Here is a 56,122-nt window from a genome sequence, read left to right on the forward strand (position 1 = left end):
TGAAAAAGCGCAGGTAGGCTGGGCAAAAACCAACCCACAGCGCCGCGCTCGCGTAATGATGAAGTTCGTATCCCTGCTTCATCGCGACATGGACAAGCTGGCATCCAAGCTGTCCGCAGAACACGGCAAAACCTTCCCTGATGCGAAGGGCGACGTGATCCGTGGTCTCGAAGTTGCAGAATTCTGCATCGGCGCGCCGCACATGATGAAGGGTGAGTTCACCGAAGGCGCTGGTCCTGGCATCGACATGTACTCCATGCGTCAGCCTCTGGGCGTTGTTGCAGGCATCACTCCATTCAACTTCCCTGCAATGATCCCGATGTGGAAGTTCTGTGTTGCGATCGCAGCTGGTAACTCCTTCATCCTCAAGCCATCTGAGCGTAACCCTTCCGTGCCTATGATGCTCGCTGAGCTGATGCAGGAAGCTGGTCTGCCAGACGGCGTTCTGAACGTCATCAACGGCGACAAAGAAGCTGTAGACGCAATCCTCGATGATCCAATCATCCAGGCTGTTGGCTTCGTTGGTTCCACCGCGATTGCTGAATACGTGTACACCCGCGGTACAGCTTCAGGTAAGCGCGTTCAGTGCTTCGGCGGTGCGAAAAACCACATGCTCATCATGCCAGACGCTGATCTGGATCAGGCTGCTGACGCTCTGGTTGGCGCAGGCTTCGGTGCTGCTGGCGAACGCTGCATGGCGATCTCCGTTGCTGTTCCAGTTGGTCAGGAAACCGCAGACCGTCTCATCGAGAAGCTCATCCCACGCGTTGAAGCTCTCAAGGTTGGTCCTTACACCGCTGGCGACGACGTAGACTTCGGTCCAGTCATCACCCCACAGGCACGTGATCGTATCCTCGGTCTGGTGAACTCCGGTGTAGAGCAGGGCGCTAAGCTTGTTGTAGACGGCCGTGGCTTCAAACTGCAGGGCTATGAAAACGGTAACTTCGTTGGTCCTTGTCTGTTCGACAACGCAACCAAAGACATGGACATCTACAAAGAAGAGATCTTTGGTCCGGTTCTGACTGTTGTTCGCGCAGAAAACTACGAAGAAGCTCTGAGCCTGCCAATGGATCACGAGTACGGCAACGGTACTGCAATCTTCACCCGTGACGGTGACACTGCACGTGACTTCGCAAGCCGCATCAACATCGGCATGGTCGGCATCAACGTGCCAATCCCTGTGCCGCTCGCTTACCACACCTTCGGCGGTTGGAAGCGTTCTGGCTTCGGCGATCTGAATCAGCACGGTCCAGACGGCTTCAAGTTCTACACCCGCACCAAGACAGTGACATCCCGCTGGCCTTCAGGTGTTAAAGAAGGTGCAGAATTCTCTATCCCAACAATGGGCTAAGCCTTCGGGAAACAGATTTGGAAAAGGCGCTCTTCGGAGCGCCTTTTTTCATTCGTTACTGCCAAGAGGGTAAGCGCAGGGGGCAGCCCCCACAGCTCGACAGGGCTCGTAATAAGCAATCTTGCTCTTGCTGCCATCATCCCACGTCAATTGAACTGCCAGCGCCTGCACGGTCCCGCCAGGAAACTCCATGATGTAAGGCTGATGAATGCTCTGAGCTTCCACGCGGAAGGGATACTCCGGATCGCAATCAGGAATAGGGAAGCTCTCATTGAGATCCTTGGAATCGATGGAATACTTAATTTCCTTCAGCCTGCAGCGCAGCGACATGATAGGTGCGAAGTTCACAATCTGCTTGCCGTCCAGCGTCTGAAAGGTGATCCAGCCTTGGGGCTGTAGATCATCCGCCATCGTTTTAAAAATCTCCAGCGGCGGAATCACGTCACTGCGCTCAGCGGTAAAACCTTGCTTCTCGGAGGCAATGGATGCGGAGGTAAGGCCCAGGCCCCAAATTGCCGTCAGGCAAAGACGGCTAAAAGAGCGAAACATGGCAGGTTCTCTCCTTTTTGTTGTTATTCAGCAATATCAATTCGTTAGTTCGATGTAGGCTGAGATGTACAAGAGAACCCGGGGACCCTAGCGGAAAGCAGTTAATATTCCCGAAAATTCGGGAATCCATGAGCCATTTTGATTTTTATCGTGGCAGCTCTTCGGTAAAACCCCGTAAACCTCGGCAAAAGCAAGGCGCTCTGAGGCTCCTTAGATCTCTCCATGCGCGCACCTGTGCGCTTATGTCCCATACTAAATGGGGGGTCTTCGCCTCTGAGTTTATTGCGATTTATTAAAAAACTGGAGTAATTCTAACGAGCATGTTGCAGTGGAACACCGGACGGGTCGATTCCTTTGCACAAGCAAGTCTAGGCAATTGAAGAATTTTTTCGGAAATTGCTGATTAGAGTTACAGGCAGATGCCCCGGCTAAGAGGGAACCGGACAAGCGGAATGACTGAAAACCTAGCAGATGTAACAGAGCTATCCGATGCTGAAGTTGCGGAGGCAAATGCCACCGCCAAGAAACGTGGACGCAAAAAGTCCGCAGGTCAGGTCTGGCTTCAGGAAGCGGTTCGCCCGGAAATGAAACTGGTGAAGCGCGGCGCATTGTTGCAAGGCCTCTCGGAACTCCTTTGGATTCCGCAGGCAGCACTTCTGGCTCTGGCAATTGCTGGCCTGATTGATCCTCACGGACCGGGCCTTGATCCATTTTATGCAACAGCCTCCATTCTTATTCTGTCCGCCATCCGCCATGTGCTGAAGGTGAAGGGCGGTGAGATTGCCGTTCGCGCAGCCTCCAAGGCGCGTCACAGACTGGAAACCAGCCTGCTGAGCAATCTGACAAACCTGTCCCCGGCAACAGAACTTCCTGCAAGTGGTAAGATCGCATCCATTGCCGTTGAGCACATTCAGGCGATCGGACCTTATCTGGGTCGCTTCCTCCCAATTCAAGCGCGTCTGTCGCTTGTCCCTCTCGTACTGATCGCATCCGTTGCTTACGTCAGCTGGTTTGCAGCACTTTGCCTGTTGGTCTTTGGTCCTTTGGTTCCTGTCTTCATGGCAATCGTTGGTATCCGCGCGAAGAAAGCCAGCGATCAGCAACTCGGTGTTCTCGCTGACATGGGTGGTCTCCTTCTTGACCGGCTCAGAGGCATGGAAACCCTGCGTTTGTTTGGTGCAGTTAAGCGTTCCGAAGACGATATCCGCAAACTGGGTGGTGACTTCCGCACGTCCACCATGCGCGTTCTGCGCATCGCTTTCCTTTCCAGCACCGCACTGGAATTGTTCAGTGCTGCTGCCATCGCAATCACTGCAATTTACGTTGGCTACTCTCTGCTGGGAGACTGGAGCTTCGGCACTTATGGTTCTCCGCTGACATTGGCGGGTGGCCTGTTCGTGTTGATGATCGTGCCTGAGTATTTCGCACCACTCCGCGCATTTGCAGCAGCCTACCATGACCGCGCAGCAGGCCTTGCGGCAGCGGATCACATCGTAGAACTGCAAAAGCAGCTGGAAAAGGATGGTCTGGAAGATATCATCGGAACAGGTATCGATGTCGTGCCGCTGCCGGAAACTGGCGCGCTCACTGTCAGAAGCCTCAGTGTCTCCCGCGGCCACCGCACGATCCTGGAGGACGTAAACCTGTCTTTGGGAGAGCCGGAACTGGTTGTCGTCAAAGGCCCAAGTGGTACCGGTAAATCCACTCTGATGGACTGCATCCTTGGCTTCCTGCCAGCAGATCAGGGCCAGATCGCGTATGGCGGCCTGCCTCTGACCTCTTATGGCCTGACCAATTGGCAACAAGCAATCTCAGTCCTTTCTCAAAACCCAGAGCTGTTCCATGGCTCCCTGCGGGCTAACCTGCGTCGCGCGGACAAGTCTGCCGATGATGCAACGCTGACCGAAGCTCTGAAGCTGGCAGCCGTTGATGAGCTGCTCACCAAGATCCCGGATGGTCTGTCCGGTCAGATCGGTGAAGACGGCAAAGGCCTGTCTCTGGGCGAGCGCCGCCGTTTCGCACTGGCCCGCGCAGCTCTGCGTAAAGACGCAAGACTGATCATCGCAGATGAGCCAACCGCTGATCTGGATGGCGCAACCGCGCAGAAGGTTGTCGCAGCGTTGAAGAAGCTGGCACACAACAAGCCTGTTCTGGTCGCTACCCATGACCCACGCGTCGTCGGGTCTGCTGACCGCGTGCTGACCCTGAAAGAGGGCGTGCTGGTTGAAGTGAATGAGCGTGAAGGAGAAGAGCAATGAGATCATCCCTTCGCATCATCTGGCTCCTGCAAAAGGAAGAGCCTTTAGCATTCTGGGGTGGCCTGTTTCTGGCCTTCCTTCCAGCCGCTGCTGGGATCGCACTTTTGGCCGTTTCCGGCTACTTCATCACCGCAACCGCCATTGCAGGCCTGTCTGCTGGCGCGATTGCCTTTAACAGCGCCGCAGCAAGCCATATTCGCTGGTATGCTGCAATCCGTATCTTCGGTCGCTATCTGGAGCGGGTGATTACCCACGATGCCACCTTCCGCTTTCTGGCAAACCTACGCTCCGGCGTGTTCCGTGGTCTTGTCGCCCGTGAAAGCAACGGCACTTTAAGCCAACGTTCCGCAACCGCGCTCTCCCGCGTAGTGAGTGATGTAGACCAGCTCGATGGTTTGTTCCTGCGTCTGGTGGTTCCGCTCGCTTCTGCAACCATTATCACTGGCCTGACCCTCGTCATCCTCTGGCAATACTCCCCAATGGCGTCCATCGCTCTGGGTGCGGTACAGGCAGCCGGGCTGACAGTTCTTGCAAAGTCCGGTGGACATCGCCAGAAAGCGCATGCACGCAGGCTCAATGCAGCCCGTGATGCCCTTCGGGTTCGCGTCTCTGATTTGGTGCGTGGTCGCCGTGATCTCTCCGTTTTCGGTGGTCTGGAACAACAGCGTCAGGCAGCTTTGAAAGCCGTCAACCAGCTGGACGATGCGCAAGAGCAGACCGAACTGACCGACATGCGCAATCAGGCCGTTGTCAGCACCATGAGCCAGGTGATGGTGGCCGTGACCTTCCTGTTCGCAGCCTACTCCTACCAGCAAGGCCAGATGGAGCTGAAACACATTGCTCTGTTTGCCTTCGTGGCACTGGCTCTGCCGGAGCTCCTCATCTCCATCGCTAACAGCGCTGGCAGCTGGAGCAAGATGTCCGGTGCTGCTGATCGTGTCCGTTCTCTGCTCACAGTGGGGCAGGACAGCGAAGCGTTGCAAACAGCGCGCAGCAACTCTGAGACACCTGTGTTTGAAGCAGGCAACGATGCACTGAGCCTCAAGGATATCCAGTTCGCCTACACCTCAAAGGCAGCTGCTATTCTGGACAATGTTGACCTGGCGCTGCCAACCGGCAGCCGTACCGTGGTCATTGGCCCAAGTGGTGCTGGCAAATCCACTCTGGCAGCCATCGTGGCGCGCCTGCAAACTCCGCAGAACGGCTCCATCCAGATCGGTGGGGTTGAACTCAGTTGTCTGGCTGAAGATAAACTCCGGGCGACCCTGACTGTCGTCGGACAGCGCACGCAGATCTTCCACAGCACCATTGCAGAAAACCTGCGTGTGGCACGCGAAGACGCAACAGATGCCGAGCTCTGGGAAGCTCTGGCCCACGCTGGTCTGAAAGAGCTGGTAGAAGGCCGTCAGGAGAAGCTGGAAACCCGTTTGGGTGAAGGTGGTCTTGGCCTGTCTGGTGGGGAAGGCCGCCGTCTGGCGCTCGCCCGTGCATACCTGCGCAATCCGGAAATCTGGATCGCAGACGAGCTGACCGAAGGCCTCGACCATGCGACAGCTGATAAAGTGTTGGCCTCCTTCCGCGCCATGACACGTGGCAAGACCGTGCTTATGGTCTCTCACCGTGCCAGCGAGCTGGAAGGCGCAGACCGCGTGCTGATGCTGGATGAAGGTAAGCTGACGGAAGTTGCTTTACCGCTTTCTGACGAAATCAAAGGTCGCCTCCGCGACGACTAAAACAAACGCACTGGCGACGCCTGACGTTGCCAGTGCTTTACGCTGCATTCACGCAGCAGTGCGCCGATAAAAATCCATCTTCACACCACCCGCCGTATGCCCCGACTTGATGTGCTTGAGCGCGCGAACCGGTGCGCCATCCTGAAACAACTTCTTGCCCTTGCCCAGGATCACCGGGAAGGTCAGAAGCCGGAATTCATCTATCAAATCATGCTCTAGCAGCTGCTGAATGAGCCTCCAGCTTCCGTGCACTTGCAGCAGTGGCCCGTCCATCGCCTTCAAAGCGCCAATCACCTCAGGCAGATCTCCATGGACACGCTGTGTGTTGACCCATCCCAGATCATCCTGCTGAGACGTCACCACATACTTCTGAGCTGAGTTGATAGCTTGCGTCGCAGGATCATCAGGATCTGCAGTCTGCCAGAAAGCGGCGAACAGATCGTAGGTCTTACGCCCGTAAAGAAAGTCGTAGGGCAGGGACATGGCTTCGGCTTTTACGAGCTCCATCACCTCCATCCAGTAGGGCTGAGCCCATCCGCCCAGATCAAACCCCTCAGAGCGATCCTCATCAGGATGGCTCGGCGCCTGCATGACACCATCAACGCTTTGGAAGGTCAGAATTGCAAGATCACGCATGACGTCTGGTCTCCGGGGCCATATGAAGTGAGCTGAGTATGCAAGTCGCCCATGGTGAAACTAAGAAGAGTGATAGAAGTTGAATCGTGCCTTTTAAAATCTATGCATAATACAGGGCGCGTCACGCCTTGTATCGATACCTGTAAAAAAGCGCAGCCCCAGATCTGAGGCTGCGCTTGAACTCTCTCATAAATCCCTAGGATCAGTAAGCCTTAAGCAGCCATCTGATTGCCAGGAGTTTCATGATCGGTATCACCGTTGTTGTACAGGCTACCGAAGCGGTTGGAGAGGAAGTCGTGCAGGTTGATGCTTTCCTGCTTCACGAAGCCTATCGCGTTCAGCTTGCCTTCCATCATCAGATCTAGCGTGGCACAGATGCTGGCTGCAGTGGTGATCTGAATACCGCTCCAGTGCTTGCCCATGATCTCACGGTCGTTGACCACATGAGAGTAGGACTTCTGCTGGAAACGACCATCCTTCATACCAGTTGCGGTGATGAAGATGAGAACACGGTCCTGCATGGTCACAGGGATAGAATCTTCCATCACTTCCTTCAGCAGCTCACGCTTGTTGATGAAGCCCAGATCCTTCAGCAGCAACTCCATGATGTCACGATGACCAGGATAACGGATGGAAAGATAACGCAGGCTCTGCACTTTACCCTTCAGCGTCTCGGACAATGAGCCCAGACCACCGGAGGTGTTGAACGCCTCATAATCAACGCCATCAAGGGAGAAGTGCTGTAGGCCCGCCAGTGCTGGCACCTTGGTCAGCTCACCATTCTCAATGGCAAGGCAAGGGTTGCAGTACTCGTTGATCAGGCCATCAGTGGACCAAGTCAGGTTGTACTTCAGCTTGTTGGTTGGGTAACGGGGCAGGGCGCCCACACGCAGATGCAGGTCTTCAAGACTGTCAAACTGCTTTGCCAGATCATAACCGGCAATGGAAACGAAACCGGGAGCGAGGCCGCATTGCGGAGCAAACGCCTTATTGGCGCCTTCTGCAATCTTCTCCACTTCTGCAGTGCTGGCCACATCTTCGGTCAGGTCAAGATAATGACAGTCTGCATCTTTCGCGGCCTGCGCGATCACCGGCGTCAGGAAAAACGGTGCAGCGGAAATAACTGCATCGCATCCTTTAAGAGCTTCCGTGAGTTTTCCCAGATCACTCACGTCCAGTGCTTCTGTTGTCACATGCGGCACGTCCAGCGCTCCCAGCGCTTCCACACTCTGGTCCAGCATTTTGACCTGATAGTCACCTGAACCTTGCAACAGTGCAGCGATCATCCCACCGATCTTACCTGCACCCACAACAGCAACATGATGTCGGCTCATAAGCCCCTCCAAGCTTGTTTCGATTGACTAGGAGTCTACGTGAAAACACTGCCGGAGTTTACGGGGCAACTTGCCGAAATGACGTTTTATCTCGTTGAAGTGACGGTGATTATGTCATATTGACATTAAAAAAGTAAAAATGACGATCTAGGCGTGTAAGGCGCACACGATTCGCCCCGGTGAAAATACGCAGCTGAGGCCATTTAAATCACCTGGGCAAAATATACGAATGCGCAAGAGCTCTTACTTCTCAATGCTATAGGTATTTTGAGGCATGAAAGGGCGCTGCCGTTCAAACTTCTTCGTCAGCACGATAGAAGAACGTGTGCGTTCCACACCCGGAATAGCAGCAATCTCATCCAGCACCGCATCCAGCTCTTCCAGTCGATCCGGCTCCACAATGAGGCAGAGATCAAACTCACCGGAGATAGTCAGGCAGCTGCGAATTTCAGGATAGGACTCCAGCTGGGCAATCAACTCGCGGGAACGCTGCTGAGCCACAGAAAGCATCACAAGGGCCTGAACGCGCTTCTGATCCTGCTCGTCACCAAGGATGGCTGTGTAGCCGATAATGATCCCTTTGCGCTCAAGGCGGGCAATACGCTCCTGAACGGTGGAGCGGGCAACGTCCAGACGCCGCGCAATTGAAGAAACCGGTTCCCGGGCATTACCCTGCAAAATGGCAATCAGCTTACGGTCCAGCTCATCCTTAATCTCGGCCATACAATGTCCTTCAAATTTTTGCGGCAATATAACAGCAATATCGTCAATTTGGCAGTAAGATCAGGCAAAACTAACAGCTTACGATGCGATCTGCCGACAAAGCCTTTGAGATCAAAAGATAAACCCATATCTGATCTTCAGGTTTTCCCAAGGCTGCAGAAATCCCAAAAAGCCCGTTGCACTCCAAATTATGTGACGTTATAAAGTAACAAATTTGAATGTAATACTATAACGGATGGTTGTGGCACGTATGAAGCATCTCCTGAGTTCAATGAGTATTCTCGGCCTTCTTGCAGGAAGCGTCTCTTTCCCGGCTCTGGCACAGGCTGAGGTCAAAGTGGTGGCCTCTATCAAACCAATCCATTCGCTTGTCGCGAGTGTTATGGAAGGTGTTGGCCCGCCTGATCTGGTGGTGGAAGGAGCAGGATCTCCACATACCTACAGCCTGCGTCCGTCCACCGCGCGCAAAATCGCAAATGCAGATGTTGTGTTCTGGGTTGGGCCTCAGATGGAAAGCTTCCTCGAGACGCCGCTGGAAAACCTTGCAGACGGTGCAACCGTCGTGACGCTGAAAGACGCCCACGGTCTTACTCTTCTGAACTTCCGCGAAGGCGGCAACTTCGAAGGACATGACCACGGTGATCATGCAGGCGAAACTGCCGCTGAGCATGCAGAACACGCTGGCGAAGCACACGAAGACCATGCAGACCATGCCGATGAGAAGCATGAGGACCATGCCGATCACGATCATGAAAAGCATGAAGAGCATGCGGACCATGAGAAGCATGAAGAGCATGCGGGCCATGACCATGAGAAGCACGAAGAACATGCAGACCATGAAAAGCATGAGGAACATGCTGAGCATGCAGATCACGCTGATCATGGTGCAGAAGCGTTTGACATGCACATCTGGCTGTCTCCGCAAAATGCCATCGCAATGCTGCATGAGATTGAAGAAACGCTCTCAAAAGCTGACCCAGCAAACGCTGCCAAATACGCAGCCAATGCAAAGGCAGAAGCTGAGGAGATCTCCAAGGTTTCTGACGCTCTGAAAGCAGAACTCAAAGGCCACCAGAGCAAACCGTTCGTGGTGTTCCACGATGCGTACCGCTACTTCGAAGAGGCTTACAACCTCAACGCTGTTGGCTCCGTGACTGTCAGCCCGGAAGTGCTGCCAGGTGCTAAACGCCTGACGGAAGTACGTGAGAAGCTGAAAAATCTGGGTGTGAGCTGCGTCTTCTCAGAAGCTCAGTTCAATCCAAGAATGGTTGCAGTGCTGAAAGAAGGGACGGGTGTAAACTCTGCTGAGATCGATCCACTAGGGTCCACTCTGGACTCTGGTCCGCAGCTTTACACAGAGCTGCTGAAGCAGATGGGCTCCGCGTTCAATACCTGCCTCTCTGGCAACTCATAGGATTTGAAATAACAAGAATAACAGGCAGACAGGCGGCTCCATATCAATATGGGCTGCCTGTTTCGCTCCCCCCCAAACTGGGGCCATAGGCTGCAAACGCACTCCCGAAAATCTTCTACCAGTTTTCATGAAGAGCCTTCGAGAAGGCCAGGTGCATAGACGGGTGTGAGCTCCCTGAGGGGGGGATTACATCGCACCTTCTTCTTCCAGCCTGTGGCTCCACCTTTCCAGAATACCTTCCAGAGCTTCCCGGTCTTGCGGGTCCAGCACCTTCAGCATCTCCGCTTCCAGCGCAAAATGCTTGGCAGCAGCTTCTTCCACCAGCGCGCGACCTTTGTCTGTCAGGTGGATCATCAGCGCACGGCGATCTTCTGGATTAGGATTGCGGCACACCAGCCCCAGCTTTTCCAGCTTGTCCAATCGGCTGGTCATGGTGCCTGATGTCAGCATGCTGGACTTGGTGAGTTCGGTCGGGCGCAGCGCATAAGGCTCGCCGCTGCGACGCAAGGTTGCCAGAACATCAAAGTCACCCGTCGCCAGACCAAACTTGGCAAAGTTGGCCGAAAGATCCTTATTGATCTTCATGTTGATCCGCATCATCCGTGCCAGCACATACATCGGGCTGGCATCAACCTCAGAATACTCGCTCTTCCACTGACGCACGACGCGTGCAACGTGATCACTCATGGTCACTCTCAATAATCTAGCTTGCAGCAATACAGAGGTATATTGCAGAGGAATTACTTGATATCAAGATACTTGACGGTTCTGCGTATATATCCTAAGCATCATGCAAATTAGTTTGAAATCAAAATAATTGAGGTCGAGATATTATGCTCGTTCAGCTGCGCACAGCGCTCACCCCCGCCATCTGGGGCACCACCTACGCTGTCACCACACTGCTTCTGCCATCAGAAGATCCAGTTTGGATGGTCGTCTACCGCCTTCTACCCGCCGGCCTGTTGCTTCTTGCCTTTGCGCCCGGAGTTCTGAAAGGTCAGTGGGTGAAGCGGGCCATGATCATTGGCTTGACCAACCTTTCCATGATCTTCTTCGTGTTCATCGCCGCCTTCCGCCTCCCAAGCGGCATGGCCGGAACCCTCATGGCAACGCTGCCGCTACAGATCATCTTTTACATCTGGATACTCGACGGCAAAAGGCCGGTCGCACGCCAGATGTTTGCCTCGCTCATTGGCCTGTTTGGCGTCGGCATGTTGTTGCTGGGAGCAGTGGAACTGGATTGGATCGGCATCGGCGCTGCACTCGCAGCCTGCTTGAGCACCTTCACCGGTGTATATTTGAGCGGGAAGTGGGGCAGACCGGATGTCAGCATGGTGACGTACACAGGCTGGCACGTGACCCTCGGCGGCCTCTACGCCGTACCAATCGCGCTTGTGCTGGAAGGCGCTGCCCCAGTACCAGATCTGAACATGGCATTGGCGTTCTTCTGGATCGGCATTCTGGGAATGGGCTGGGCCTCTGTGAACTGGCTTAACGGTATCGTGCAACTCAACCCCACAACCATCGGCTTCCTGTCACTGGTCAATCCAGTCTCAGCAGTGCTCTGCGGTCAGTTACTGGTGGGAGAGGAGTTTGGCTGGCGCCAATGGACTGGCATTGTCATCGTGCTGGGAAGTATCGTCTACGCTCTGAAGGCCCCAACCGTGGCAAAGGTTGCAACACAGGCCAAAGATGCGGCAGCAACAAGCTAGAGCGTTTTCCCGAAAGTTGGGTTCGGTTTTCGGGAAAGAAGACGCATCAGCGTAAAAAAGGAAAGATTAGCGCAGGTAAGCGATGTAAGCGTCCTGCGCTTTTTGCATGGCCTCAACCTTGTCGTTGACGTCACCTTTGCATACAACACCATTGTGGTGCAGTTCCCACCGCCATGGCTTACGGTGCGTATCACCATCTTCGCGATGCACGCGCATGCTCATTTCAGTACTAAGAACGCCCGTACCCACGCTGTGATCAGGGACATTTCTCCAAAGTTGACGCCACTGAAACTTCTTGGACATAGTAATTTAGCACCCGATGTTCTTCCTATGTTCTCATTGTGAAATGATTCCATTAAAATTCTCCTAACGGATGTTAAGGATTGCCCCCGCAACCACGCAGAAACAGCCCAAACACGCGGTTTGGGCTGCCCAATTTTCATGAAATTTTCTGTTCTCAAACGGCCTGTTTTATAGAACAAAGCCTCTGGATACAGGTGCCTCTATCTGGAAGGCTTCGGTGCCTGCACCTTACCATCCGGCATCACTTTGCCCTTCGAGCCACCTTCCAGATCGAAGCGATAAGCGTCTCTGTTCACCGCATCGTCTTCCGCAGTTTCCAGCTTGGTCTCAAGCTGATCGACAACCGTTTCGCTGGAGATCTCAAAACCTTTACCTTTAATAGGCTCAGAGAATGGTTCTGTATAAAGATCAGAACCCCACTGCGGCTTCAGGCCGTGGTTGGCAGCACCCAGATTAACCTCAACGGCAGAGTGGTGCTCATCACCAACCAGATATCCAGTGGCCAGCCAGCGCCCAAGTTCCTTCACCTGGTTATCAGCATTCGGACCTTCCAGACCCAGTTCCTTCATCACACCCTTACCAAGCAGGCGAATACCGGTGAGGAAGCGGTCTGTTGTACCGGACGGACCTGCCACTGTTGGCTTGTTGTGCATCTCAGCATCCTTGGCAAAGCCAGTGCCGTCTTTCACATCCCAGACGGAGAAGCCGGGCTGATGCTCAACAATCACCTTGTCGTCAGGCATATCGCCGCCTTTGACAGGCTTGCCTTCCTTGAACTGATAATCCTCACGGTCGTGACGGTTGCGTGGATTGGTTCTTGCGAAATTCTCCTCGCGCTCTGTCAGGCGTTTGTTTGCCTTCAAATCAGCAGCTGATGCCCAGGCACCATCACCGCCTTTTTTGCTGCGCTCACGATACTTGCGCTGGTTGGCCGTCAGACTCTGCCCGGCAAGTGCATCGTTTTGCGGAACCGGTCCATCAACTTGTTCGGAACCGGGCACTTCGCCATAAAGCTCTGGATGCTCAGAGGCGTTCTGCTTGTTCTCGTTCCGATAAGTGTAAAGCTTCAGCTCATCTGGATCAGCGTCGGATCTCGCGTTACGTGGGCGACCGAACTTGAAGCTCTTCAGGTACTCAATATCGATGATGTCCTTCATCTTCTCCTGAAGTTCAGGAGAGTTATAGATTTTCTCCATGGCCTGCCGGAAAGCAGGGGAGTTGGACAGATCGAAATAGGCGGTGCCTTTTTCGCGGATCGTAATATCGTTGTCTTCCTTGCCTTTCTTGGCACTGTCGACAATCTTGGTGAAACCACCGGCGCCCAGCTGTCCCACAACACCATATTTCGGGTTATCACCCGTATAGGCGTTCATGGCATCCAACGTGCCTTTCAGCTCATCATCCCCTTCAAGGCGCGTGAACACGGTCACTATGCTCTTGATCAGGCTGTCAGCTGTCTTATGAGCGGCTTTACTTTCAGAGGCGATCTGTGCAATCGATGCTTCAACGGCCTTGTTATCGGCAACGGTGAGCTTGTCGTCTTTGGGGACGCTGGCTAGAATCTGCGCAGCCTGCTGCACATCATCAGGAAATTTGATGCTCAGCTCCTGGAAAACGCGTTTCGCCCAGCTCAGCTCGTCTTGATTTCCTGATCCCTCAGGTTGTTGTTGTGCTCCACCCAGCATAGACACACTCCTCAGAAAGATGACCATACGACTTCATCTCTGAACAATGTCGGGGGCGCATTGCATGGGCTTTAAAATAATCGATAAAATGTCTCGTGGCGTGTTCACAAAGTTCACGATGGTTATGCCAGCATTGTCATGTTGACACCGGTTTGATTAAAACTCGGCCCACCACCGTTTATAACAGGTTCCCCAGCACCTTCCGCGAAGTACAAGATGCAAGAGAACCATTTAGGCTTTAACCGTGAGAAACAGCCATTTGCCGCTGCAGGCTTAACGGATGACGGTCTCTCACGATCTTGTTATTGCGCAAAATACTGCGGAGCTGACTTTAGGTAAGCCCCATAGGCCTGCGCATTGGGGTAAGAGAACTGCTCAGCCAGCGGATTGCTGCGCTTGCGCTTGGCCGCTCCAATGTCCTGCAGCAACTCATCAAAGTGCTTGAAGTGGAACGGAGCAGAACACAGCCCGCCATAGACCTGCGCCGCAGGTCGGTCATCCCGTCGCCAATCCAGCATCTCGTCAATGTTCTGACGCATCTGCGTATCGGATGGTTGGTTGGCCAGCTGTCCATCTGCATACCGCACCAGCCAGTTGGCGATCATCTCGGCTGAAAGCACCGTACAGAAGCTGGAGTTGAAGCCCACAAACCCCATTTCTGGCAGGTCAGGGTTCACGGAAAGACGGTAAGTGCGATATTGGCCGTCATCTTCAATCAACTTGTTACGATACTCCTCTGCCAAGTATGGAATGCCCAGCTTCCAGCCAACGGCCAGCACGGACACGTCGCAGCCAACCTTGTCACCAGTCGTCAACACGGCCTGATCACCCTCATAATGATCAATGGTGCCCTGAACCGGCTTGATCTTGCCGCTCTTGAAGCCCTCAAACAGACCGGGTGTAACGATGGGAATAGAGCAGGAGATGTCCTTCTCAATCGGCACCTTCGGCACCATATCCCACTTCTTCAATCCCAGCTGCAGTTTCAACAGCATCTCAAGCCCGCGGAAATTCGCCCAGATGAACGGCTTGGCCAGCGCAGCCATAGCCTTTTGCAATGAGTTTCGGCCCCAGCTGTTGAACTGCAGCTCCTGTGCCCGCATGTAAAGCAACCGCTTGAAGTTGATGCCGCCCACAAAGTAAGGCACCCGCCACACGGGCTCACGATACACCAGTGTTACCTGTGCCGCTCCATTCTGCGCCGCGTTCACCGCCACATCAGTCGCTGATTTAGAACCGCCCAGCACCACCACTCGTTTGCCTTGAGCGCGGGAAGGATCAGTGTAATCGGAGGAGTGCATCACCGCACCGCCCTGCGCCTCAAACGCCTCCTGTCCGGGATGACTGATGATGTTCTTCTCAGAAAACTGGCCCGTTGAAATAACAACAAAGTCAAAGTTTTCCTTACGAACCTTACCAGCCGCATCCAGCGTCAGCGTCCATCCCGGCTGTCCGTCCTCGCGCCGGTCCATGGAAAGCACCGAGGTGTTCAGCTGGAACAGCCGATGCAGCTTGTGCTTACGGGCGTAGGAATGCAGGTAGGCATGCACCTGCGGCCCTTTAGGCCATTCCGGATATTCATCGGGCATGGGCAGATCCGTATAGCAATACAGATCTTTGGGAGACTGGGTCTGCACCCCCGGATAGGATCTGGAAAGCTCCCAGACCCCACCGAAATCGTGCGTTCGCTCATACCCGAACACCCGGTGCCCACGCTCGTCAAAGGCTTTCGCAGCCGCAAGACCGCTCACGCCGCCGCCAATGACAGCAACTTTCTTCTTCTTCACCATGTCAGCCACCCTTACTCTGCAGGTGGCGGAAGGAAGTCGACTTCATGAAGGGCAGAGATGCGCACAAGCTCTTCTGGATCTGTCACGCCGTCCAAAGCCTCAAACAGATCATAGAGCTTGCGGGAAGGGGCCACGCCGAACACGCAGGTCGCTTCATCGCCGGAACGGTTGAAAATCCCGTGCGCAATCCCGCGTGGCATTCTGATCGTATCTCCCGGGCTGGCTTTGTGGCAGGCCTCTCCAAACTCCACCTCAAGCTCACCCGTCAGCACCGTGATCCATTCATCCTGTGTCGGATGAATATGCGGCGGCACAAAGGTCCCGTCCGGTATGGCCGCATGCCAGATAAATACGTTTTCAGTCAGCACTTTAGGTGTGTATGTATGGCCAACAACATTCCAGCTGGTGTTGTCATTAATGCCTTCCCCCATAAGCGTCACACCCTGCAAAGCACCTTCCGGCGTCAAGACTTGATCAGACATAAATTCCCTCCTCCTCAATAGAATAAAGTGGCTGCTTAGCTCTGATTATTTATTTTGAAAATTTATCAATCTATCTTCGCATCTCCTCCGTCATGAATACATAGAAATACTAGGCATTCAGGCGATGAGAATTGAATTCATCTCGCATCTGCGAGATAACTATTTATCTGTTCTGGATAGATTCTTTTTTAAACTTAAAACAATGATATCTGCGAAGGTGAATAGTTCAAGCTTAAAATTTTGCAAGAAGGGCAAAAAGACCAGAAGGGGAGGAAAGATCGATAAATGCAAAAGGCACTTAATAAGGTCTAACCTGCGGAAATGATTGTGATTAGACTCCGTGCGAATGAGGCGTGCAAAACGGCCCCTAAATTTTTGCAGAGCTTCTCAGAAGCGGGAAGACTCTGCAAAACGGAGAGACCAGCAGTTAGATGCGGGACATTTCGTTCACGGTAAACTCATCAACAGCGCCTTCTGTTGCCACCATATAAGCAGCCAGATGCGGTGCATTCATGTGGTCCTGCCACAGCTCACGGTTCTCCCAGTTTTCATAGAACATGAAGTGGCCAGGGTTTTCGTTGTCCACGTGCAGGTCATACTGCAGGCAGCCAGCTTCTGCGCGGGTGATATCAATCAGCTTTTCAAGCTCAGCCTTCACAAGATCTTCTTTGCCTTTGGCTGCATGAATGTTTGCGACAATGGTCAGGGTCATGGGAGTGATCCTCTCTTTTGTTTTCGTCACAGAGAACCTATATAGTCGCTATACCAATAACAAGTACGCACAATTTTGGCCTATAGGTACAGATTGTATACTATGGTGAGACAATGACTGATAAGAACCAGCGTTTTGAAAACTACGACTGCAGTCAGGGCTGCCCGGTAGAAGCAGCCTTGGAGCTGATTGGCGGCAAGTGGAAAGGTGTCATCCTCTTCCATCTGATGGAGGGCACCCAGCGCTTTGGTGAGCTGAAAAAGCAAGTGGGAACAGTCACACAGCGCATGCTGACCAAGCAATTGCGTGAGCTGGAAACAGATGGTCTCGTTTCAAGAAAAGTCTTCGCGGTTGTCCCACCTCACGTGGAGTACTCCCTCACACCAAAAGGCGAAACCCTCCGCCCAATCATCATGCCCTGCGCGATTGGGGCGCAGAACACGCCGTGAAAGAAGAAGCGGAAGCGCGATGAATAAGAGCATCTCAACGTCATGAGATAGAGATGCTCACTGATGATCTGGTAAGAGCAGGGGGCAGCAAGCCTTCATGCTCTAATGATCGTCTCCAAACGGCCAGGAAAATGGCCAGAAAAACGGCCCAAGTCCAACAGTGCAGAAAAACAGGAAGTACGCACCAACCATCCGCACCAGATCCAACTTATAAAGCGCCAGCGCCGCCTCATAAAACACATAGGCACTGAACACCATAAACCCAAGCCCAATCAGTACTCGAAGGCAGATGATCACCACCTCCTGCACCGACCGCCCCTGATCCGACTGCACCACACCACCCATATCTCAATCCCTCATCTTCATCCAAACCACTCCCCAAACCCTACCAGATCCCCCAGTCACTCACATCCCACATTGTTGTGTGATGCCGTAATGTTGCATCTTTGAGTGTATCTAGCGTCGCCCGATGAGAACATTCAGGCTAGTAATCGATAAGCGCAAAACCTAGGGTTGCTATGTGTTTGTGTTTTAGCCCGAGAAATCTCAATGTCACCTCTGAAGATACTCAAAAGCCCGCTCTGGATTGCTGATATTGCATTAGGGGGGAAGTCGTTTCGGGGCAATCCGATTATTGGGAGTAGGTATCTGAACGAGCGTGGGTTTCATGTGTGGCGCATGACACTGGCGGAGCGGATGGCGCAGATGCGACGCAGACAGATGGAGCACTTTCTGCCAGCCGAAGACCGGCAGTTCTTTCATGAAAATGGATATGTGGTGCGCCATAACGTGTTGCCGGAAGATATCTTCAAAGCAGTGCAGAATGAGCTGGAGCAGACAGAGTTTGCGGCGCGGGAGATGAAGCAAGGGCGGACCGTTACCCGTTTCATCGGTTTGACGCCTGCTATCTTGAAAAAGCTACCCGGTCTGCAGGCCGCTGTGGGTGCCGATATCTTCCAAAAAGGCCTGCGCTATGTGGCGTCTAACAATGCAGATCCACTTGTCTATCTGCATACTGTTCTTTGGGATCTGGACGAAAATCGCAAAGACCCGCAGACCAACTTTCATTCAGACACATTCCATCCCACAGCCAAAGCCTGGCTTTTCCTTAAGGATGTTGAGGTAGCAGATGGCCCGTTCCATTACGTGCCCGGCTCACACAGACTGAATGAAGCGCGCAGAAAGTGGGAGTATGAACAAAGCCTCACCGCAGCGACACATAAGGATGGCAATCATGCTGTCGGATCGTTCCGTGTAACAGAAGATCAACTGCAGGATATGGGCTTCAGCAAGCCTGTGTCATTCGCTGTTCCTGCTAATACTCTCGTCATAGCGGATACGCACGGCTTCCACGCCAGAGGCATAGCAACACGTCCGGGCCTCCGCGTTGGTCTTTATGGTTCCGTCCGTCGCTCTCCATTCTCCCTATGGGCCGGAGGAGATGTTCGATCACTCCCCGGCATCAAGGGCCGCCAGACCGAAATTTTCGGTACCTACCTCGATTGGCGCAGCAAAAGAGGGCATGGCGTATCTCATTTGGATGTCGGCAAAGTCAAAGCAATGGCACCGCGCATCCGCTAGTTGACTGCCTATACGGATGCTTTTGCGGTTAAAACATTTCAGGCAGTTTTTGTGTGAGAGGCTTGCGTACTCCCACCTCTCCACCTTAACCATGCACCTCACCATTCCATCCTGCTCATAGGTTTCTCAGCACTGTGACTTGCCAATTTTGTGCAGAAAGGGCAAAAGACTGCGACTTGAGACTGTTTGAGACCGTCGTGAATGACTGAAGCAACAAAAAAACTCTATGAAATCAATAGCCCCGTCTTCGCGGTCGCGCCGATGCTTGACTGGACGGATAGGCATTGCCGTGCATTTCACCGGGTCCTTTCCAAGAATTCGCTGCTCTATACTGAGATGGTCACCACTGGCGCCTTGATTCATGGCGACAGGGACCGTCATCTGAACTTCTCCAGACAGGAACAGCCGGTTGCCTGCCAGCTGGGTGGGTCTGATCCCAAAGTATTGGCTGAGTGCGCCAAAATGGTGGAGGACTGGGGCTACGATGAAGTCAACCTCAACGTTGGGTGCCCGTCTGACCGCGTACAGTCTGGCAAGTTCGGTGCCTGCCTCATGCTGGAGCCGGATCTGGTAGCAGAATGCATCGCGGCCATGAAGGATGTTGTTTCCATCCCGGTCACCACCAAATGCCGCATCGGCGTGGATGATCAGGAGCCGGAAGAAGCACTCAACGCACTGGCAGATAAAGTCATCGCCGCTGGTACAGACGCGCTGTGGGTGCATGCCCGCAAGGCGTGGCTGAAGGGCCTTAGCCCAAAGGAAAACCGTGATGTGCCGCCGCTGGATTATGACCTTGTTTACCGCCTGAAGCAGCGCCTGCCGGATGTGTTCATCGGCATCAACGGCGGTGTGGCAACACTGGAAGAAACCTCAGCACATCTGGAAAAGCTGGACGGCGTTATGATGGGCCGCGCAGCCTATCAGAACCCAATGTTGCTGGCAGAGGTTGACCGTGTGGTTTACGGTGAGGACGGCACCGCGATCACGCCGGTTGAAGCAATGGATGCCTACCGCGGCTACATCGAAAACGAACTGACTGCCGGAACCAAGCTGGCATCCATCACCCGCCACATTTTGGGAACATACCAAGGTGTTCCGGGCGCTCGCCATTTCCGCCGTATCATGACGGTGGAAGCCAACAAGGTTGGCGCTGGCATTGAGGTGCTGGAGGACGCGCTGGCTGCGGTTTCACATCATCAAAGCGTTGCGCTTGAAGCACGTGAGCAGAAAGAGGCAGCGCTGATTTAGCGTACTCCCGAAAAGTGGCCACCGGTTTTGGGACAAGAGTACGCGAGAGGAATGCGTACTCCCAAAAAGTGGCCGCCGGTTTTTGGGCAAGAGCACGCGCATGAAATGCAATTGGAATTGAGGAGGGGACAGCATGGACATGATTTCTGCGTCTATGCTGGGGTTCGGAGCAGCATTGATTGCTTCTGGTGCACTAGCAGGTTTTCTGGCAGGGCTGTTTGGTATTGGAGGCGGCGCGATCCTCGTGCCGATCCTTGTAACCATTCTGACAGAGGTGGGCGTTGATCCCGACGCCGTGGTTCATATCTCCGTGGCCTCGTCTCTGGGCGTCATCGTACCAACATCGCTACGCTCCTTCTTCGCACACAAGAAGAAAGGCGCTGTTGATCTGTCCTTGCTGAAAAGCTGGATTATCCCTGTGCCGATTGGTGTGCTGCTGGCCTCATACGTGGCGGCGCTCGTTTCCGGTGATACGCTTAAAGGCATCTTTGCCGTGATCGCGTTTGTGGTCGCCATGCGCATGCTGTTCAATCGTGAAAGCTGGAAACTGGGATCAGATATTCCGGGCAACCCGGTGCGGGCGCTGATTGGCGTGATGATCGGCTTCTTCTCTACGCTCATGGGCATCGGTGGCGGCGTCATGAATAACACCTTCATGACCTTGTTTGGCCGCCCGATCCATCAGGCCGTTGCCACATCTTCCGGTGTTGGTGTGCTGATTTCCATTCCAGCAGTCTTCGGCATGGTCGCAGCCGGGTGGGGCGCTCCCAACCTGCCACCGTTTTCCGTGGGTTACATCAACCTGCTCGCCATCGCGTTGATCATCCCGATCACCATCTACGTGGCTCCACTGGGCGCACACTTCGCCCACAATCTGCCAAAGCGCAAGCTGGAGCTGGCGTTTGGTGTGTTCCTGCTGATCGCCTGCGCAAGGTTCGCCTACAGCCTGCTGTAAGCTGCAAGCTATCAGAAACACAAAAGCCGCTGACATCCCTGTCCGCGGCTTTTCTTTTGTCTGATTGTTGGGACTGCCCTATCGCGCCTTCAGGATCAACTGGTTGCCTTCCACGCGCCAGCTGGCGAAGGTGTTGAGGGCGCTCATGCCGAGCAGCTGGTTGAGAGCATCTCTTCCTGCGCCACAAATGCAGGCACTTCGTTCAGGCGCCAGTCACCAATCTGCATGTCCTGCAAACGCACGCGGGCCACAAAGCCCATGCCGTTGGCGGTAGAAACAGGGATGCTGTAGGAAAGATTGTTCGTGTCGATGCCAACCCGGCGCGCATCTCTGTGTGACAAAGTAATGTGCGAGGCTCCTGTGTCCACCAGCATATCGATGGAAACACCATCCACTTGCACATCAATGAAGAACTGATGGTTGATGCCGCGGGAAATCACCATCTCGCCATCAGCAGATTGAGAGATGGAGCCGGGGAACAGCTCGGACATCACGCGGTCGCGCACGGTCATCAGCTCATAGCGGAACGAATATCCAATCACCAGCAGCAGTGCCAGACCGCCCCAGAACACCACGGCGCCGAACACTTCGCGGATTTGAGGGCGGCGAATGAACACGCCCATCATGATCACAATGCCCATGGCCGCAAGGGCGACCAGCCGAGGGCCGTCCTCCTGAAACTTGTCGCCAAGAAACTCAGGTGTTCCAAGATATCCGGTGGCAACGCCAATCACCATGGCGCCGATGAGAATGACAAGGCCTATCGTCCAGCGCATTGCACATCCTCCTGTTTCATAGCCAGAAACTCAGCTTTTCGCGCAGGAAGCTTGGCAAGAATGGTGTGCTGAGCCTGCGTAGAAAGGGATCCCCATCCGGCAATCTCGCTGAGCAATCTCCAGCAACTCACACACATCTTCCGTTCTTCATCCAGCTGGCACAGTTTTAAACATGGGCTGGCTGGTCTTTCTAAAGTACCTGACAAAATACTGTCCTACAAAATCATCGGGTTCAAACCGCTGTGTTCAGCGCGTATCTCCGAAAAGTGAAAACTGGTTTTCGGATAAAGATACGCGAATATAACGACTAAAGCAGTTCAAGTGTTCACCCTAAATGCGAACTGCTTTAGCGCGTTGCGCCAACGGATCCCGGCGTGCTGATCACGATCTTCGCAGTGTTCCCCAAAAACTCGGTGAAACTGCGTCCAGCGTTTCCAAGACGTCCACCAATGCTCTGCTGACTGCGGTTCATCGTGCCTTGTTCAAGGGCATTGACCAGCTGCGGTCCAAACTGAGCAAGTTGCGCGAACTTGTCGTGGTTGACGCTATCCTGACCTTGCACATCCGTAAGGTCAATGACCACAACGCCCAGACTTGTCAGCTCTGCATCATTCTCAATGCCGCCCACACGCGCCTTGCCACCGGCAATGCGGCGGGAGAAGCGCAGCGCGCGGTCATCACGCGAAACCAGCACAAACACAGGGTTTGCTCTGTATCCAAGAGAGGTAATCATTGTTTTGAAAACATCAATATCGATGTCCGGCGAAGCATCACAATGGTGACTTTCTTGTTCTTCAAAAGCCCGTGCCCCTTCAGTTCCATCTGCCGCAATGTTTCCAGCAGCAACAGGTTGCCAAGCGAGTGCGCCAGAATGGTCACCCGCTGCGCGTCAGAGTTCACCAGCTCCCGCAACACCTGCTCCAGCCCATCGCGGGCAACAGTCACGCTGTTGGTGTCGTAAATGTAGTCGGTCAGGTTGCCAGCGGACGCCCAGGTGAACAGGATCGGCACACGGTTGACCTTGGCATCGGCTGCCATCTGCGCAAGGCGGAACACGCCCTCAGAAAAGCGGGTGTTGTAGCGTGAATGAACAGCACAGCCTCGCGCTCGCGGCCAGCACGTTTTGCAATCGCTTGGTTGACCTGCTGGCGGAAAGCCGCATTGCCGTCAATATAAGCAGCCTGCCGCACCACGAAGTCGGTGTTCGGGTTGCCCGGAGGCGAAGAGGCCCATTCAATCCTGCCAGGCTTGTGGGTTGGCGGAATGGAAATGGTGGCCGAAGCAAAATCCAGCTCTTCAGAGCGCTTGGAGGTGTAAAGCGCAGGGGGGTGTTCAGCGCGCGCCCGTGTGGTCGCCACAAGGATATGAACATCCTTGGTCCCTTCGGCTTCTTCAAGCGAAATTTCCAGTGAATCCGGACCGGGCCTGGAGGCACAACCGGCAAGGACGGCAGCGGCCAGCCCAAGGGCAGCAGCTCGTTTGAATGCTGAAAGTGCACAAGCAAAGGATAGCTTCATAATGTCTCCGGCCCGAGAACTGTAAAAAGGGTTTCACGCGCTTGTAGGCAAACAATGCGCGTAGATTAAAGCTAAAATGCTAGCAAATGATTGCACAAAAATGGTTTCTTGCAGCGCCTTACCCACAAAAGCAGAGGAATGCCTCTGGTTTTTAAGGGGGCGAACACAGCTTCTAAAGAGAAAGGACGCCCAGCAGGAAGCCCAGTGAACCGATTTGTTGCGCTGCCCCCAAAACATCACCCGTAATGCCTTTGATTTTGGTGAGGGACAGCTTCGCCAACGCCCATACCAGCACAAAGCTCACACCAGCTCCGATCACCACCTGCCAGAAGCTTAAGTAAAACAGGCTGACGGCAATCAGCGGCAACGCGAAGCAACCGGCCCAATAGACGGCGATGTTCTCAGGCACGCCAAAGCGTGTCGAAAGACCGCCCTGATACGCCGCTGGCATGGTATGCCAGATCCAGACCATGCCAACCCGGCCAATCGTCTCCGCTGCCAGATAGCCAAGAGCCGCTCCAAAACCACCAAAGGTCTCCAACAAGGTGGCCAGCAGCAGCCAGCGCAGGCTTAAGGAGAGCACGAGTGCCACCGTGCCAAACGCACCGATACGGCTGTCCTTCATGATCTCAAGCCGCCGCTCAGCCGTATGACCACCAAAGAACCCATCAACCACATCAGAAAGGCCGTCCTCATGCAGGCAGCCCTGAACAGCTGCGGCCACAGCAACCGCAATCAACGCCACAACAGCAGCGGGCAGGGCGCTCTGTGAAAGCAGCCACAGCACCAGCATGCTGGGCAGAGAGATCACCACACCCGCCAGCGGAATGCTGCGGGAGCGCAAACGAAAATCCGGAGCTGTGTTCAGATCATCCCAACGTCCCAGCTTTGGCAGAGGGATACGGGAGAAAAAGCGCACCAGCTCGGCCACCTCCGCCAGAATATGGGAAGAGGAAGGAAGAGAATCTTCGTTGCGTTGATCGTCGGACATGATGGTTTCTCACAGAAATAAATCAGACCAGAAAGGCCGCCAAAATCAGTTAGAGCAACAATTTGTAGTTTGCAAAGCCGTGGAAACCACAAATAGTTGATAAGTCTCATTTGTATTCTGCTTCCGGTGGCTTATAGATCTGCGCAAACAACAAAGCGCAAAAATTCATTTTGCGGGTTAACTAATGCGTATCTCCGAAAAGTGGAAACTGGTTTTCGGACCCAAGATACGCGCAAACAAAAGTTAAAGTAGTTCAACCGCTCCAGGCTGAATGAGAACTGCTTTAAGTTCGGAGAAGCGTATGTCTCTTGCAACGTCTGCACTGCCATTCGATGATATCAGAAACCTGGTCGGCGCAATGCCGGGTCCAAGCCTTGAAGCGGTCGAGGCGGTTAAAAAACGCGATGCGCAGCTGACGAAGCCTCTGGGGTCTCTGGGCCGTCTGGAAGAGTTGGTGGAATGGCTGGCAGCCTGGCAGGGCCTGCCAATGCCAAAAGTTACCCGGCCGCTCGTAGCTGTGTTTGCAGCCAACCACGGCGTTGCTGACAAAGGCGTCTCCGCATTCCCGAAAGAAGTGACCGCGCAGATGGTCTCCAACTTTGCAGCGGGCGGCGCCGCCGTAAACCAGCTTTGCATTGCCTATGACCTCGGCCTCAAAGTGTTTGAACTGGCGCTGGAAATGCCAACCCCGGACATCTCCGAGGAAGACGCTTTTGAAGAATCCGAATGCGCAGCAACCATGGCCTTCGGTATGGAAGCGATCTCTGGTGGCACAGATCTGCTCTGCCTTGGCGAAATGGGCATCGCAAACACCACCGTTGCAGCAGCCATCTTCTACGCCCTGTTTGGCGGCACAGCAGAAGAGTGGGTTGGTCCGGGCACGGGTGTTCAGGGCGACGCGCTGAAAAACAAGATTGCCGTTGTTGAGCAGGCTGTACAGCGGATCGGCGGTCCGGGCAAAGTTGAGCCTCTGGAAGTTCTGCGCCGGATCGGTGGCCGCGAAATCGCAGCAATGGCGGGTGTTATTCTCGCAGCACGCATGCAGCAGGTTCCTGTTGTGATTGATGGCTTCGTCACCTCCGCAGCAGCTGCCATCCTCTACAAGATGGACAAGACCGCATTGGAGCACTGTGTGTTCTCTCATGCCTCCGCAGAGCCAGCACACCGCCGCGCTCTGACAGAAATGGGCGGCAAGCCACTTCTGGATCTGGGTATGCGCCTTGGTGAAGGCTCTGGTGCAGCAATCGCGGCAGGCATCATCAAAGCGGCAGCAGCAACCCACTCTGGCATGGCGACCTTCGCTGATGCAGGCGTTGCAGCTCAGGACTAAGTTGAGAATAACCCCTCTGCTGAGGAGGGGGATAAATTGAAAAAGGCCGCCTCACTCGCACGAGTGGAGGCGGCCTTTTCTCATTTCAGCGAAAGAACGCAGGAAAAACGCATTCCTTTCAAACCAACGCACATTTGAACGCAAACTTGGTTTGATGAGCTGCGTTAATCGACAAAGCGCCAGGTATCCGCCCCATCAAAGTGGCGCACGCGGATGTCTTTAACGTCCTCAGCAGGCACCAGACGCGTGTTCACCGCCATTCTATCCCCCTCAGGGTCAACCGGCGCCCAATGCGTAGTGTTTCCGCATGTCTTGCAGGTATGGAACTCCAGTTCCTTGTCGCCCCACACATACGCAAAAGTTGCATCCGGCTCCTTTTCTATGGTCACGTTCTTCGGTGAACCATGCGCCCAGACGGTTCCAAAACGGCGACAGGCAGAGCAGTTACACTCCGTCAGCCACTCTGGGTTTTCCCGATATTCAAACTTAACAGCACCGCAATGGCATGAGCCACGTAGCATGTGTTTCTCCCCGATAATTAATTGAAGCGTGATCCGCAAAAGTAAAGCCTGAAAGCGCTGAGGATCACGCTGAAAATGAAAGTAATTTAATCCAGAAACTGCCCAGTATCGGCACCATCAAAATGGCGAATGGGAATGTCTTTCACATCCTCAAACGGTACAAGGCGGGTATTGACCGCCATGCGATCATAGTCCTCGTCCAGATCTGACCAGTGAGTGGTGTTTCCGCAGGTTTTACAGGTGTGAAACGCGATCATCTTATCACCCCAGATGTAGGTGAACGTCGCATCCGGCGCTTTCTCAATGGTCACGTTCTTGGGTGAACCATGCGCCCAGATGGTGCCGTAACGACGGCATGCAGAGCAGTTGCACTCTGTAAGCCATTCTGGTTCTTCACGGAATTCAAACTTGACTGCGCCGCAATGGCATGACCCTCGAAGCATACAATCCCCCAACAGATGCATCTGGAACAAATAAGGAACGTATATCCTTATCCGGCCCGAAGCAAGGCTCTCTGTCTTTGCCTGTGGTTGGGTCCGGCGTCGGGATCGGATCGATATGGCTCAACACGCGCTTGGCGGGCAGGGAGATGGTCGCCTGCGTTCCCTCACGCAGCTTAGAGGCCAGCTTAAACTCGCCCTCATGCATATGCGCCAGGGCCTGCACAATGGAAAGGCCAAGGCCAGTGCCTTGCTCCGCATCCTGAATAGCCTGCGTGCCCTGTCCAAAGGCCTGCAACACCACAGGGATCTCTTCCTCAGGAATACCGGCGCCGGTATCGCTGACGCTGATGTACTGTCCTCCAGCGCCATCAATGCCCACGTGAATGGAGATTTCCCCCTCAGGTGGGGTAAACTTCACGGCATTGGTCAACAGGTTCAGCACCATCTGGCGCAGGGCTTTCTCATCTGCCCAGACCTTGCTCAGGCCCTTCTCATAGACCTCGTGGATCTCAATGTTCTTCGCCGCCGCCCGCATATGCATCATGTGCTTGCAGGCCGCCGCCACATCGCGCAGACAGACAGGTTCTTCCTGCAGCTCATAACGGCCAGCTTCAATGCGCGACAGATCCAGAATCTCGTTGATCAGATTGAGCAGATGTTGGCCCGACTGATTGATATCCTTGGAGTAATCCAGGTAAGTTTTATTATGCATAGGACCAAGAACTTCGTCCTTCATCACCTCTGAAAAGCCGAGAATCGCATTCAGAGGTGTGCGTAATTCGTGACTCATTGTCGCAAGAAAACGCGTCTTGGCCAGGTTCGCTTCCTCCGCACGGCGCCGCGCTTCCTGAGAAATTGCATTCACCTGTTCCATTTCTGAAATCAGATGATCCTTCTCGGCGCGGTACTCAAGCAGTGTCAAAGCGGAGGTATGGAGCTGCTTACTGAGGATGTAAAAGAACACTTGTGCCCCAATCGCCATCAGCCCCATCGCGTAATGAGGCATGCTGTCATACTGCCAGAAACTGAAGATCAAGGCGCCCGTAATCGGGGCTGTGGCAGCCAGCAAAGCGCCGGGCAGGGGAGAGGACAACATGGTCGCCATGGCAATGACGATCAGCATGGTCGCAAACTGGAACACACCGAAGCCATAGTCCGTGTTGAACTGCAGGTTGCTGATGAAAAAGATAGCCCAAACAATGCCATAGAGCATGTCGCCAGCAAAAAGTTCCCTGCGGATTGAGCGCAGATTACCTTCCTGACTAAGGCTCTTTTCCATGCGTTTTGTAGAGAGAATAATGATGGAATGCGCGAGCAGCATGGCTACAAGCCAGCCGCCGGCCACCTCCACAGGAAGCCAGACGCTGGAGATGGTCGCGGCCACAATCGCGATCATCGGCATGGCATAGGCCACCGACAATCTGTTCTTCACGAACATCAAAATAAGATCAGCTTCAAAGCTGGGGCGGACCCCCTCGACCGTGCCAAGACGTTCGCGAGCATCCTTTACGGTACGTGCAACTTCGCGCCGGCGATTTGCTCGGGCGCGATTAATAGTTGTTTTGTCCTTACTATTCTGCGACGATCCGTTGTTCATGTATTCTCGGCCTCTGTGTGCCAATAGATTGACGGGATACTTGCCCTTTTGACCAGAATGAACATGATCTCTTAAGATTGCTCTGATTCATAGGGTTAACGTCGAGTTTACGGGGACCACAAAATGGTAGATTATTGCCCCATTTTGGGACAGTTTCTCCTGTAGATTGTGAGGGCAACAGCTCGTGGTTGTTGGGAGGCACCATTGAAACTTTATAGCCATAGGCAAGCACCTAACCCCTTTCGCGTCACCCTGTTCCTTGCGGAGAAGGGCGTTAAGGTTAACACTGCCTACGTAGATTTCATGCATGGCGAATTGAAGGCAGAAGAGTTTAAAGCGATCAATCCTTGTCAGCGATTGCCCGTGCTCGTGCTGGATGATGGAACGGCCATTTCCGAAAGCTGCGCCATCTGTCGTTACATTGAAGAAATGAACCTCTCAAGCCTTTGCTGGGCCAGACGGCCAAGGAAAGAGCGCTGATCGAGATGTGGAACCGGCGCGCTGATCTGGGCTTGTTAAATCAGGTTTCTCAGGTATTCCGCCACACCAACCCGGCCATGGCGCCGCTGGAGCAGCCTCAGGTGAAAGAGTGGGGGGAGGCCAACCGCCCCAAAATTCTCGAAACACTCGCCATTTTCGATGCGCAGCTTGCCAACAATCGCTATGTGGCTGGAGACCGATACTCCATCGCTGACATCACATTGTTCGCAGCAATCAACTTTGCCCGCGTAATTAAGCTGCAAGTCCCTGAAGAACTTGGTAATCTGCGCCGATGGTATGCAAAGATGATAGAGCGTCCGGGAGTGCAGGCAGCGCTTCAGGTGATGAAGGAAACCTCCAGCGCCTAAAAGAGCGCATAGCCGCGTGTCGGGTCTGTGTTGAGCAGCCCATCCGTCAGCCACTGCCTCATGAACCGAGGCCTGTTGTTGTACTGTCTTCAACGGCGCGCATTGCCATATGCGGTCAGGCACCGGAACCCGCGTCCACGCCTCTGGCAGGCCGTTTACAGACCCCTCCGGAGATCGCCTGCGCGACTGGATGGGCATTGGTGAAGAGGTCTTCTACGACCCCGCCAAACTTGCAATTATCCCCATGGGCTTCTGTTTTCCGGGGTTGGACTCCAAAGGTGGCGATAAGCCCCAAGGCCAGAGTGCAAGAAAACGTGGCATCAAGAAATTTTCAGCAATATGCCCCAGGTCGAAACGCTGCTTGCAATAGGTGGCTACGCACAGGCCTATCACATGCCCGAACTCACCAAACCCCGCCTCTGGGAAACCATCGCTGAGTACAGATCAGTCTGGAAAACCACCTGCGACCGCCACGCCAAAGGCCTCGGCCCAAGAGTTCTCCCCCTCCCACATCCCTCCTGGCGCAACAACGCCCACATAAAAAAGCATCCCTGGTTCGAAAAAGAGCTCCTTCCGCTCCTGAAAGAAGAAGTCAGCCGCTTGCTCATGTGATCTGAGAGATTCTTTTTTTAATCCACCCATGAATATGGCAACGCATTCCTTTAGCTCTTGCCTAATTCTATGTTGATGAAAATAAATTTCACCAATTTAAGGTGGTGTAGAATGAAAACCTATATTCCTGCGAATATCTTGGCGTTTGAAGCTGGAATAACATTTCCCATGACCTTATGCTTCCTGCAATGATTTTGCGCCAAACAATAATTCCGGTGGGAGATAGGGGTATAATATGATCGATAGGATCGACCGTCGCATTCTGTCCATTCTACAAGAAGACAGCACCGTTCCTGTAGCAGAAATCGGCCGCCGTGTTGGCCTGTCCACCACCCCTTGCTGGCGCCGCATCCAGAAGATGGAAGAGGACGGTGTCATTACCCGCCGCGTTGCTGTGCTTGATCCAAAGAAAGTCAACGCAAAGGTTACCGCATTCGTGGCTATCACCACCAATGAACACACCGACGACTGGCTCCGCAAGTTTGCCGACGTGATCCGCGAGTTCCCAGAAGTGGTGGAGTTCTACCGCATGGCCGGGCAGGTGGACTATCTGCTGCGCGTTGCCGTGCCGGATATCGATGCCTACGATGATTTCTACAAGCGTTTGATTGCAAAGGTAAACATCGCAGACGTATCCACATCCTTCGCGATGGAGCAGATCAAATACACCACTGAGCTACCACTCTCTTACATCGTCGCTGAAAAGCCAAAAGCGAACATGTCCTAAGAGTTTGAAGCAGTACGCACTATGAAAAAGCCCCGGTCATCTGATCGGGGCTTTTTGCTTTATTATTTCTTATCCGCGTTGTTCAGCCGGGCAATCAGGCTGGATGTATCCCAGCGGTTGCCACCCATGGCCTGAACTTCTGCATAGAACTGATCAACTAGAGCAGTCACCGGAAGGCGCGCACCAACCTCGTCAGCAGCTTCCAGACAGATCTTCAGATCCTTACGCATCCAGTCCACCGCAAAGCCGTGCTCGAACTCACCATCACGCATGGTCTCCCAACGGTTTTCCATCTGCCAGGACTGAGCCGCACCACCGCGCACTGCTGAAATAGCTTTCTCAACATCAAGGCCAGACTTCTGCGCAAAGTGGATCGCTTCAGAAAGACCCTGCACCAGGCCAGCAATACAAATCTGGTTCACCATCTTGGTCTGCTGTCCAGCACCTACAGGGCCCATCAGGCCAGCGAACTTGGCGAAGCAATCGATGAACGGCTTTGCACGATCAAAGACCTCTTGCTCACCACCGATCATCACAGTCAGAACGCCATTTTCAGCACCAGCCTGCCCACCAGACACAGGCGCATCAAGGAAAGAAAATCCCCCTGCACGTGCTGCCTCATCCAGCTCACGCGCAACCTGCGCAGAGGCTGTTGTGTGGTCCACGAAAATAGCGCCAGCCTTCATGCCGTGGAATGCGCCGTTTTCGCCGGTTGTGACAGAGCGCAGATCGTTGTCGTTGCCAACACAAGCAAAAACAACGTCACAGCCCTCAGCGGCCTCCTGAGGTGTTAGAGCGAATGATCCGCCGTACTCTTTGGCCCATGCCTCTGCTTTAGCTGTTGTCCGGTTGTAAACGGTAACGTCATGCCCCCCGCGAGAGGCCAGAAAACCCGCCATCGGGTATCCCATTACGCCCAAACCAATAAACGCGACCTTTGCCATCGGACTATCCTTATAAACTTGAATCAGAGCGCAGCAACACTATCAGTTTCATCGGCAGATACCACGTAAATTCACTGGCTCTACCAATGAAAAAAGCGCAGGCTTTTGGACCTGCGCTTTCAAGTATTCATCAATGCCAGCTGGTTTATCTGTGCAAGTGACGCGTCAAACGAGCCTCAATGCGATCCCACGCCCGGCGCAGTGTTTCCACCATCACCAGATACGCAATTGCCGCCCAGACATATGCCTGGAAGTCGTAGGTCCGTGAGAACGCACGACGTGTCTCACCCATCAGATCGTAGATGGTGATGATCGCCACAATCGCAGAGCCTTTGATCATCAGGATGATCTCGTTGCCATATGGACGCAGAGACACGATCAGAGCCTGCGGGAGAATAATTTTCCAGAAGGTCAGCCACTTCGGAAGACCCAGAGCAGACGCTGCTTCCCACTGACCTTTCGCAATGCTCTCAATAGAGCCGCGCAGGATCTCAACCTGATAAGCTGCGGTGTTCAGAGTGAACGCCAGAACCGCACAGTTCCACGCATCACGGAAAAACCACCACATATCAACGGACTGCAGCGGCTCGCGGAACGTGCCCGCTCCGTAGTAGATCAGGAACACCTGAGCCAACAGCGGCGTACCGCGGAAGAAGTAGACGTAACCATATGCAATGCCGCCCAGAATGCGGTTCTTGCTCATCCGCATGAAGGTCATCGGAATGGAAAGCAGAACGCCCAGCAGCATGGAGACGGCAACAAGCTTCAGCGTGATGATGAAACCTGAAACGAACTTCTCACCATACTTGATGAGGAACTTCGCATTGTGCGTAATGGAAACAGGTAGAAGGCCGTCACCACCAAACACCACTGCAACACTGTTGGAGTTCAGCAGGAACCACAGAATGCCAAGACCACCTGCAATCCAAAGGGTCAGCCAAGTGGTGCCCACAACGCGGGCCGGTGTCCACGGACGATGCTTTGGAGCAGGAGGTGGTGCCTTTGCTGCAATGGTCTCGGACTGAACGTAGCTCGCCGAAGCGCCCATAGTAACATCACTCATCTGGAAGCCTCCCCACGCTTAGCCCACGCATCAAGGCGGGAAATGCCACCGGAAGAAATCACGGCCAGAACAAGGTAGATCGCACAGGCGACGGCAAAGAACAGGAACGGCTCTTTGGTGGTGCGCGCTGCCATGTTGGAGTAGCGGATGATGTCTGCCAGACCAATGATGGAAACCAGAGAGGTCTCTTTCAGCAGGATGAGCCACAGGTTGCTCAGCGCTGGCAACGCCAGACGAACAAGCTGCGGAAGAATGACAAGGCGCATGGTATGCGCATAGCCCAGACCAAGTGCGGCAGCACCTTCATACTGGCCTTGCTTGATGGCGCGGAATGCAGAAAGAAACGCTTCAGAAGCGTAGGAAGAGAACACCAGCGACAGGGCAATCATACCTGCGATAAAGGCGTTCACCTCAAAGTAGATATCCCCAAACAGCGAGAGCACTTGCTGAATGAGGATCTGGCCGCCGTAATAGACGAGAAAGAGCGTAAGGAGCTCAGGAAGCCCCCGGAAAATTGTTGTGTAAACGTTGGCCGCAGCGCGCAGAGAAGGTTCTTGAGACTTCTTCGCAAGCGCCAGCAGAAAGCCTAAAAGCAAGCCGAAGGGAAGGCTTGCCAACGCAAGGGAGACAGTCATAACAATGCCAAGTGCTATCTCGTCGCCCCAGCCCATGTCCCCAAAGGACAAGAGTGTGAAAATTTCATTCATTACGGGGATTGCCCCTATTCTTTTTTAGAACGGCGGGAAACAAGTCCCGCCGTCAGAGTGTTTTGCAGCTTGACGCCATCACTCTCCGTAGGCGTCAAAGTCGAAATATTTGTCGTTGATCTCTTTGTACTTTCCATTCTCACGTAAAGCAATAACCGCTTTGGAGAATAGGTCAGCCAAGTCTTGGTCGCTCTTACGAACGCCTACACCAACGCCTACACCATGTATCTCTGGAATAGGTGACATAGTGCCGAGCAGTTTACAGCAATTGCCATCCTCTGACTTCAGCCAGTCAGAAAGAACAACTACGTCATCAACGACAGCATCAAGTCTACCACTTTCCAAATCGAGTTTATATTCATCAGCAGTAGGGTACAGAGACACTTCTGATTTAGTCAAAATGTCTTCAGCAAACACTGCGTGCGTCGCGCCAACCTGCGCGCCGACAAGAGCACCGTCCATACCCTCAACAGAGGCCTCGGTGATCTTGCTGTCTTTTGGTACCGCCACACCTGGAGGGGTCTGGTAGTACTTTTCAGAGAACTGAATGCGCTGCTTCCGTTCTGGTGTGATGGACATGGATGCCATGATGGTATCGTACTTACCGGCAACCAGACCAGGGATCAGACCGTCCCAGTCAACCGGCATCCATTCACATTCAACTTTCAGTTCGGCGCAAAGCGCGTTGCCCAGTTCAACTTCAAAGCCAACGAGCTTGCCGTCAGCGGTGGTGTAAGCAAACGGAGGGTAGGAAGCTTCAGTGCCAATTCGGACTTTCGTCCATTCCTTTGCCTGAACCTGAGTGGAAGCAAGAAGTGCGAGTGTTGCAACAGTGGCAAAGCGCATGAAGCCCATTTGTATTCCCCTTTGTAAATTCTTGGCAGGGGTCATCACGATGGCTCCCTGCACAGCCGGGGCGCATGTTTAAATGGAAGAAATTATATTTCAACCTATTTGAGTAGGTGTGTCGGCAGAAAATAGCCAATTTAATCCATCTTGAGAGGACTAAGTTTCCATTTTGATCAGTTTTGCGCATTCATATTCTGCAAAACGGTGATGCATCACAGAAACTTTCCCCAGCTTCGAATCTTTCCTGCTTCTTTTCAGCCTTATTCTCCAAAAGCGTCCTGAGAGAAGTACTTGTCGTTGATCTTCTTGTAGGTGCCGTTTTCGCGAATGGCGAGAATGGCCTGAGAGAAACGATCCGCCAGCTCTTCCTGTCCCTTACGAACACCAACACCAATGCCCTGACCATGCAGCTCAGGCTGGATTGGTAGAGAACCGATGATCTTGCAGCAGGAACCTGCTTCAGAATCCACCCAGCTCTGCAGAACGCCCAGATCATCGATCACCGCATCCAGACGACCGTTCTCAATGTCCAGCTTGTATTCTTCAGAGGTCGGGTACAGTGCCACATCAGCATCTGCATAAACTTCTTCCGCCACAACAGAGTGTGTCGTACCACCCTGTGCGCCAATCAGCAGGCCTTCCAGAGCTTCTGGCGTGATCTCAGTAACCGAAGAATCCTTAGGAACTGCGATGGTTGAAGGTGTGTTGTAGTAGCTGCGGGAGAAAGAAATGCGCTCAAGGCGTTCTTCTGTGATGGACATGCTTGCGATGATTGCGTCGTATTTGCCAGCAACCAGACCCGGGATCATACCGTCCCATTCCTGCGTGCCCCACTCACATTCAACCTTCATCTCTGCGCACAGTGCGTTGCCAATCTCAACGTCAAAACCAGTCAGAACGCCATCTGAGCCGGTGAAGTTGAATGGAGGGTAAGCGCCCTCAGTGGCAACACGCAGTTTGGTGATCTCATCCGCCTGAAGTGCTGAAGCAGCAGTGAAGCTCATAAGTGTGGCAAGCGCCATGCGGGCAAAAGACATCCGTGCATCCTTGTTCTTTTTGGCAGAGTGGTCGTTTTGGTTGTGCTCTGCATTTGTTGCCAAGGACACTATAAAAAATATGCCGGACTTCAACTGAAATAACGGAGATATCGGAAGAAAAATGCGCCAAGTGCCGTTATTGTGAAGTGATATCCGTTAAACTGACGGGTTGTGTGGAGGAAATATTTCTCTCAACAAACTGGATAAGTGAGAAAACTATGCCTGAGTGCCCTTTACAGCTCTGAGGAGGGATTATGCGGAATCAAGCCGTATTGTCCAAAATGAAGGCCATCAGCTACCATTTTGCCAAACTGGCAATATGGACTGATCAAATTGGCAAAACAAAACCCCCGGGCGAACAAACACCCGGGGGTTCTGAAACTGACAGCTGAAAGGTCAGCAGATCGACAAGTTGGTCTTATTCGCCGTAAACGTCGAACTTGAAGTACTTGTCGTTGATTTCTTTGTATTTGCCGTTAGCGCGCAGAGCTGCGATGCCTTTGGTGAACAGAGCTGCAAGGTCTTCATCGCCCTTACGAACGCCGATGCCTGCGCCTTTACCGTGGATCTCTTCGACAGACTGCATGGTGCCGAGGATCTTACAGCAAGAACCCTTGTCGGAGCTGATCCACTGTTCCAGAGCCATCACGTCGTCAACAACAGCGTCAACACGGCCGTTTTCCAGATCCAGCTTGTACTCTTCAGAAGTTGGGTACAGAGCAACGTCAGAACCGTTCAGGATCTCTTCAGCGAACTGAGAGTGCGTGGTGCTGCCCTGTGCGCCAAGACGAACGCCTTTCAGGCCTTCAGGAGTTGCTTCGGTCAGCTCAGAATCCTTACGAACAGCAATGCCTGGAGGAGTGTTGTAGTACTTCTCAGAGAAGGAGATCTTTTCCATACGCTCTGGAGTGATGGACATGGAAGCAAGGATGGTGTCGTACTTGCCTGCAACCAGACCAGGAATGATACCGTCCCAGTCCTGAGTTACCCATGTACACTCAAGCTTCAGCTCTTCACAAAGAGCGTTACCAATCTCAATGTCGAAGCCAGTCAGTGTTCCGTCAGCGGTGGTGTAGTTGAATGGAGGGTAAGCACCCTCAGTGCCCATGCGAACCTTTGTCCATTCTTTTGCTTCCGCGCCAGAAACTGCTGCCAACGCAATTGCTGCTACTGCTGCCAAACGCATAATACGCATATTATGTCCCCGAATTAATTATCTTGGCAGGGCTTCTTTAGGTAGGCCCCTGCATAACCGGGCCTTATGTTTCACTAAAAGCATCCGTAGATCAACCTATATGGTGGGCATATTAGGCTAATTAATAGCAAACTGACGATACTTCGCGGTAATATCTTGCAATTTTTCGCAGCTTTGAGGGTAAATTTGTTAAAATTGCAACTGCTGATCTAAACGTGGAAAAAAAGCTCGCACGCGATTCTGAAAATGCGAGCCAGCAGTGTTACCTAAGGCCAATTTCATCAAAACTGACAAATGGCAGCAGATCACCTTTCTGAACAGAAGTCACATCTTCCTTCAGTTCAATGAACCCATCCGCAAACGTCAAAGAGGACAAAAGGGCGGAACCATCACTGTGATACTTGGTCAGTTTAACGCCTTCATCACTGACCACCCGGCGTCCCCGCAGGAACTCGCGGCGCCCGGTCTTGCGATTGGAAATCTCAAAATCTGCTTCAATGTATTGGCGTGGAGCTTCACCAAAACCGGATCCGGCAAGCGCCTCTATCAACGGTCGCGCAAGGAATGCAAATGCGACAGTCGCGGCCACCGGATTACCTGGCAGACCGATAAAGACACAGTCAGGCAATTCACCAACCATGAAAGGACGGCCCGGCTTGACAGCCAGATGCCAGAAGGTGGTTTTGCCGAGTTTGGAAAGCGTGGCTGAAACAAAGTCTTTATCGCCACCACCAGCACCGCCAGAGGTCAGGATGACATCACATTGCTTGGAGGCAGCTTCCAAAGCGCTCTCAACAACATCGCGCTGATCTGCCAAAATGCCAAGATCAATCAGTTCAACCGGCAAATTGGCAAGCATTCCGCGCAGCAGGAAGTGGTTTGCATCAAAGATCTGGCCATCTTGGCGCTCCGTGCCCGGGCGGATCAACTCATTGCCTGTCGAGAACACCCCAACCTTAAGGCGCCGATATGTCTTGAGCTGCCCAAGGCCAATGGAGGCAGCAGCAGCAATCTCTTGTGGGCGGAGTAGGGTGCCTGCCTTAACAATAGGCGCACCTTTGGTCTGATCCTCGCCCTTGCGGCGGATGTTACATCCTGCTGGATAGCTGCGGGAAAGCTCAACCCGGCGCTCACCATCAGCTTCGCTCTCAGAGCAATCCTCCTGCGGTACCACAAAATCTGCGCCTTCCGGAACTGGCGCGCCGGTAAAGATCCGCGCAGCTTCTCCAGGCTTCAGCGGTGTTTCTGGCATGGAACCAGCAAAGATCTCCATCACCACCGGAAAGGACGTCTGCTCTGATCCACCTTGTGCAATCGCGTAGCCATCCATCGCCGAGTTATCGAGCGGAGGCAGATCACATGTGGCGATGATATCCTCTGCGAGTACACGCCCATAAGCCTCATAAAGTGACGTTTCCTCTGCAACGACTTTACAGTGACCCAGTCCACGCAAGTGATTGATGGCTTCGTCAAAGCTCAGAAAGGGCGTTTTCGTACTCATGCTTATTCCAGAAGATTTGCTAGTGGTGTTCCCTTTATTTACCAGAGGAACGCCTTAGGATTTGGCAAAAATCAAAGTTCTCACAGTGATCTGGTCGATTTTACGACTATTGCACGCGTAATTTGGCAAAATGCTCCAATGCGATCGGCACATCCTCCGGCGTATTGATGTTAAAGAACGGATCCACGCCGTTGTGGGCTTCAAACTTTACGATGACAGGAGGATGGTCTTTAAAGAACCCCTTGATGCTGCGCCCACCATTTAAAAGATACTCTTTCAATGGATCCGCCAGCGCAACCGGCCACAGACCAAACGCAAAGTGGTCTCGTTCGCCGCTGGAGCAAATCACCGGACAATCAGCGTTTGCTTTGCGATGGGATGCCAGCACCTCCACCATATCCATGGGAAAAAACGGTGTATCTACAGCAACGGTCACCACGTCTCGTGCGTCAGGAGAGTGTTTCTTCACCCAGCTCAGCGCAGCATGTATACCCGCCAACGGACCTAAATGCCAGTTAGCTCATCTGCAAGTAAGGGCAGCCCAAGGCTCTCATGAAGCGCGCCAGGCTCATTCACGCTCAAAACAATCTGTTCAACCTGTTCCTGCAAACGGGTGGTGACTTGTCTGAGGAGAGGAATGCCATCTAAGTCCAACAATGCCTTATCTGCTCCACCCATACGCCGGGACTTCCCACCGCAGAGCACGCAGCCCACTGTCAGGTTTTGATTGCTCAAAGCATCAGACATTCTTGAGTTCCCACTTCCAACAAGCATGCAATTCACCAGACTTACTTGTGAAGCAGGCGGGCGCCGGGTGCAAAGCTTCATTGCGTCGCAAACCACAAAAAAACGCTCCTAAAGGCAGTGGGAGGAGAGGTGCCTTTAAGAGCGTCGTGGAGCGGTGGTCATGCCACCGTGGGGAGCATAGGTATGAGCTACATCAGCGCAATTCTGCTGGTCAGCTGGCTTTCGCTCATATTCATGGAAAGCAGAAGCAATAGTTCCATCACCTCTTCACTGCAGGTGCGGTCAGGATGGGCAAGGAGATTGCCGAAAAACTTGGATAATGGCTGTCTGCTTCCTCGCGCAGATCGCAAAAGTGCATCCAGCAATTATGGAAGAGCCTGAAATCCTGCTCTTCATTAGAAAGTACGGTCAGGTCGGAATGTCGCCTGTCTTCAAGCACACACTCAAATGTCCGCTTTACGGAGGGCCAGGGTCCTTCCAACAATTGGAACACATGATTGTCCGTCAGGATCAGCGCGCCTGTGACACCTGCCATGGAGTTGATGCGCCGAATACGTGTCAGCGATCGTTCAACTTCCTCATCAAGGCTATGGCGAAGCGCAGGCCAATGAATGCGACTTCTATAACATAACTGCGTAACACTCATTGTCAGATCCTCCAGTTCATGAAAGCCTGACAGCAAATTCTTCTAAAAATGTAAAATACAGTGTTTAAAACACTGAAATGTCTCGCTTTTTGCGAAAAAGAAAAGGCGGAGCACATGGCCCCGCCTGTCCCAAATCATGTAAGTCATTCAGACTTAGAGCGTAATGCGGTACATCGCAAAACCGTCTTTGCCTTCACCTGCGGCCTCAATCTGCACGCCTTCCACGTTTTTCATGTGTTTTTCAGCTGCAGGGCCGGTTTCAAACAGAACAGTCGTGTCTGCAACTGGCTTGAACTTCCAGTTCGCATCAGCGGATGGGTTGATTGTACCCTGTTCCACGATGTACCGAACGATCACGTCACGGTTTGTATCCGGACCAACAAAGATGATCACATCATCATTGATGCCTGGGAAGTTGCCGCCACCACCAGCGCGGTAGTTGTTGGTTGCCACAACAAACTTCTGATCCATATCGATTGGCTTACCTTCAAATTGAAGGTTCACAATACGGTTTGCATCAGGATGGGCCACATTGCCTTTGCCATCGTACTTGGAAGGCTGGGTCAGATCGATCTCGTAGGTGACGCCATCAATCACATCGAAGTTGTAGGAACGGAACTCAGCGTCTAGAAGAACCTGATCTTTCTTGCCTGCTTCGATCTGGTTGAACATACCTGCAGAACGCTCAAGCCATTCCTTCACGTCTTTACCGGTAATCAGCACTGCGCGAGTGGTGTTCGGGTAAAGGTAAAGGTCAGCAACGTTCTTGATTGCGATATCGCCTGCTGCGACGTCGGTATAGTAGTCTGCACCACCACGGCCACCAGCTTTAAACGGAGCAGCAGCAGAAAGAACCGGCAGGCCAGCCCATTCAGTGTCTTTGAGCATTTCCTTGGTGTACCAGGTCTGCGCCTTGGACACGATCTGTACGGACGGATCATCTGCCACCAGAGCAAAGTAAGAATGTAGTGGAGCTGAGGTTTTACCAACAGCGCGGCGAACGTAAGACAAGGTCTTGTTGTGATCGTCTTCAACCGCTGCCAGCACTTCTTCATCACTTGCAACAAGAGGAATGCGCTTACGGCCTTCTTTCTTATAGATGGATGGTACGTCAGTAGTGAAGTTGGCAATGCGCCAGCCATTGTTGCCGTCGCGCTCAAGCATCAGGTCAATCACACCAAGGTGAGAACCCCAGAAACCACCCATAGCAGCCGGTTTGCCCTGCAGCGTGCCTTTTTCTGCATCAACGCCAGGAATGCCTTCATAGTTAGGGCCTGGGAAGACATCGTGCTGGTGACCAGTGAACAGAGCATCGATACCTTCAACACCCGCGATGTGCAGTGCGGTGTTTGCAGCACCTTCTTCGTGCGCGCCACCAGCAATGCCACCGTGAACCAGTGCGATGATCAGGTCACAGCCCTGTTCCTTCATTTCCGGAACCCATGCGCGAGCTGCATCAACCATGTCACGGCTGTTTGCTTTGCCAACCAGATGACGGGAATCCCAGTTCATGATCATTGGAGGAACGAAACCGATGAAGCCCACTTTAATGGTGTGCTCAGTGCCTGCACCGTCTTTGATCTTCTTCTCAACGATTGTGTATGGCTTCAGGAACAGATCATCCTTACGGCCGTTGGAGCCTAGGGACGTGCCTTTGGAGACGTTAGAAGAAACAACCGGGAAGTTCGCGCCGGAAAGAACCTTCATCATGAAGTCCAGACCGTAGTTAAACTCGTGGTTACCCAGAGTACCGGCATCATAACCCAGAACATTCATGCCTTTGATGACTGGGTGCACATCACCTTCACGCATACCGCGCTCATAGGCAATATAATCGCCCATTGGGTTGCCCTGCAGGAAGTCACCGTTGTCTACCAACATAGTGTTGGTGGCTTCAGAGCGCAGCTTTTTGATGATGGTAGCTGTGCGAGCAAGACCAGCTGTGTCCATTGGACGGTCTGCATAGTAATCATATGGAGCGACGTGGACGTGGAGGTCGGTTGTTTCCATCAAACGCAGGTGCGCAGTGTTCTCTTTTGCAAGAACAGAATACGGATGCACCATTGCAATGGCACCGGTAGCGGCCATGCCTCCTAGCACGCTACGACGATTCATCAAAATAGGATTAGACACGATTGCCTCCTAGCCCGTGGAAAATGCAGAACAGAATTGTCAGCATGAATTTCGCCCGATCCTCCCGCTCCCGTGCGTAGCAGCAAGAGGGTTCTTAGCTTCCTAAATATCACGCATTCCCCTCAGTTTGTTGAGTGATTGTATCAGGAGCATGAAACGAGCTCTCCAAAAGGTAAGGTAGATCCCCTAGCGTGCACTCTAATCCTCAGAAGACGCTAGGTTTTATCTTCAATGAAAGATTTTGCGGAATGCGCAAATATCTGTGAATTTGTGTTGGTGGCCTCAACTTTGCGTGAACTCCGCTCAACTGATGGCGGTGTGGTTTAGCAAAACAGATTGCGAATGCGCAAAGGACAAGGTGTATCTTTCATGAATTCTGTATTGCTCAATTCTTCTTGAGAAGTATACCAAGATACCAAAGAACCAATGGCAAAAGCTTGCAGTTTCAGCTGACAGGCATATTTACCAGCAAGATCATATTTATCCCTCTCTGCTTGGCAGGGGCTTTAAAGGGTGTGCACGATGGACAACGACAAACCAAAAGGATTGTGGGGGCGCCTGAAAGGCGGGTTCACATCAGGTAAAAACCATAAGGATACCGAAAAGGCTATGGCTGGATTGACGCAAGAGCGCGTTCTTGAGGTGCTCAAACAGGTGAAATCTCCTGATGGCAAGAGCAACATTGTTGATCAGGATCTGGTCGCAGACCTGTTTGTATCAGAGTGCCGTGTCGTCTTTTCAATCAAAGTGCCTGCAGAGCGAGCCTCAGAACTCGAAGGCCTGCGACAGGCTGCTGAAAAGGTTGTCGGTGTTCTTCCCGGAGCTGAGACTGTGCTGGTTGCGTTGACGGCTGAAAAGCAGCCAGGCTCGCCATCAACACCTCCTCCAGCTGCACGTAAAGCGCCACCCAAAGGTGCCCCGCTACCAGCGAAACAGGATGTTCCGGGCGTGAAGCACATCATTGCAGTTGCTTCCGGTAAAGGCGGTGTCGGCAAATCCACGACCTCCGCAAACCTAGCGCTGGCTTTGTCCGCAATGGGATTGAAAGTCGGTCTCTTGGACGCTGACATCTACGGTCCGTCTATCCCGAAACTCATGGGCGCATCAGGACAGCCTGAAGTCACTGAAAACAGAATTATGAAGCCGCTTGAAGCGCATGGTATCAAATTGATGTCCATTGGCTTTCTAGTGGAAGAAGATACAGCCATGATCTGGCGTGGTCCAATGGTTGTCTCCGCTCTCAATCAGATGCTCCGTGAAGTGGACTGGGGCGAGTTGGATACGCTCATCGTTGATCTGCCACCGGGAACCGGAGACGTGCAGCTCACCATGGCTCAGAAGGTACCCCTGACAGGTGCGCTTGTTGTTTCCACACCACAGGATCTGGCGCTTTTGGATGCTCGCCGTGGTATCGCAATGTTCGAAAAAGTGGCAATCCCTGTGCTCGGCGTTGTCGAGAACATGAGCCACTTCATCTGCCCGGATTGTGGCGGAACACATGAGATCTTCGGACATGGCGGAGCCAAAGCAGAAGCCGAGAAGATGAAGGTTCCGTTCCTTGGTGAAGTGCCATTGACCATGGAGATCCGCCAGCAGTCCGATTCTGGCGTGCCAATTACGGTGAGCAATCCAGATAGCCCGATTGCGAAAGCTTATGGTGTGATTGCAGCGGGCCTCTGGCAAGGTGTCATGCAGCCTACCGGAGATGCGGCAAGGTCAGCTCCAAAAATCGTTGTGGGCTGATAAGCTGACTTCTGATTGATAAAGTCTGAGTGTTGAACGGCAGGGTCTTAAATGTGACCTCTGCCGTTTTTGCTTGTCGGGAGGCTAAGATGTCCTCTGCTCAGATGGACAACCGATTTCAGCTCTCAATACAGTTGGCTTGTGCTTCATTTGCGCTGGGCAGGGTGCGCGGCATATTCGCTTAGCTAAGTGGGACAAAGTTCTTCAAGTTCAACCTTGATCCAGTCAACAAAGACCTTGCATTTGTGCTTTTGAAAGGAGTTCTCCAAACCAACCAACATGTAATGAGCGGTTGCGGGGATCTTCAAATCAAACGGGTTTGTCAGCAGGCCAAGGCGCGCATCATAAGCACAAAGAACCTGTCGTCCCAGGATTACTCCGGCCCCTTCAATCGCTGCATCCTGAGCATGATCAATCTGCGAAAAGTGCATGCCTTTATCCGCCCAGGTCGTTCGAGAAACACCAGCCGATCTTAGCCAATCTTTCCAGCCCGGTGCATTCAAAAAAGTCGCCATGCTATCTTCGTGAAGCAGCGTAAAGTTCTTCAAGTCTTCCGGTTGCCGCATCTGCTCCGCCAATCGCGGTGCGCACATTGGTGTCAGATATCTTCCATAAGAAAGTCGACATGCAATCCCGGATAGGGGCCACGTCCAAAGCGTAGCCCAAGATCAACATCATCCTTATAGAAATCCACCAGTTTCAGATTGGCAGAGATGCGGAGCTCAATCTCCGGATAGGCTTCCATGAAGCGATAAATACGCGGTGCTATTACCTTGGAGGCTGTGCCGGGGCCTGTTGAGATGACCAGTACATTATCCTCGTCCACCCCTTTAACCCGGGCCACAGCTTCGCTGAAATTTTCTAATCCAGCTTCCACCCCCGGTAACAACCGATGCCCTGCAGACGTAAGCTCGATAGCTCTGTTGAGTCGCACAAACAACGGCACCTGCAACTGCTCTTCCAGCATCTTGATCTGATAACTCAACGCAGACGGCGTAAGCCCTAGCTCATGAGCGGCCTTCGCAAAACTCATATGTCTGGCAACACACTCAAATACTCTGAAAGAGTTGAGTGGAGGAAGCGAGTAACGCATATCACCTCAAATAATTTGATCTGACCGCTTGAAATTACTCGTTTGCTGAGATCTCCACCACAAGACTATTGTCCCATCGAAATGATGACTGGAGAATAAGATGACGAACTTTGTTGAGACTGTGAGCTACCCAGAGCAAAAGCGGCGACATACTGTACCAATGCACATTCTTATGATGAAGGGCCGCTTCGAACGATCCCGCGCATTTCACGCTTTATGGCGCGTGCTTTGGGGGAAACAATTTAAGTTTCAGTCGTGAGTAGATACTAGCAGTTTACACAGTGAAACTTTGCACCGAGAAATTTGACGATTAAATGATAGAGTCAATAATTAGTAAATTTGTTAGTTCAAGTTTTATTTAAGTAAAAACTCAACAAAAACAATAATTTATATAGAATTTATGTATGTTGAACTTGAGCGCGTTTCGAGCTGATGTCGCACTTTCTGCGTAATTCCAACAATCATAAATTCATCTGAGAAATTGATTCATAAATTGGCAAGAAATGAAGGCCTAGTTTGCCGGTAGTCCCGATGAGGAGTGGGGCTTCTAGGGTTCAAAACGGAGTTTAAAACAATGTTCGCTAAGTTTCTTAAGGACGATTCAGGCGCAACCGCAATTGAATATGGTATTTTGGCAGCATTCATCGCAGTGGCAATCATTACAGCAGTTACATTGCTTGGAGATGACTTGACTGCTGTGTTCCAGAATATTTCTACTCAGCTTCAAGGTGCGAAAACTGCTGCGCCGAACACTTAAAACATATAAAGCCCAGCTGAATGACAGCTGGGCTTTATCACGAGTTTTGGTTTGTTTTTCTTTGCTTTTATCCCCCCGTCATACTCATATGACGAGAAACAGATCCAGACTTGTTATCTCGATCGATAATAAAGTCATGCCCTTTCGGCTTTCGTGCAATCGCTGATTCAATCGCTTCCGAAAGCACTTCATTTCCTTCAGATGCGCGAAGTGCAGCACGAAGATCTTTCTGGTCTTCCTGGCCCAGGCACATGAACAGCTGGCCGGTACACGTCACACGCACACGGTTGCAGCTTTCGCAGAAGTTGTGTGTCATTGGCGTAATAAAGCCGAGACGACCACCAGTTTGCTCAATCCGCATGTAACGGGCAGGGCCGCCGGTCTTGTATGGAATGTCTGTCAGTGTGTACTTGGCTGAGAGAGCTTTGCGCACATCGCTCAAAGGCAGATACTGTTCGTTTCGGTCGCCATCAATCTCACCCAAAGGCATCGTTTCAATGAAGGTGAGGTCGTGACCACGTTCGTGCGCCCATTCCAGCATTGGAATAAGCTCATCTTCGTTGAAGTTCTTCAGTGCGACAGCGTTAAGCTTGATTTTAAGGCCTGCCTTCTGAGCAGCCTCAATCCCGCTAAATACTTTCTGGATATCGCCCCAACGTGTAACGTCCTTGAACTTCTCAGCGTCCAACGTGTCAAGGGAAACGTTAATGCGGCGAACCCCTGCTTCAAACAGCTCTTCGGCATATCGCTCAAGCTGTGTGCCGTTCGTTGTAATCGTGAGTTCATCTAAAGCACCGCTATCCAGATGGCGCTTGAGGCCGCGGATAAAGCTCATAATGTTTTTACGGACGAGCGGCTCACCACCTGTCAGACGGATTTTCCGAACGCCTTTTTCGATGAAAACGGTGCAAAGGCGATCAAGCTCTTCCAGCGAAAGTACGTCTTTCTTTGGCAAGAAGGTCATGTGCTCTGACATGCAGTATACGCAGCGCAGGTCGCAGCGATCAGTCACAGAGACGCGAAGATACGTCACGGCGCGGCCGAACGGGTCAATCAATGCTGGGTGCGCACCCTGCTGTTTGTCCTCGGCATACTGCCCCATGGAAACCTCCACTTCCGTCTCTCTGAAACCGTCGAATTTAACAATTCTAATGTAGTACGCAATGAGTTAGCGTCAATCCATCAGTAAGGAGTTCCAGTGGATTTACCTAGGAAAATATCTTAGAACCACAGGTATAATTCCTAGATCATCAATACTGAGTTCCGTGAACTTGGGCAAGGACAAAAAAATATGTCAGATACACGTTGGCCTACGCAAATTCACTTAAAAAACAATGGAAAAAATCTTGAAATTACTTTTGATGACGGCCTCGAAGTCTCGTTTACCTCGGAGTTTCTGCGGGTGATGTCACCCTCTGCAGAGGTTCAGGGCCATACGCCAGATCAAAGAAAAGTGATTGCAGGAAAGCAGGATGTCTCGATTATCGGTGTTGATCGGGTCGGAAATTACGCAGTTAAACTGACATTTGATGATCTGCACGATACCGGCATTTTCACCTGGGCGTACTTCCAGGAGATGGAAGAGCAACGAGATTTTTTGTGGAATCGTTATCTGAAAGAACTGGAAGAACGTGGGCTCTCAAGAGAGCTTGGCTAAAAGGGCTGGCGAGCAACCAGCCCCAAGCATTTTAGCGTAGAACGACAACCTTCGTGCCAACGTTGACGTTGTCATAGAGGTGAATGACGTCTTCGTTTGCCATTCTGATGCAGCCTGAAGATACAGCAGAACCGATAGTCCATGGCTCGTTGGAGCCGTGAATACGATAGATCGTGCTACCGATATACATGGCTCGTGCACCAAGTGGGTTGTTCGGGCCACCTTTCATGAAGGAAGGCAGGATGCGGCCTTTGCGGCGCTCACGTTCGATCATGACCTTCGGTGGTGTCCAGCTTGGCCATTCAGCCTTACGGGTGATGCGGTGTGTACCTGCCCACTGGAAGCCTTCGCGTCCGACGCCAACACCATAAACCATGGCGGTACCGTTACCACGGATATGATAAAGACGACGATCTTTCGTGCTGATCACAATAGTGTTCGGACCGTAAGAGCCATTGTAGCGGACTTGCTTGCGTTTGATGGGAGACTTGCCGTGTTGAGCGGAGCCATAAGTCACCCACTTCTTGGATGCATGATCAAAGAACTTTCCAGAAGCCGCAGCGTCTGCCTGTGTTCCGGTAAATAGTGCTGCAAAGCAAAGTGCAACACTCGCGATAAGTATGCGCATTGAATACCCCCTGGGATATTGTTGTTTGTTTTATCTCGTTTGCATGAGGGAATATATGCAGCGAGTAGGGAGACGCTCGCAGCTTAGAATGTCAAATCTATTAATTGTTGAAGTAATACAGACTACAACTGCCGCTATATGCTTCTTATAGCAAAGGATTTTACTAGGGATCCATTCGAAGCTGATTTACATTCGTCTCGAGCTTAATTTGCATCTAGCTAAAACACTAATTAATCGACAAAAGTAAGAGTGAATAATGCTAATTTGATGTTTGATTGATTGAAATTGTCACGAACTCTGGGCACAAAAAAAGGGCACTTCGAAAAGCGCCCTAATTCAGTAAATCCAGAGACCGAGTAGTTAGCTCAGGTTCAGCTCCTTAAAGAAGTCGTTGCCTTTGTCGTCAACCACGATGAAGGCAGGGAAGTCTTCCACTTCGATCTTCCAGACGGCTTCCATACCAAGCTCTTCGTACTCAACCACTTCAACGCTCTTGATGCAGTCCTGAGCCAGTCGTGCAGCTGGACCACCGATGGAACCCAGATAGAAACCACCATGAGCCTGACAGGCACGTCGTACGCCCGCAGAGCGGTTACCTTTTGCCAGCATCACCATGGAGCCGCCAGCAGCCTGGAACTGATCGACATATGCGTCCATGCGGCCTGCGGTTGTTGGGCCGAAGGAGCCGGATGGCATGCCTTCTGGTGTTTTTGCAGGGCCCGCGTAATAGACAGGATGGTTCTTTATGTAATCAGGAAGCGGTTCACCGGCCTCAAGTCGATCACGCAGCTTCGAGTGTGCAAGGTCGCGGGCTACGATCAACGGGCCAGTCAGCGACAGGCGGGTCTTGGTTGGGTGCTTTGTAAGCTCGCCAAGAATTTCGCTCATCGGGCGTGTCAGGTCGATCTTCACGACATCGTCAGAAAGATCATTGTCAGTAACTTCTGGCATGTAAACTTCTGGGTTCCGCTCCAGATCTTCAAGGAAAATACCTTCCTTGGTGATCTTGCCAGTCGCCTGACGGTCAGCAGAACAGGACACACCAATGCCGATTGGCAAGGATGCGCCGTGGCGTGGCAGGCGGATAACACGCACATCGTGACAGAAGTACTTGCCGCCAAACTGAGCGCCAACACCACTTGACTGGGTCAGCTTATGAATTTCAGCTTCCATCTCCAGATCACGGAAAGCATGACCACCTTCTGAACCTTCAGTCGGTAGCTCGTCCAGATAACGCGCAGATGCAAGCTTCACGGATTTCAGGTTCAGCTCAGCAGAGGTACCACCAATAACAATTGCCAGATGGTAAGGAGGGCAAGCCGCGGTTCCCAGAGTAAGGATCTTCTCCTTTAGGAACTCAATCATACGATCACGGGTCAGCAGGCTTGGTGTACCCTGGAAGAGGAAAGTCTTGTTGGCAGACCCGCCGCCTTTTGCCATGAACAAAAACTTGTAGGCATCATCACCCTCAGCATACAACTCAATCTGAGCCGGCATGTTGTTCTTGGTGTTCTTCTCTTCGAACATGGAGAGAGGTGCCAGCTGGGAGTAGCGCAGATTCTTCTTGAAGTAAGCGTCACGAGCACCTTCGCCAAGCGCTGCTTCATCGTTGCCATTGGTCCAGACCTTGCGGCCTTTCTTACCCATCACGATCGCTGTGCCGGTGTCCTGACACATAGGCAGAACGCCAGCTGCTGCAATATTCGCGTTTTTCATGAGATCAAAAGCAACAAACTTGTCGTTTGCAGTTGCTTCAGGATCATCCAGAATTTTCCGCAGCTGCTCAAGGTGAGAAGGGCGTAGGAAGTGGTTGATGTCTTTAAATGCTTCTTCAGCAAGCAGGCGCAGGCCCTCTTGCTCCACTTTCAGGACTTTTTCTCCGTCAAACTCAACTTCGCTAACAAACTCGGAAGTCAGCTTGCGATACGGGGTCTTGTCCTTACCCAATGGAAAAAGAGAGGTGTGAACGTACTCGGGAGCAAGTGTTTCAGACATCTTGGCACTCTCTGGCTATTTTGGTGTACAGCTGTACACTGTTGAATTTGCTGAGCGCCGTTTTATAGAGAAAAAGCCGGGGGGCAAAGCCCCTCAGCCTTCAAAATTCGTCAAATTTACTAGATTACGCCGAATTGACGAGAGACGTGGTGGAAAATGCAAGCCTCTCTCACGGGCAGATCATCAACGTGTCGCGTAAAGATCCAACTTCACTGTAACTTTGTTGCTGACGGTGCTGTCTGGTACGCCGTCGCCAATCTTGAAGTCACCGCGTGAAAGTGTGGCTTCCCCAACAGCATGAGCAGTGTCACCTTCAATGGTCAAAGTGAACGGAAGGAACACAGCAATCTTGGCGCCTTTGAGCTCCAACGTGCCAGCTGCTTCATAAAGATCACCGCCCGCAGGAACCACATTGTCAACGCGGAAGATGGCATCTGGGTAGCTGGAAATGTCCAACCACTGTGCAGTGGTGATCGCACCAGCTGCCTGAGCGTCTTCTGTCTTCACGCTTCCGGTGATGATGGTGGCCTGAATCTGAGCGTTCTCAAGATCAGCTTTGTCGAAGATGATCTTTGCATTCCAGGTTGCAAATGTACCGGTAACGGTGTTCCCGTTATTGATGACTTCAAAGCCAAGCGTACTTTTGTTGCGATCTACGTACCATTCTTCAGCAGAGGCTGTAGAAGCGGCTGCTACCAGAATGAATGCCAAAATTGCGCTGGCTTTAAAGAACAAGTCGGTCAATCGTTTCATAGTTTTCTCCGGATCCTCAAATTAAGCCTTTGAGGACAACATACGCTGTAAGACTTTATCCTTGGATATGAAGTAGTGCTTAAGGGCAGCTCCAACATGAGCGAGGATCACTGCGATAAACGCATACGCAGCCCAGCCATGCACTGCGGTGAAGAACGCAGACACATCCGCTTTTTGCCCCAAAAACTCAGGTGTTGGTAGGTGCGGAATCTCAAAGAGGTTAAAGAACACTGACGGAAGACCCAACGGGCTGGATGAAACCAGAAGCCATCCTGTCAGTGGCATAATCAGCATCAGGGCATAAAGGCTGATGTGTCCCAGATGCGCAGCCAGCTTCTCCCAGCCTGGCATCTCAGTAGGCAGATCTGGGGTGATGCTTGTAATTTTCCAGAGAATGCGCAGCGCAACAAGTGCCAGAACGACAAAGCCAATGGATTTGTGAAGCTGATAAAGAGAGTAGGTTGCTGGCTCAAAAATTGGCAGGGTCACCATGTAGAGACCAAACCCAAGCATACCAATAATGAGCGTGGCTATGGTCCAGTGCAACGTGATCGCAACAATGCCATAGGCTGATCGTGTATTTCTGATCATGGAGAAATCCTTTGATCAAGGGAAGGGACGTTACAGCCCCTTCGCCAAGGTCATATGGCCTGCTGGGGCAATTGCTTCCGCACGCAGGCCAGAACCATTACTTAACGGTCGCTTCGAAGCTGATCTTGATGTTCACTTCGTCAGAAACGTAAGGAACAGCCATCGCCATACCGAAGTCGGAGCGCTTGATGGTTGTTGTTGCATCAAGCCAACAGCCTTCTTCTTAGCCATTGGGTGCTCAGCGATTTGGTTCACAACCACTTCAAGAACAGTTGCTTGGTAACGCCGCGGATCGTCAGGTCACCAGTCACTTCCAGGTTCTTTTCACCAACCTGCTCAACCTTGGTGGACTTGAATGTTGCGGATGGGAATTTTGCAACGTCGAAGAAATCAGCGCTCTTCAGATGCTCATCGCGTTTTGCCCAGAAGGTATCGAGGGAGTTTACATCAATCTCAACATCAACTTTGGAGTTCGCTGGGTTTTCTTCATCAATGATCAGGGTAGGGGTCCAGGTGCCAAAGCGACCATCAGTGGTGGAATAACCCAGGTGGTTGTAGTCGAACGCCAGATTTGCGTGGGACATGTCAACGTCGTATGCAACTGGTTCAGCAACTGCTGCTGTTGCGAGGAAAGAAGCTGCAACTGCGAGCATTCCGAAGCGAACTGATTTCATTGTAATCTCCAATTTCTGTTGAACTGTGAACGTCAAGCTTGGGCATACAATTGGCACATGTTTCGGGAATTGCAATTAAACGCATTGTTCAGCCTGAGTGCACAATCACGGAAAAGTCAGCAATAACGCCGATTTTTGCAAACATTGTTACGGAAATGAGTTGTCACTGTGGCAACATAATGGAGATTGTAAAACCAGCTGATACAACTGCAAAAATATAAGGGTTTTACATCACGTTTTCGTGTGTGATCTATCAGTTGCTGGCTGTTTGGTAACAGCAGAAAAAGAGGCACGCCAAGGCGCCTCCTGAAACAGCCCTAAGGTTTGTATGTGAAGAGAATACCGTTCTTGTCACGCAGAACTTCAAATTTCTCTTTCTTCAGCGCATCACGCAGATTTGGCAGAACACTCTTATCATCTGCGATAAGCATGTAACCCCCAACACGAAGGTACCCAAGCATACGCTGCAATAGCTTGACGCGCGCATTGTTTGGCAGCTCGTGGAAAAAACGGTCAGCTACAATCGCATCAAGGTCTTGAGGCGGGGTGTAACCAAGTGCGTCAGCATGGACAATCTCAATTGGCAGATTCTCAGCTTCAGCGCGTTCCTGCAGCTGATTTAGGCCAACTTTGGAGCTATCGACCGCAATGACGTTGTAACCGCGTTTGGCGAGGAAAATTGCATCACGTCCTTGTCCGGCACCCAGATCAAGAATAGTTCCGCTATCGAAATCCAGATTGGAAAACAATGTCGTAAATTGCTTGGAGGTATGGCCGAAGTAACTTTCGTCCTTGGCGTAAATCTTATCGTATTTCTGCATAACTCAGCCTGCATGGATCTTTAAAGAAAGCATATACAGGATCGCAGAAAATGAACAAGCCCAACCAGTGAGTTGCCAGCTGGGCTTATCGTTCTAAGTAAAGCTTTGCTTCATGAAAATTGTCGGACTACCCATATATGACCCATCCGTATACTTCTCAAAGCCAACTCGCTCAGCAAGGGTGACACTGGCAATGTTTTCTGGCGCAATAATACAATGCGCTTCAGGAAACAAACGGGAGTCCTTCAACCACGAAAGACCGAGCTCGACCGCTTCACGCGCATAACCTTTGCCGTGGAACTTGGGAGAGATCACCCAACCGGCTTCAGCCAAGCCATCAAGACTTGGAGTGATATCGCGTTTGAAGTCCGAAAAGCCCACATCACCAATCAGCTCGCCTGTATCTTTCTCAATGACAGCCCAGTACCCAAAGCCAGATAGGCTCCAGTGCCCTGCGTACTTGAGAATACGTCCCCATGTATCTGTAGGACTGGAAGGCTTACCGGAAATGTAGCGCACCACATCTGGATCAGCCCACAAAGCACAGCAGGCGTCAAAATCGGAGGCCTGGTGTGCACGCATAATGATGCGCTCGCCTTTGAGTGTTGGCGCAGCCGTACAACGTTCTTGTTCTATAATCACGAAAGCAGTCCCCAAAAGAAAAAGCCGGAGTGATGAACACTCCGGCTCCCCACAAAATTAACAATGAGCTTTAAAGGCCAAGCCCACCAATGCAAGAGTATTTAATGTTGATGTAGTCATCGATTCCGTATTTGGAACCCTCATTGCCCATGCCGCTATCTTTGTACCCGCCAAACGGTGCATATTCCGTGGTGATCACGCCTTCGTTCACACCCACAAGACCGTACTCAAGGGCTTCCATCACGCGGAAAGTCTGGCCCAGATCTTGCGTGTAGAAGTAACAAGCAAGGCCGTACTCAGTGTCATTGGCCATCGCGATGACATCTTCTTCGCTCTCGAACTTGAAGACTGGTGCAAACGGACCGAATGTCTCTTCTTTTGCAACCTTCATGTCAGGTGTCGCGTTCAGCAGCAAAGTCGGTTCAAAGAAAGTCCCACCCTGTGCATCCAGCTTGCCGCCGGTGACAACGGTTCCACCTTTCTCAACTGCATCTGCAATGAGTTCTTCAACTTTCGCAACTGCGCCGCCATCAATCAGCGGACCTTGGTTCACACCCGGCTTCAGGCCATCACCTACACGCAGCTGATCTTCAATCGCTGCCTTCAGTTTGGCAGAGAATTCTTCATAGATGCCCGCCTGAGCATAGATGCGGTTGGCACATACGCAGGTCTGACCAGAGTTTCTGAACTTAGAGGCGATTGCACCTTCAACAGCCTTATCCAGATCAGCTGAATCAAACACGATAAACGGCGCATTGCCGCCAAGTTCCATGGAAACTTTCTTCATGTTTGCCAGGGCTTTGGAAGCCAGTTGCTTGCCTACCGGAGTGGAACCGGTGAAGGTGATTTTGCGAATCTTCTCGTTCTCGCAAAGCTCATCAGCAATCTGAGCTGCAGAGCCTGTGATGATGTTGATGACACCAGCAGGAATACCAGCCTTCTCAGCAAGTTCACCAAGGATCAAAGCGGAGTAAGGGGTCTGGCTTGCAGGCTTGGCAACAACCGTACAGCCGGAACCAAGAGCGGCGGCGAGCTTGCGGCCCAGCATGGAGCTTGGGAAGTTCCATGGAGTAATTGCGCCAACAACACCCACAGGCTCTTTGGTCACCATGATGCGGCGGTCCTTCCACGGAGAAGGGATCACATCGCCGTAAACGCGCTTGCCTTCCTCTGCGAAGAAGCGAATGTAATTGGCTGTAATGGCAACTTCACCTGTCGCTTCTGCGAGGGGCTTCCCCATCTCAATAGTCAGCAGTTCGGCAAGTTCTTTCTGGTTCTCAGTAATCACATCAGCCCAACGCAGCATAAGATTGCAACGCTCAACCGCAGTCATCTTAGACCAGACCGCAAAGGCAGCCTGTGCCGCATCAATGGCGTCAGCTGTTTCAGGGCGACCAAATCGTGGCACGCGACCAATGATTTCACCGGTTGCCGGATTGTTCACTGAGATGGAATTGCTCTCATATCCGCTAACCCATTTGCCTCCTATGAGACAGGCTTCACGAAGGAGCGGAATTTCTTTGGTAAGTGAGAGTGTTGAACTCATGATTATCTCCTGAATGAAGTCATATCCCGACAGAAATGGGGAAGAGACAGAGAAGCAAGATCGGCTATTGGCGTAACCCGACTACACATATAAGTGGTAGATCTAGGAAAAACACCTAGTTCCCCTAGGATTTGCAAAGATTGATCCATTCTGCAATGCAAATCCATGGTCTAAACCACTGTCTCTTTCTCAATGGATTGCGGATAGATCCAAAACTCACGCAGTTATAAGCCGTTACAGCACAGTCCTTCGGACAGAGCCTGCCGGAAAAATCTGGAATGATGTCATTCCCGAAATCCCGTTATCCAGTATGTTTCTGCTGTTTTGCCATCCTCGTTTATTGCATGTCTCAATGCATCGAGGTTTACACGCCAATCGAGAGCAGGCTTCAATTGTGCTCCGGCGCAAAATATGTCACGAGCGATTTGTTAAGAACGCAAATTGTTTAAAGGCGCCTCATGTCAGATACGGTCAATCTCACATTACAAGAAGCACGCAAACTCACCATCGATGCTCTGTCTGCGAATAAAACAGATCCAGCAGTTGCTGAGATTGTTGGGCAAGCACTGGTGAATGCTGAGGTTGATGGGCAGGGAGGTCACGGTCTTTCCAGAATACCATCCTACACAGCGCAAACCCGAACTGGAAAAGTAGATGCTATGCCAAACCGGAAGCAGAACTGATCACGCCTGTCGTGCAACGGATCGATGCCAAGTTTGGTTTTGCTATCCAGCCATCGAAGTCGCTTTGCCTTTCCTGAAAGAAGCCTCAGCAAAAAACGGTCTGTCATTGAGTGCAATCCGCCATTCTCATCACTTTGGACAGGCAGGCGCTCATTGTGAGCGGCTGGCTCGGGATGGAATGGTTGCGTTCATCTTTGGCAATGGACCAAAGGCAATCGCTGCCTATGGCGGCAAGAACCCCATGTTTGGCACCAATCCAATCGCATTTGCTGCGCCGAACGCAGACGGCGAACCGCTTGTCATCGATCTGGCACTGTCCCGCGTCGCTCGTGGAAAAATTATGGCTGCACAACGTACCGGCAACACTATTCCGGAAGGTTGGGCGCTGGATGAAGAAGGTCAGCCAACCACGGATCCAGACGCAGCACTTGCCGGAACCATGATCCCGATTGGAGAGGCCAAAGGGGCCGCGCTGGCAATGATGATTGAAATCCTCGCAGCAGGCCTGTGCGGAACAGCATTTGGGTTTGAGGCCTCTAGCCTGTTCTCAGGAGAAGGCGATGCGCCAAACCTTGGGCAAGTCATCCTCGCAATCAATGCAGATCTTGTCTCAGGCGGCTCATTCGCAGAACGCATGCAAACACTGGTAGCAGCTATTGAGGCAGAGCAAGGGGCTCGGTTGCCGGGAACCTCCCGCCTTGCTGCCCGTGAGAAGGCGCGTCTGAACGGCATCAATCTGCCAAAGCCAATTTATGAGGAAGCTGTCCGGCTCGCTGGGCGCACAGCCTAGTCGTACTCCCGCTCATAATAGAAGCCAGCTTTTGCATCCCCGTCTGAGCTGGCTTCCCCGCGCAGTTTAAGGAACTTGGTCACATCGATATCGACCGTAGCCGCATTATCACCTGTGGTTGGCTCCTGCGTGACACCCAGATAAATGCGCTCGTTGATGTAACCACCCACAGCCAGTTCTGGATTTCCTTCTGCATCAAAGTTGATGTCGATATCGCTGACGCCCAGTAGATTGCGTAGTGTGCCCAGAGGCCCTTCCGCTCCACTACCACCTGTAAGCGTAGCTATGGCGCTCGCAAGCCGAGCCAACTCAACTGGCGACAGATCATTGACAGATTCACCAAAGAGCAGCTGAGAGACGATCTCATCTTTCGGCAGGCTTGGAACAGACGTGAAGTCAATCACAGGAACGTTCGCAGGGCCGCTGACCAAAACAGTCACCTCAGTTGAGCCGGAAGTTGTGGTGGCGGCAAAATCAAGAAACGGCACCAGAGACCCACTGAAAGTTACGTTTCCGCGGCTGAGGGTGAGCCTCTTGGAGAGGATATCGATCCGTCCGCGAACCAGTGAGAACGCTCCCACGGTCTGAATATTGCTCACCGTACCGCCAATGTTGAGGGAGCCTCCTGCTTCAGCATTCACACCGCGCCC

The 56,122-nt window shown here is 52.3% G+C and carries 56 protein-coding genes and 4 pseudogenes (2 of these 60 only partly in view); 18 read left to right on the forward strand and 42 right to left on the reverse strand.

The genetic code is table 11. From position 1 onward, the window contains the following. On the forward strand, positions 1 to 1,351 hold the 3' portion of the coding sequence (locus JCM12308_RS18760; RefSeq protein ID WP_054784738.1) for a CoA-acylating methylmalonate-semialdehyde dehydrogenase. The gene continues 149 nt to the left of window position 1, outside the view; 1,351 of the gene's 1,500 nt are visible here — the last part of the coding sequence; its start codon lies beyond the left edge, outside the window; the stop codon is at positions 1,349 to 1,351. Positions 1,352 to 1,399: 48 nt separating this feature from the next. Here the strand turns inward: JCM12308_RS18760 and JCM12308_RS18765 are convergent, their stop codons facing one another. Further along, positions 1,400 to 1,900: a hypothetical protein gene (locus tag JCM12308_RS18765; protein WP_054784739.1), complete on the reverse strand. Its 501-nt coding sequence runs from the start codon at positions 1,898 to 1,900 to the stop codon at positions 1,400 to 1,402. A 452-nt stretch (positions 1,901 to 2,352) separates the two neighbouring features. Between JCM12308_RS18765 and cydD the strand changes: the two genes are divergently transcribed. Together cydD and cydC are read left to right on the forward strand one after the other, a co-directional pair. Further along, positions 2,353 to 4,158: a thiol reductant ABC exporter subunit CydD gene (cydD, locus tag JCM12308_RS18770; protein ID WP_054784740.1), complete on the forward strand. Its 1,806-nt coding sequence runs from the start codon at positions 2,353 to 2,355 to the stop codon at positions 4,156 to 4,158. After that, positions 4,155 to 5,891 carry a thiol reductant ABC exporter subunit CydC gene (gene cydC / locus JCM12308_RS18775; protein WP_054784741.1) on the forward strand — a complete coding sequence of 579 codons (1,737 nt, stop codon included), beginning with the start codon at positions 4,155 to 4,157 and terminating at the stop codon, positions 5,889 to 5,891. Before cydD ends, cydC begins: the two co-directional genes overlap by 4 nt. Before the next feature lie 48 nt (positions 5,892 to 5,939). Here the strand turns inward: cydC and JCM12308_RS18780 are convergent, their stop codons facing one another. The 3 genes from JCM12308_RS18780 to JCM12308_RS18790 form a co-directional block, all read right to left on the reverse strand. After that, positions 5,940 to 6,527, reverse strand: coding sequence for a dihydrofolate reductase family protein (locus JCM12308_RS18780; protein WP_054784742.1), 588 nt, complete (start codon positions 6,525 to 6,527; stop codon positions 5,940 to 5,942). Between the two features lie 212 nt (positions 6,528 to 6,739). Then, a complete protein-coding gene (locus JCM12308_RS18785; RefSeq protein ID WP_054784743.1) occupies positions 6,740 to 7,861 on the reverse strand; it encodes a saccharopine dehydrogenase family protein in 1,122 nt (373 codons plus the stop codon). 243 nt (positions 7,862 to 8,104) lie between these two features. Then, on the reverse strand, positions 8,105 to 8,584 hold the full coding sequence (locus tag JCM12308_RS18790) for an Lrp/AsnC family transcriptional regulator (RefSeq protein WP_008549632.1): 480 nt from the start codon (positions 8,582 to 8,584) through the stop codon (positions 8,105 to 8,107). 271 nt (positions 8,585 to 8,855) lie between these two features. Here JCM12308_RS18790 and JCM12308_RS18795 point away from each other — a divergent pair, with 271 nt between their 5' ends. Further along, entirely contained in the window at positions 8,856 to 9,998 is a 1,143-nt protein-coding gene (locus JCM12308_RS18795) for a zinc ABC transporter substrate-binding protein (RefSeq protein ID WP_208608760.1), read from the forward strand. A gap of 186 nt (positions 9,999 to 10,184) precedes the next feature. Here the strand turns inward: JCM12308_RS18795 and JCM12308_RS18800 are convergent, their stop codons facing one another. Then, a complete protein-coding gene (locus tag JCM12308_RS18800) occupies positions 10,185 to 10,685 on the reverse strand; it encodes a MarR family winged helix-turn-helix transcriptional regulator (RefSeq protein WP_054784745.1) in 501 nt (166 codons plus the stop codon). Between the two features lie 146 nt (positions 10,686 to 10,831). Between JCM12308_RS18800 and JCM12308_RS18805 the strand changes: the two genes are divergently transcribed. Beyond that, positions 10,832 to 11,710: a DMT family transporter gene (locus JCM12308_RS18805; protein ID WP_054784746.1), complete on the forward strand. Its 879-nt coding sequence runs from the start codon at positions 10,832 to 10,834 to the stop codon at positions 11,708 to 11,710. Between the two features lie 66 nt (positions 11,711 to 11,776). Here the strand turns inward: JCM12308_RS18805 and JCM12308_RS18810 are convergent, their stop codons facing one another. The 5 genes from JCM12308_RS18810 to JCM12308_RS18830 form a co-directional block, all read right to left on the reverse strand. Next, on the reverse strand, positions 11,777 to 11,959 hold the full coding sequence (locus tag JCM12308_RS18810) for a hypothetical protein (protein ID WP_208978756.1): 183 nt from the start codon (positions 11,957 to 11,959) through the stop codon (positions 11,777 to 11,779). Positions 11,960 to 12,213: 254 nt separating this feature from the next. Next, positions 12,214 to 13,698, reverse strand: a complete 1,485-nt coding sequence (locus JCM12308_RS18815; RefSeq protein ID WP_008550081.1) for a hypothetical protein — start codon at positions 13,696 to 13,698, stop codon at positions 12,214 to 12,216. Between the two features lie 302 nt (positions 13,699 to 14,000). Beyond that, a complete protein-coding gene (locus JCM12308_RS18820; RefSeq protein ID WP_054784765.1) occupies positions 14,001 to 15,488 on the reverse strand; it encodes a flavin-containing monooxygenase in 1,488 nt (495 codons plus the stop codon). An 11-nt stretch (positions 15,489 to 15,499) separates the two neighbouring features. Continuing rightward, complete coding sequence (locus JCM12308_RS18825) at positions 15,500 to 15,970, reverse strand: cupin domain-containing protein (RefSeq protein WP_054784747.1); 471 nt, start codon at positions 15,968 to 15,970, stop codon at positions 15,500 to 15,502. Positions 15,971 to 16,397: 427 nt separating this feature from the next. Continuing rightward, positions 16,398 to 16,682 (reverse strand): putative quinol monooxygenase, encoded by a 285-nt coding sequence (locus tag JCM12308_RS18830; protein ID WP_054784748.1) that lies wholly within the window; start codon positions 16,680 to 16,682, stop codon positions 16,398 to 16,400. A 113-nt stretch (positions 16,683 to 16,795) separates the two neighbouring features. Between JCM12308_RS18830 and JCM12308_RS18835 the strand changes: the two genes are divergently transcribed. Beyond that, positions 16,796 to 17,131 carry a winged helix-turn-helix transcriptional regulator gene (locus JCM12308_RS18835; protein WP_208978757.1) on the forward strand — a complete coding sequence of 112 codons (336 nt, stop codon included), beginning with the start codon at positions 16,796 to 16,798 and terminating at the stop codon, positions 17,129 to 17,131. A 102-nt stretch (positions 17,132 to 17,233) separates the two neighbouring features. Here the strand turns inward: JCM12308_RS18835 and JCM12308_RS18840 are convergent, their stop codons facing one another. Then, a complete protein-coding gene (locus JCM12308_RS18840) occupies positions 17,234 to 17,476 on the reverse strand; it encodes a hypothetical protein (RefSeq protein ID WP_014285185.1) in 243 nt (80 codons plus the stop codon). A 204-nt stretch (positions 17,477 to 17,680) separates the two neighbouring features. Between JCM12308_RS18840 and JCM12308_RS18845 the strand changes: the two genes are divergently transcribed. The 3 genes from JCM12308_RS18845 to JCM12308_RS18855 all read left to right on the forward strand — a co-directional run bounded on the left by JCM12308_RS18845 (position 17,681) and on the right by JCM12308_RS18855 (position 20,915). Further along, positions 17,681 to 18,712 (forward strand): phytanoyl-CoA dioxygenase family protein, encoded by a 1,032-nt coding sequence (locus JCM12308_RS18845; RefSeq protein ID WP_054784749.1) that lies wholly within the window; start codon positions 17,681 to 17,683, stop codon positions 18,710 to 18,712. A 201-nt stretch (positions 18,713 to 18,913) separates the two neighbouring features. Beyond that, positions 18,914 to 19,960 (forward strand): tRNA dihydrouridine(20/20a) synthase DusA, encoded by a 1,047-nt coding sequence (dusA, locus tag JCM12308_RS18850; protein WP_054784750.1) that lies wholly within the window; start codon positions 18,914 to 18,916, stop codon positions 19,958 to 19,960. Positions 19,961 to 20,093: 133 nt separating this feature from the next. Beyond that, positions 20,094 to 20,915, forward strand: coding sequence for a sulfite exporter TauE/SafE family protein (locus JCM12308_RS18855; RefSeq protein WP_008552000.1), 822 nt, complete (start codon positions 20,094 to 20,096; stop codon positions 20,913 to 20,915). Positions 20,916 to 21,058: 143 nt separating this feature from the next. On the opposite strand, the gene JCM12308_RS18860 is transcribed toward JCM12308_RS18855, so the two are convergent. From JCM12308_RS18860 to JCM12308_RS18870, 5 genes and pseudogenes are all read right to left on the reverse strand, one after another. After that, complete coding sequence (locus JCM12308_RS18860) at positions 21,059 to 21,691, reverse strand: retropepsin-like aspartic protease family protein (protein ID WP_208978758.1); 633 nt, start codon at positions 21,689 to 21,691, stop codon at positions 21,059 to 21,061. After that, the gene (locus tag JCM12308_RS27900; RefSeq protein WP_280138399.1) at positions 21,676 to 21,897 is read right to left on the reverse strand and encodes a DUF1289 domain-containing protein; all 222 of its coding nucleotides are present in this window, start codon (positions 21,895 to 21,897) and stop codon (positions 21,676 to 21,678) included. Before JCM12308_RS27900 ends, JCM12308_RS18860 begins: the two co-directional genes overlap by 16 nt. Positions 21,898 to 22,037: 140 nt before the next feature. Next, positions 22,038 to 22,729: pseudogene (locus JCM12308_RS31715) on the reverse strand (alpha/beta hydrolase). Continuing rightward, the gene (locus JCM12308_RS30480) at positions 22,663 to 23,208 is read right to left on the reverse strand and encodes a hypothetical protein (protein ID WP_208978761.1); all 546 of its coding nucleotides are present in this window, start codon (positions 23,206 to 23,208) and stop codon (positions 22,663 to 22,665) included. The pseudogene JCM12308_RS31715 and the gene JCM12308_RS30480 overlap by 67 nt, the downstream one beginning before the upstream one ends. 172 nt (positions 23,209 to 23,380) lie before the next feature. Then, positions 23,381 to 24,199 (reverse strand): adenosylcobinamide-GDP ribazoletransferase, encoded by an 819-nt coding sequence (locus tag JCM12308_RS18870; RefSeq protein WP_054784751.1) that lies wholly within the window; start codon positions 24,197 to 24,199, stop codon positions 23,381 to 23,383. A 301-nt stretch (positions 24,200 to 24,500) separates the two neighbouring features. On the opposite strand from JCM12308_RS18870, the gene cobT reads away from it, so the two are divergent. Further along, positions 24,501 to 25,529: a nicotinate-nucleotide--dimethylbenzimidazole phosphoribosyltransferase gene (cobT, locus tag JCM12308_RS18875; RefSeq protein WP_054784752.1), complete on the forward strand. Its 1,029-nt coding sequence runs from the start codon at positions 24,501 to 24,503 to the stop codon at positions 25,527 to 25,529. Between the two features lie 164 nt (positions 25,530 to 25,693). Here cobT and JCM12308_RS30485 read toward each other — a convergent pair whose 3' ends face one another. The 3 genes from JCM12308_RS30485 to JCM12308_RS18890 form a co-directional block, all read right to left on the reverse strand. Beyond that, entirely contained in the window at positions 25,694 to 26,050 is a 357-nt protein-coding gene (locus JCM12308_RS30485; RefSeq protein WP_208608709.1) for a GFA family protein, read from the reverse strand. Between the two features lie 86 nt (positions 26,051 to 26,136). Further along, a complete protein-coding gene (locus JCM12308_RS30490; RefSeq protein WP_208608708.1) occupies positions 26,137 to 26,493 on the reverse strand; it encodes a GFA family protein in 357 nt (118 codons plus the stop codon). Then, positions 26,453 to 28,090 (reverse strand): sensor histidine kinase, encoded by a 1,638-nt coding sequence (locus tag JCM12308_RS18890; protein WP_208978762.1) that lies wholly within the window; start codon positions 28,088 to 28,090, stop codon positions 26,453 to 26,455. Before JCM12308_RS18890 ends, JCM12308_RS30490 begins: the two co-directional genes overlap by 41 nt. 204 nt (positions 28,091 to 28,294) lie before the next feature. Between JCM12308_RS18890 and JCM12308_RS32810 the strand changes: the two genes are divergently transcribed. The 4 genes and pseudogenes from JCM12308_RS32810 to JCM12308_RS18905 all read left to right on the forward strand — a co-directional run bounded on the left by JCM12308_RS32810 (position 28,295) and on the right by JCM12308_RS18905 (position 30,277). Then, a complete protein-coding gene (locus JCM12308_RS32810) occupies positions 28,295 to 28,570 on the forward strand; it encodes a glutathione S-transferase N-terminal domain-containing protein (protein WP_306303354.1) in 276 nt (91 codons plus the stop codon). Then, the gene (locus JCM12308_RS30495; RefSeq protein WP_306303355.1) at positions 28,537 to 28,938 is read left to right on the forward strand and encodes a glutathione binding-like protein; all 402 of its coding nucleotides are present in this window, start codon (positions 28,537 to 28,539) and stop codon (positions 28,936 to 28,938) included. The genes JCM12308_RS32810 and JCM12308_RS30495 overlap by 34 nt, the downstream gene beginning before the upstream one ends. Then, positions 28,863 to 29,550, forward strand: a pseudogene (locus JCM12308_RS18900) (uracil-DNA glycosylase family protein). The gene JCM12308_RS30495 and the pseudogene JCM12308_RS18900 overlap by 76 nt, the downstream one beginning before the upstream one ends. A gap of 238 nt (positions 29,551 to 29,788) precedes the next feature. Then, complete coding sequence (locus JCM12308_RS18905) at positions 29,789 to 30,277, forward strand: Lrp/AsnC family transcriptional regulator (RefSeq protein WP_208608758.1); 489 nt, start codon at positions 29,789 to 29,791, stop codon at positions 30,275 to 30,277. Between the two features lie 62 nt (positions 30,278 to 30,339). On the opposite strand, the gene JCM12308_RS18910 is transcribed toward JCM12308_RS18905, so the two are convergent. The 11 genes from JCM12308_RS18910 to JCM12308_RS18955 form a co-directional block, all read right to left on the reverse strand. Further along, entirely contained in the window at positions 30,340 to 31,221 is an 882-nt protein-coding gene (locus JCM12308_RS18910; RefSeq protein ID WP_054784753.1) for an NAD(P)-dependent oxidoreductase, read from the reverse strand. Positions 31,222 to 31,366: 145 nt separating this feature from the next. Next, complete coding sequence (locus JCM12308_RS18915; protein WP_128647438.1) at positions 31,367 to 32,284, reverse strand: ABC transporter permease; 918 nt, start codon at positions 32,282 to 32,284, stop codon at positions 31,367 to 31,369. After that, positions 32,281 to 32,991, reverse strand: coding sequence for an ABC transporter permease (locus tag JCM12308_RS18920; protein WP_014285200.1), 711 nt, complete (start codon positions 32,989 to 32,991; stop codon positions 32,281 to 32,283). The genes JCM12308_RS18915 and JCM12308_RS18920 overlap by 4 nt, the downstream gene beginning before the upstream one ends. A 78-nt stretch (positions 32,992 to 33,069) precedes the next feature. Further along, entirely contained in the window at positions 33,070 to 33,846 is a 777-nt protein-coding gene (locus tag JCM12308_RS18925; protein ID WP_054784754.1) for a transporter substrate-binding domain-containing protein, read from the reverse strand. Positions 33,847 to 34,100: 254 nt separating this feature from the next. Then, complete coding sequence (locus tag JCM12308_RS18930; protein WP_054784767.1) at positions 34,101 to 34,877, reverse strand: transporter substrate-binding domain-containing protein; 777 nt, start codon at positions 34,875 to 34,877, stop codon at positions 34,101 to 34,103. Between the two features lie 418 nt (positions 34,878 to 35,295). Beyond that, positions 35,296 to 36,072 (reverse strand): transporter substrate-binding domain-containing protein, encoded by a 777-nt coding sequence (locus JCM12308_RS18935; protein WP_008551960.1) that lies wholly within the window; start codon positions 36,070 to 36,072, stop codon positions 35,296 to 35,298. Positions 36,073 to 36,334: 262 nt separating this feature from the next. Then, a complete protein-coding gene (locus JCM12308_RS18940) occupies positions 36,335 to 37,573 on the reverse strand; it encodes a molybdopterin molybdotransferase MoeA (protein ID WP_054784755.1) in 1,239 nt (412 codons plus the stop codon). A 106-nt stretch (positions 37,574 to 37,679) separates the two neighbouring features. Beyond that, entirely contained in the window at positions 37,680 to 38,072 is a 393-nt protein-coding gene (locus JCM12308_RS30500; RefSeq protein ID WP_208978763.1) for an NTP transferase domain-containing protein, read from the reverse strand. A gap of 5 nt (positions 38,073 to 38,077) precedes the next feature. Continuing rightward, the gene (gene mobA, locus JCM12308_RS32465; protein WP_208978764.1) at positions 38,078 to 38,320 is read right to left on the reverse strand and encodes a molybdenum cofactor guanylyltransferase; all 243 of its coding nucleotides are present in this window, start codon (positions 38,318 to 38,320) and stop codon (positions 38,078 to 38,080) included. A 259-nt stretch (positions 38,321 to 38,579) separates the two neighbouring features. Further along, positions 38,580 to 38,966, reverse strand: a complete 387-nt coding sequence (locus JCM12308_RS18950; RefSeq protein ID WP_208978765.1) for a BLUF domain-containing protein — start codon at positions 38,964 to 38,966, stop codon at positions 38,580 to 38,582. Between the two features lie 153 nt (positions 38,967 to 39,119). After that, positions 39,120 to 41,081, reverse strand: a complete 1,962-nt coding sequence (locus JCM12308_RS18955) for a bifunctional 2',3'-cyclic-nucleotide 2'-phosphodiesterase/3'-nucleotidase (RefSeq protein WP_054784756.1) — start codon at positions 41,079 to 41,081, stop codon at positions 39,120 to 39,122. Positions 41,082 to 41,708: 627 nt separating this feature from the next. On the opposite strand from JCM12308_RS18955, the gene apbC reads away from it, so the two are divergent. Continuing rightward, positions 41,709 to 42,842: an iron-sulfur cluster carrier protein ApbC gene (apbC, locus tag JCM12308_RS18960; RefSeq protein ID WP_054784768.1), complete on the forward strand. Its 1,134-nt coding sequence runs from the start codon at positions 41,709 to 41,711 to the stop codon at positions 42,840 to 42,842. 185 nt (positions 42,843 to 43,027) lie between these two features. Here apbC and gcvA read toward each other — a convergent pair. Further along, positions 43,028 to 43,935: pseudogene (gene gcvA, locus JCM12308_RS33085) on the reverse strand (transcriptional regulator GcvA). A 574-nt stretch (positions 43,936 to 44,509) separates the two neighbouring features. Here gcvA and JCM12308_RS18970 point away from each other — a divergent pair. Next, positions 44,510 to 44,692: a Flp family type IVb pilin gene (locus tag JCM12308_RS18970; protein WP_054784757.1), complete on the forward strand. Its 183-nt coding sequence runs from the start codon at positions 44,510 to 44,512 to the stop codon at positions 44,690 to 44,692. Between the two features lie 67 nt (positions 44,693 to 44,759). Here the strand turns inward: JCM12308_RS18970 and moaA are convergent, their stop codons facing one another. Further along, the gene (moaA, locus tag JCM12308_RS18975) at positions 44,760 to 45,794 is read right to left on the reverse strand and encodes a GTP 3',8-cyclase MoaA (RefSeq protein ID WP_054784769.1); all 1,035 of its coding nucleotides are present in this window, start codon (positions 45,792 to 45,794) and stop codon (positions 44,760 to 44,762) included. 189 nt (positions 45,795 to 45,983) lie between these two features. Between moaA and JCM12308_RS18980 the strand changes: the two genes are divergently transcribed. Next, positions 45,984 to 46,349 carry a gamma-butyrobetaine hydroxylase family protein gene (locus tag JCM12308_RS18980; RefSeq protein WP_054784758.1) on the forward strand — a complete coding sequence of 122 codons (366 nt, stop codon included), beginning with the start codon at positions 45,984 to 45,986 and terminating at the stop codon, positions 46,347 to 46,349. Positions 46,350 to 46,380: 31 nt separating this feature from the next. On the opposite strand, the gene JCM12308_RS18985 is transcribed toward JCM12308_RS18980, so the two are convergent. The 9 genes from JCM12308_RS18985 to JCM12308_RS19020 all read right to left on the reverse strand — a co-directional run bounded on the left by JCM12308_RS18985 (position 46,381) and on the right by JCM12308_RS19020 (position 53,999). Beyond that, on the reverse strand, positions 46,381 to 46,977 hold the full coding sequence (locus JCM12308_RS18985) for a L,D-transpeptidase (protein WP_014285214.1): 597 nt from the start codon (positions 46,975 to 46,977) through the stop codon (positions 46,381 to 46,383). A 360-nt stretch (positions 46,978 to 47,337) separates the two neighbouring features. Next, positions 47,338 to 48,972: a fumarate hydratase gene (locus tag JCM12308_RS18990; protein ID WP_054784759.1), complete on the reverse strand. Its 1,635-nt coding sequence runs from the start codon at positions 48,970 to 48,972 to the stop codon at positions 47,338 to 47,340. Positions 48,973 to 49,155: 183 nt separating this feature from the next. Then, positions 49,156 to 49,725, reverse strand: a complete 570-nt coding sequence (locus tag JCM12308_RS18995; protein WP_008552057.1) for a YceI family protein — start codon at positions 49,723 to 49,725, stop codon at positions 49,156 to 49,158. A 21-nt stretch (positions 49,726 to 49,746) separates the two neighbouring features. After that, entirely contained in the window at positions 49,747 to 50,316 is a 570-nt protein-coding gene (locus tag JCM12308_RS19000; protein WP_054784760.1) for a cytochrome b, read from the reverse strand. Between the two features lie 97 nt (positions 50,317 to 50,413). Further along, a complete protein-coding gene (locus JCM12308_RS32470) occupies positions 50,414 to 50,485 on the reverse strand; it encodes a hypothetical protein (RefSeq protein ID WP_306303357.1) in 72 nt (23 codons plus the stop codon). Between the two features lie 82 nt (positions 50,486 to 50,567). Next, entirely contained in the window at positions 50,568 to 50,990 is a 423-nt protein-coding gene (locus JCM12308_RS19005; protein ID WP_208978768.1) for a YceI family protein, read from the reverse strand. A 317-nt stretch (positions 50,991 to 51,307) separates the two neighbouring features. Next, positions 51,308 to 51,811 (reverse strand): class I SAM-dependent methyltransferase, encoded by a 504-nt coding sequence (locus tag JCM12308_RS19010; protein WP_014285218.1) that lies wholly within the window; start codon positions 51,809 to 51,811, stop codon positions 51,308 to 51,310. A 93-nt stretch (positions 51,812 to 51,904) separates the two neighbouring features. After that, positions 51,905 to 52,453, reverse strand: coding sequence for a GNAT family N-acetyltransferase (locus tag JCM12308_RS19015; protein ID WP_054784761.1), 549 nt, complete (start codon positions 52,451 to 52,453; stop codon positions 51,905 to 51,907). 70 nt (positions 52,454 to 52,523) lie between these two features. Next, positions 52,524 to 53,999 carry an NAD-dependent succinate-semialdehyde dehydrogenase gene (locus tag JCM12308_RS19020; protein WP_054784762.1) on the reverse strand — a complete coding sequence of 492 codons (1,476 nt, stop codon included), beginning with the start codon at positions 53,997 to 53,999 and terminating at the stop codon, positions 52,524 to 52,526. A 458-nt stretch (positions 54,000 to 54,457) separates the two neighbouring features. On the opposite strand from JCM12308_RS19020, the pseudogene JCM12308_RS19025 reads away from it, so the two are divergent. Next, positions 54,458 to 55,472, forward strand: a pseudogene (locus JCM12308_RS19025) (Ldh family oxidoreductase). On the opposite strand, the gene JCM12308_RS19030 reads toward JCM12308_RS19025, so the two are convergent. Then, a protein-coding gene (locus JCM12308_RS19030) for a translocation/assembly module TamB domain-containing protein (protein WP_208978769.1) crosses the window boundary here: on the reverse strand, positions 55,469 to 56,122 show its 3' end. Its footprint extends 2,424 nt past the window's final position; only the last 654 of its 3,078 coding nucleotides appear in the window; its start codon lies off the right edge, out of view; its stop codon occupies positions 55,469 to 55,471. The pseudogene JCM12308_RS19025 and the gene JCM12308_RS19030 sit on opposite strands and share 4 nt — an antisense overlap.

It is taken from the genome of Pseudovibrio denitrificans JCM 12308, from assembly GCF_001310815.1.
GTDB lineage: Bacteria > Pseudomonadota > Alphaproteobacteria > Rhizobiales > Stappiaceae > Pseudovibrio > Pseudovibrio denitrificans.

Coding starts and splice junctions, on each gene's coding strand:
- JCM12308_RS18765 (WP_054784739.1), bottom strand. CDS start 1,900: ATGTTTCGCTCTTTTAGCCGTCTTTGCCTGACGGCAATTTGGGGCCTG.
- cydD (WP_054784740.1), top strand. CDS start 2,353: ATGACTGAAAACCTAGCAGATGTAACAGAGCTATCCGATGCTGAAGTT.
- cydC (WP_054784741.1), top strand. CDS start 4,155: ATGAGATCATCCCTTCGCATCATCTGGCTCCTGCAAAAGGAAGAGCCT.
- JCM12308_RS18780 (WP_054784742.1), bottom strand. CDS start 6,527: ATGCGTGATCTTGCAATTCTGACCTTCCAAAGCGTTGATGGTGTCATG.
- JCM12308_RS18785 (WP_054784743.1), bottom strand. CDS start 7,861: ATGAGCCGACATCATGTTGCTGTTGTGGGTGCAGGTAAGATCGGTGGG.
- JCM12308_RS18790 (WP_008549632.1), bottom strand. CDS start 8,584: ATGGCCGAGATTAAGGATGAGCTGGACCGTAAGCTGATTGCCATTTTG.
- JCM12308_RS18795 (WP_208608760.1), top strand. CDS start 8,856: ATGAGTATTCTCGGCCTTCTTGCAGGAAGCGTCTCTTTCCCGGCTCTG.
- JCM12308_RS18800 (WP_054784745.1), bottom strand. CDS start 10,685: ATGAGTGATCACGTTGCACGCGTCGTGCGTCAGTGGAAGAGCGAGTAT.
- JCM12308_RS18805 (WP_054784746.1), top strand. CDS start 10,832: ATGCTCGTTCAGCTGCGCACAGCGCTCACCCCCGCCATCTGGGGCACC.
- JCM12308_RS18815 (WP_008550081.1), bottom strand. CDS start 13,698: ATGCTGGGTGGAGCACAACAACAACCTGAGGGATCAGGAAATCAAGAC.
- JCM12308_RS18820 (WP_054784765.1), bottom strand. CDS start 15,488: ATGGTGAAGAAGAAGAAAGTTGCTGTCATTGGCGGCGGCGTGAGCGGT.
- JCM12308_RS18825 (WP_054784747.1), bottom strand. CDS start 15,970: ATGTCTGATCAAGTCTTGACGCCGGAAGGTGCTTTGCAGGGTGTGACG.
- JCM12308_RS18830 (WP_054784748.1), bottom strand. CDS start 16,682: ATGACCCTGACCATTGTCGCAAACATTCATGCAGCCAAAGGCAAAGAA.
- JCM12308_RS18835 (WP_208978757.1), top strand. CDS start 16,796: ATGACTGATAAGAACCAGCGTTTTGAAAACTACGACTGCAGTCAGGGC.
- JCM12308_RS18840 (WP_014285185.1), bottom strand. CDS start 17,476: ATGGGTGGTGTGGTGCAGTCGGATCAGGGGCGGTCGGTGCAGGAGGTG.
- JCM12308_RS18845 (WP_054784749.1), top strand. CDS start 17,681: ATGTCACCTCTGAAGATACTCAAAAGCCCGCTCTGGATTGCTGATATT.
- dusA (WP_054784750.1), top strand. CDS start 18,914: ATGACTGAAGCAACAAAAAAACTCTATGAAATCAATAGCCCCGTCTTC.
- JCM12308_RS18855 (WP_008552000.1), top strand. CDS start 20,094: ATGGACATGATTTCTGCGTCTATGCTGGGGTTCGGAGCAGCATTGATT.
- JCM12308_RS18860 (WP_208978758.1), bottom strand. CDS start 21,691: ATGCGCTGGACGATAGGCCTTGTCATTCTCATCGGCGCCATGGTGATT.
- JCM12308_RS30480 (WP_208978761.1), bottom strand. CDS start 23,208: ATGAAGCTATCCTTTGCTTGTGCACTTTCAGCATTCAAACGAGCTGCT.
- JCM12308_RS18870 (WP_054784751.1), bottom strand. CDS start 24,199: ATGTCCGACGATCAACGCAACGAAGATTCTCTTCCTTCCTCTTCCCAT.
- cobT (WP_054784752.1), top strand. CDS start 24,501: ATGTCTCTTGCAACGTCTGCACTGCCATTCGATGATATCAGAAACCTG.
- JCM12308_RS30485 (WP_208608709.1), bottom strand. CDS start 26,050: ATGCTACGTGGCTCATGCCATTGCGGTGCTGTTAAGTTTGAATATCGG.
- JCM12308_RS30490 (WP_208608708.1), bottom strand. CDS start 26,493: ATGCTTCGAGGGTCATGCCATTGCGGCGCAGTCAAGTTTGAATTCCGT.
- JCM12308_RS18890 (WP_208978762.1), bottom strand. CDS start 28,090: ATGAACAACGGATCGTCGCAGAATAGTAAGGACAAAACAACTATTAAT.
- JCM12308_RS18910 (WP_054784753.1), bottom strand. CDS start 31,221: ATGGCAAAGGTCGCGTTTATTGGTTTGGGCGTAATGGGATACCCGATG.
- JCM12308_RS18915 (WP_128647438.1), bottom strand. CDS start 32,284: ATGAGTGATGTTACTATGGGCGCTTCGGCGAGCTACGTTCAGTCCGAG.
- JCM12308_RS18920 (WP_014285200.1), bottom strand. CDS start 32,991: ATGAATGAAATTTTCACACTCTTGTCCTTTGGGGACATGGGCTGGGGC.
- JCM12308_RS18925 (WP_054784754.1), bottom strand. CDS start 33,846: ATGGGCTTCATGCGCTTTGCCACTGTTGCAACACTCGCACTTCTTGCT.
- JCM12308_RS18930 (WP_054784767.1), bottom strand. CDS start 34,877: ATGTCTTTTGCCCGCATGGCGCTTGCCACACTTATGAGCTTCACTGCT.
- JCM12308_RS18935 (WP_008551960.1), bottom strand. CDS start 36,072: ATGCGTATTATGCGTTTGGCAGCAGTAGCAGCAATTGCGTTGGCAGCA.
- JCM12308_RS18940 (WP_054784755.1), bottom strand. CDS start 37,573: ATGAGTACGAAAACGCCCTTTCTGAGCTTTGACGAAGCCATCAATCAC.
- mobA (WP_208978764.1), bottom strand. CDS start 38,320: ATGTCTGATGCTTTGAGCAATCAAAACCTGACAGTGGGCTGCGTGCTC.
- JCM12308_RS18950 (WP_208978765.1), bottom strand. CDS start 38,966: ATGAGTGTTACGCAGTTATGTTATAGAAGTCGCATTCATTGGCCTGCG.
- JCM12308_RS18955 (WP_054784756.1), bottom strand. CDS start 41,081: ATGAATCGTCGTAGCGTGCTAGGAGGCATGGCCGCTACCGGTGCCATT.
- apbC (WP_054784768.1), top strand. CDS start 41,709: ATGGCTGGATTGACGCAAGAGCGCGTTCTTGAGGTGCTCAAACAGGTG.
- JCM12308_RS18970 (WP_054784757.1), top strand. CDS start 44,510: ATGTTCGCTAAGTTTCTTAAGGACGATTCAGGCGCAACCGCAATTGAA.
- moaA (WP_054784769.1), bottom strand. CDS start 45,794: ATGGGGCAGTATGCCGAGGACAAACAGCAGGGTGCGCACCCAGCATTG.
- JCM12308_RS18980 (WP_054784758.1), top strand. CDS start 45,984: ATGTCAGATACACGTTGGCCTACGCAAATTCACTTAAAAAACAATGGA.
- JCM12308_RS18985 (WP_014285214.1), bottom strand. CDS start 46,977: ATGCGCATACTTATCGCGAGTGTTGCACTTTGCTTTGCAGCACTATTT.
- JCM12308_RS18990 (WP_054784759.1), bottom strand. CDS start 48,972: ATGTCTGAAACACTTGCTCCCGAGTACGTTCACACCTCTCTTTTTCCA.
- JCM12308_RS18995 (WP_008552057.1), bottom strand. CDS start 49,725: ATGAAACGATTGACCGACTTGTTCTTTAAAGCCAGCGCAATTTTGGCA.
- JCM12308_RS19000 (WP_054784760.1), bottom strand. CDS start 50,316: ATGATCAGAAATACACGATCAGCCTATGGCATTGTTGCGATCACGTTG.
- JCM12308_RS19005 (WP_208978768.1), bottom strand. CDS start 50,990: ATGAAATCAGTTCGCTTCGGAATGCTCGCAGTTGCAGCTTCTTTCCTC.
- JCM12308_RS19010 (WP_014285218.1), bottom strand. CDS start 51,811: ATGCAGAAATACGATAAGATTTACGCCAAGGACGAAAGTTACTTCGGC.
- JCM12308_RS19020 (WP_054784762.1), bottom strand. CDS start 53,999: ATGAGTTCAACACTCTCACTTACCAAAGAAATTCCGCTCCTTCGTGAA.